This is a genomic window from Streptomyces sp. NPDC048442, from assembly GCF_040651475.1.
Lineage (GTDB): Bacteria > Actinomycetota > Actinomycetes > Streptomycetales > Streptomycetaceae > Streptomyces.
Window position 1 is genome coordinate 1 of the sequence record NZ_JBEZKB010000038.1, and the last position, 55,879, is coordinate 55,879.

Sequence of the window (55,879 nt, forward strand, 5' to 3'; positions counted from 1 at the left end):
CGCAAACGTGTCCCCGTCGAAAGACGCGGGCTCATCTGCCCCGACTGCCGGGACCTCCGCGGCCGGCGCGTCTCCATGTACCTCGTCCAGCGTGACGGCGTATTGCTTGCCTCCCACTACCGGAAACCCGGGGAGAAGCCCATCAGCCACGAATCCGACGAGCACCTCGCCCGCAAGGAACGCGTCGCGAAAGACTCCGATGGCTAGGGCGGTCGCCAACGGCCCCGCCGAGGCGAGCCGAATCGGCCCCACCGCCGGGGGCGTTCGGGAGCACTGAGGGGTTGTGGCGAGGCGAAGTGGCCCCACTCTGGGCCTTGCGGTGCAACGGTGGTTGTGGTCCGCTGAGGGTGGGTGCTGCGCGGTCAGCAGGCCAGCGGTCCCTGCGAGGCTGGTCCGCCACCGATGCCCGCCTGATTCCGCTGCGCCCCGCCCAGGGCAGCCACTGCCCGAACAAGGTCAGCGCCGCCGGGCTGGTCATCGACGCGGCGCTGCGGGCCGACCCTGACCCCCACCCCGTGGCCCACTGGTGGCACCTGCTCACCCCCCCCGCCAGCAGACCGACCTCGCCACCTCCGCGGTCCTGGCCGCCACCGCTGTCCACCGCCAGCACCGGCTTGCCCCGCTCAAGGCTGCCCTGCGCGGCGCCGCCCTGCGCCTGGCCACCCGTAGCCCTCGCGAGGACGACTTCACTCACCTCCTGGCCATCGACCAGACGCTCTCGCCGCGAAGAAGGACACCCGGCGCCTGGCCACCGCCCTGGCCTCCGCTGCCGTCACCCTCTCCGCCGCTGACGACACCCAACTGCCGCTGCCCGCCCCGGGCCTGGAGGTACCCGCAGCCCCCGGCGAGCTCGATGGCCACACCTGGACGCTGGCCCCCGACCCCCATCCCGGCGGATGCCGCGCGCTGATCGACGGCACGCCGGTCGGCACCCTCGCCCCCGAGCACCGGGCCGGGCAGGCCACCGGGAAATGGAACGCCGCCCACCGCCGCCGCCCCCTCGCCCCGGCCTCCGGCCGCGCCCACCCCAACACGGATGCCGCCGTCCACGCCATCGCCGCCGAGGCCGCCCACACACCGCTGCCGCCGCTCGACGCCCCGTGCTGGGACGACCTTCCGGCGCGGCTCAAGACCAAGCTGTTCGGTGCCATCCGCGATGTCCGGGCCGGGCGCGCCCACCTGGAGCGCCTCCAACCCTCCGCGTACCGCAAGGAGGTCATGGGAGCCCTCGCCGGGGCCCAGCGCAGCGCCTCGGGCCGGACCTCGCCGGAACACCTCGCCGTGCTCCTCGACGTGCCGCGCCAGGACCTCGGTCCCGCGAGGAGCGCCCGCTGCGACGCGGCGCACAGCGCCTTCCAGCAGATCCGCAGCGAGTACATTGCCCCATCCTTCCCCACCACCATTGAGGAGCCCTCGCCCGCGGGTACATGAGCCGGGCCCGCGGCGGCGGGAGTATCACCGCTGTTGCCCGATGCGCTGGCGAGGACGCCGAGCGCAGCCGGAGCTGACGAGGTGTTTAGGGTTGCTTCAGACGCAACGGGAGTTGCGAGGAACCACAGGAACCACGGGGGTTGCAGTGCAGCGCGCAGAACGCCGGATCACGACCATCGCCGGAGCAGGTCTCATCGCCCTGCTTCTGAGCGGCTGCGGAGGTTCAGGCCCGGCCGGCGACAACAGCAGAGGCGACAAGCCGAAGGCGGACAAGGCCGCGTCCGCCGGCACCCCGCTGGAGCTCGACACCGCCGTACGGCAGGCGAAGTACACCGACAGCGGCCAGAAGGCATTCGACCTGAAGGTCGCACCCGCTGCCCTCAAGCGCGGAACGGCCGCCGACCTTGCGAACGTCCGGCTCGACGACGAGATGAAGGGGATGGTGCCGTACTACCTGACCGTGTCCGTCGCCAACACCGGCACGGCTCTCGTCGACGGAAGCAGCGCCGCGGGCCGGTTCGCCCTCGCGCTCGCCGACGGCACGCGCGGTCAGAAGGTGTCGTTCTTCAGCGGCGGCCTGGGCAAGGCCGGTACCGGCCCGCTGGATACGTGCATCGGCACCAAGGCGCCGGGCAGTCTGGCCGCAGGCAAGACCGCCACGGAGTGCCAGGTCGTCATGCTCTCCAAGGACGCCAAGCCCTCCACGGTCTCCTACAAAGACGACTCCGGCACGCAGACCTGGAAGGTCAAGGGCGGTGACAGCGCGGGCGGCGGCATCCTGCCCGCCGGACAGCCCGCCAAGGTGACGTGGAAGGACGACGACAAGGACATCCCGCTCACCGTTACGCCGAAGAGCGTGCACAAGGTCGGCCCCGAAGCACTCTCCCGCTACGACCTCGACGCCGGACAGAAGAACGCCAACCTGTACTTCGTCACGTTCGAGTACCGCAACGGCGGAACAACCGAGCTGTATCCGGGCATGGACAAGGCGGTAGACCTTTACACCGAGGCTGGCCAGCTGGTGCAGAAGATGACCCTGCTCGACTTCAGCAGCAACGGACCCAAGGGATGTGAGTCCTCCGTCCCCGACGGCATGGTCCAGCCCGGCAAGACCGTCCAGCAGTGCGGTGTCTACGTCGTCGGCAAGGGCGACAAGCCCGTCACCGTCACCTTCACGCCCACCACCAAGGGAGCCAAGTCCCTGACCTGGAAGGCTTCCTGACACACGATCACAACCCAGCGTTCCGGGCTCTGGACTGGTGGTGTGGGGCAGCGGTCCCGACCAGGCGAGAGGAGCCGCCGCCCAGCGCAGTCTGCCGGATCGGTGACCTGTTTGCCTGGCTAACGAAGACACAGGCCCCCCGGAAGTTCCTCTTCAATGATCTCGACCAGCCAGTCGAAGGCGGTCGGGCCACGCCCAGCGCGGGCTTCTGCAAGCCTGGTGCCCATGTGGGCCGTGTGCGTCGGATGACAGCGGGCGAGCCACATCTCGAGCTGACGAGCAGTCTCGTGGTATCCGAGGTTCTGGCGGGAGGCTTCGTGATCACGCCACTCGATCATGAAGTCGCCGTCGTCCGGTGTCCCGAAGCCGCCGCGGAGACAGTCAGCGAAGGCGTCAAGATTTCGGCCGAAGTATCCGCCACAGCCGATGCTTTCGCCTGCGACCCGCCAGAAGTCCTCCAGCGTCTCGACCTGGCTGCCGTCCAACACGTATCTCACCGTCACAGCTCGCAGACTACGTCCGGTCCGGCGACCTGCCTATTCGTTTTGAACCCGTGCTGTTCAGGCAGCACCTCGCACGGGTTCGCCGGAACATGTGCGCTTTGCCGAAGGACTCGTTGGAGGCGAGGGCGACGCTGTTCTTCTCGCGGCGGGCCAGTGTCCTGCGCCGGAGATCCGTTGGCAGAAACGGGCGAGTGAGTCGAGGATCTCTTCGGCCGTCTTGGTCCAGGTGAACGGGCTCGGATTCTCGTTCCACTGCTTGACCCAGGCGCGAATGTCCGCTTCCAGGGAACGCACGCTCTTGTGTGCGCCGCGGCGGATCTTCTGGTCTGCGAGAAAGCCGAACCAACGTTCCACCTGGTTGATCCAGGAGGAGCCGGTGGGTGTGAAGTGCAGGTGGAACCGCGGGTGTTTGGCCAGCCACGCCTTGATGGCGGGGGTCTTGTGGGTGCCGCAGTTGTCGCAGATCAAGTGGACCTGCAGATGCTCAGGCACCTCATTCTCGATCTCGATGAGGAACTTCTTGAACTCCGCCGCCCGAAGCTGGCGGTGCAGTGAGGTGATGACTTCACCGGTCGCGACGTCGAAGGCCGCGAACAAGGTGGTCAGACCGTTGCGGACGTAGTCATGTGTGCGGCGCTCGGGCATGCCCGGCATCATCGGCAACACCGGCTGGGAACGGTCCAGGGTCTGGATTTGGGACTTCTCGTCCACCGACAACACCACCGCACCTTCGGGCGGGTTGAAGTACAGGCGCACCACGTCGTAGACCTTCTCCACGAAGAACGGGTGTGTCGCTCAGGTGTGGCTTGAGTTGGAACTTCTGCCAGATCCGTTCATTCATGTCGGCAGCTACTGGTGGCAGCTGGTCAGCGAGCGAAGCTGTCAACGAGTGATGAGGCAGCAGGCGAGTTTGAGGAAGGCTCCATGGACGTCGGCCCGCCGTTCCCAACAGATGCGGAGCCGTTTGAACCCGTGCAGCCAGGCGAAAGTCCGTTCCACGACCCAGCGGTAGGTGCCCAGGCCACTGCCGTGAGGGGTGCTGCGGCGGGCGATGGCCGGCGCGATCCCCCGCGCGTGGACCTTCGCACGGTAGATGTCGTGGTCGTATCCGCGGTCGGCGAAGAGCGAGTCCGGTGTACGACGCGGATGGCCAACTCGGCCCCGGACCCAGGGGATCGCGTCGACGAGAGGCATGAGCTGCGCGACGTCGTTGCGGTGACCGCCGGTCAGGAGGACGGCAAGAGGAGTCCCGTGGCCGTCGGTAATCAGATGATGCTTGGAACCTGCCCGGCTGGCTTTGTTGATGACAAGGGGTTCTGGTCCAACTTCCGTGGAGCGGTGACGTTCAGTGTTGGTGAACAGATCTGCGATGGTGCTGTGCCACCACGACCGACGGGGTGTCGGTGGGACCGTTGATAATGCCGGTCATGGCAGATCGCAGTCCGGTGCTCCGGATCATCACCTCAGCCGCGCGAGACTCTCTGAAACCGCTCGGCCTGGCTCAGCGCGGACGGTCGCGCCTGTGGATTGATGATCACGGATGGTGGCTCGGGGTTGTGGAGTTCACCCCGCCGCGGATTGCCGGCAGCGGCCTGTACGTCGGTGCAATGTGGTTGTGGCACGACGTAGACCACCTGGCTTTCCACATGGACGCAGTCCGAGTGGGATCCGAGCTGTTTCGCACCGAGGGCCAGTTCACGCCGCTGGCACTCGAGCTCAGTCGGCAGGCGGCCTCGAACGTGACCGCGCTGAGGGAAAAGTTCTCAGCTCTGCCGGACGTCGCCCGGTATCTGACGTCCAGGCCGGTGCGGCGGGGATTCCTCTGGGACAGCTTCGACTCTGGGATCGCTGCCGCTCTGGTTGGGGACGCGGACACGGCCCGCGATCACTTCGAACGAGTCCTTCGGGAAGACGCGCTGGCCCCGTGGATGGTCGAAGCCCAGGAGAAAGCGCGTGATCTTCACTCGATCGCGGAAGATCGCGACGCCGTGATCGCCTGGGTCACACGGGCCGTCGACTCCTGCCGGAGCAAGCTGGGACTGGATCCAGTGCCGTTTGCGATCAGCTGAACGGATCAGCTCGTCGAGCGACAGAGCGGTCAGGCAAGGAGGACTCGCTTCCGCAGCAGGCCGAATCCGGCCCGGCCATACATCTGGCACTTGATCCGCCGGACATAGCTCAGGATGAGGGCCCGGGCTCGGACAACGCAGCATCGAAAGGCTCCTCACGGCATGCGTGTCGTGTCCACCTACGGGGAACTACCGCCAGGTGAGCCGGTCGTCGCGCAGGGATTCCAGATCCTCGGGGGTCTGACTACTCGCCCACAGCGACAGTCCGGTCTCCTCGTTGCCGAGGACCGAGACAATCAGGCCCGGACCTACGTAGAAGAGCTCGCCTTCCTCGACGCTCTGCGAGAACGCCGCGAGCGGGGCTTCATGAAGTCGGTCGAGCACGGAAGCGGACTCCTCCACCGTGACGAGCCCGGTTTTCGTGTGGCACGGGAGTTGCGATTTGGTGCCGCACAGTACGTACTGCAGCAGGAAGCGGCCGAGGGGTTCGGCTTCGACGGTGCTCACGGTGTGGTCGGGGAAGTAGGCGTCTTCGAGGTGCCAGACGCGAGGGTCGGGCTGGCCGGTGAGGGGCCAGCCAGTGCCCAGTTGCGGGCACCTGAGTGCGAGGAGGCGAAGACCAGACGGTTGGGGTGGGTCTCCAGGACCTTCGGCGGCAGGATCAGGGGATCGCCGAACGCGCGAAGCGTGGGATGTCGGCGGACCAGCCGGTCGAGTGCGGTCAGTGCCGGCGGGAGGTGGTCCTGCGTGTACGTCCCTGAGTTCTCGGGCACCGTCGTGGACGGCTCCGTGGCCTGATGCCAGTCGTGGACGAACAGGCCCAGAGCGTGAATTGGATCTGCGGCCAGCTGGGTGACCCATTCCGGCGCCGCCCCAGCGGGCGACGTGTTCTTCCTGTTGATCATGCACGGCCCACAGACATTCACGGCGGTCGTGCCGGTCGGTCTCCCCGGGTGTTTCATGAGACACCGGCAAGTCTGGAGAATGACGGCTACCGGTGCCTGGCGTTCCTGCGCGCAGGGACGGTGCTGCTCCAGTCCCGGCGTGGTGCGTCCCTCCTGCCTGCCTTCCCGGAATTCGCAGCGGCTGCCGCTGACCTCCCACCTGGTCGTCTTCGATCTGTTGGAGGCGGACGGGGAGGTCCTTCTAACTCACCCATACCGGGAGCGCTGGGCGCGTTTGCAGGAACTGTTCTCCGCCGGTGTCCTCGGGCCACCCTGGACGTTGGTGGCCAGCACGGAAGACCGGGCGACCGTCGAAGAGTGGCTGGCCCCGGAATGGGGCAGCGTCGGCATCGAAGGCATCGTCGTCAAGCCAGGTACCGGCAGGTACCGCCCCGGACACCGAGGCGGATGGATCAAGGTTCGCGCATACGACTCCGCCGAAGGCATCATCGGGGGCGTCACCGGTCCTGTTGAGGCGCCTCTCTTTTCGGGCCAGCGGACCCGAAGCGCCTTCCGCAGGTCAAGGAACTCGCGCCATCGCTTGCGTTGCCGGATGCGGTAGTAGATTTTCCCGGTAGTCAGGTCGAGGGCGGCGAGCATGTGCATCACGCCGTCGTAGCGGGCAGCTCCCGGCGCGTCGGCCGTCACTGGTTCACCGGCCGTCGTACCAGTCCGGTGACGAGGACGGTGGCGCTGTCCGGGGCTACGGGTTCCCACCAGGTCGCGGTGTCGAGGAGTTATCGTACTGCCGCGGCTGGGGCTGGTGCGGCGAGGACTGGGGGCCTTTCCCGCTCGACGCAGTGTCGTGGGCGGCGCCCCGGTTCAACGTCCCGCGCAGCAGCGCCGCCTCCTCGTTCAGGTGGTGCAGCAGTGCCTGGAGCGCGGGGGTGCGGGTGCGATGGGCTGCCTCCGTCGTGCCCACCGTGCGTCCCACCGACGGCAGCTCCACCGGCAGCGCAGCCAAGCGTTCGTCGTCGCGCAGCACCAGCTCCGGCAGCAGGGCCACCATGTCCGTCTGGAGCAGCAGGGCCCGCATCGTCAGGATCGACGTGCACTCCACCCGGTCCGCCGGGAGCGCCAGGCCGCGCTCGACGAACAGTGCGCTCAACTCCTGTCGCAGCGCCGTCTGGTCGACCGGCAGGATCCAGGGGTACGTCAGTGTCCCGGTCAGGGACGCGGCCGGATCGGCGAGCAGCGGGTGGCCCGCCCGTACCGCCAGCATGATCCGCTCCCGGTACAGCATCCGCTGGTGCAGCCGCTCGCCCTCCTTCGGCGCCGGGCCCACCCGGCCCACGATCACGTCCAGCTCCCCGCCCAGCAGGGCCGGGTGGAGCACGTCGAGGGTCCCCTCGCGCACCACCACCGTCAGGCGCGGCCGCTCGCGCTTGAGCCGGGCCACCGCGCGCGGCAGCAGTACGTTGGCCCCGGCCAGCAGCGTGCCCACGGTGACCGTGCCCTCGTGGCCCTGGCGCAGCCCCTCCAGGTGCTCGCCCGCCCTGCGCACCTCGGTGATGACCGCCCGCGCGTGCCCGACCAGCGCCTCCCCGTACACCGTCGGGCGCATCCCGCGCGGCTCGCGCATGAACAGCGGCAGGTCCGCGATGGCCTCCAGCTCCCGCAGCGTGCGCGTGGCAGCGGGCTGCGTCAGGTGCAGCGACTCTGCCGCCCTGGCCACCCCGCCGTGCTGGACGATCGCGACCAGCAGCGTCAGGTGCCGGAACTTCAGTCGGCCGTCCAGGAGTTCCACCGCGAGCCGTCCCCTTCCGGTGTGCCGACGCGTTCGTTGCGGCCGGGTGGATGTCCCGTGCACCGCGTACGGCCGCGCCCTGACCCTGCCATACCCAGATCGACATGGGAACTGCGTCAACCGGCATTGGTTTGGCATGCCCGGGTGGGCGCATGATGCGTGCACGATCCAGGGCTCCGGAACCGAGAACGGGAACCGGCAGCGGAACCGAACGCCCCGGCCTGGCAAGGGAGGTCTGCAGGATGAGCACACCTGTGCGGCATTACGTGGGAGGCGGGTTCGACGCCTCCGGCGATCCGTTCCCGCTCGTCGACCCGGTCCGCGGGCGCACCGTCGGAGAAGTCCCCGCGGCTTCCGCCGAACTGGTCGACCGCGCTGTGAACTCCGCCCGGGACGCGCTGCGCGGGCCGTGGGGCGGGTGGAGCCCGGCCGAACGTTCCCGGGCGCTGCACCGCGTCGCCGACGGCATCGAGCTCCGCTTCGAGGAGTTCGTCGCCGCCGAGTGCGCCGACACCGGCAAGCCGCGGGAACTGGCCTCCGCCGTCGACATCCCGCGCGCGATCGCCAACTTCCGTTCCTATGCGGACCTGTTGGCGGGCCGCAGCGAACAGTCCTGGCACGCCGGGACCCCGGACGGGCGAGGCGCGCTCAACTACACCGTGCGCAAGCCGCTCGGGGTGGTCGCCGTCATCTCTCCCTGGAACCTGCCGCTGCTGCTGCTCACCTGGAAGGTCGCGCCCGCGCTGGCCACCGGCAACACGGTCGTCGCCAAGCCCTCCGAGCTGACCCCCAGCACCGCCTGCCTGCTCGCCGAGGTGACCGCCGAAGCGGGCCTGCCCGACGGTGTGTTCAACCTCGTGCACGGCGAGGGCGCCAACGCGGCAGGCCAGTGGCTCACGGAGCACCCGGGCGTCGACGCGATCGCCTTCACCGGCGAGTCCGGCACCGGCACCACCATCATGCGCGCAGCGGCGGACCGCCTCGCGCCGGTCTCCTTCGAACTGGGCGGCAAGAACGCCGGACTGGTCTTCGCCGACGCCGACCTGGACGAGGCGCTCGCGGGCACGGTCCGCTCGGCCTTCACCCACAGCGGCCAGGTCTGCCTGTGCACCGAGCGGCTGTACGTGGAGCGGCCGGTGTTCGACGGGTTCGCCGCCCGGCTCGCGGCCGAGGCCCGCAAGCTCGACGGGTACGGCCCGATGATCTCCGCCGCCCACCGCGACAAGGTCCTGGGCCATCTCACGAGGGCCGCCGCCGACGGCGAAGTCCTCGCGGGCGGCGGCGTGCCGCACTTCGGCGACGACCGCGACGAGGGCTTCTTCGTGGAGCCGACCGTGCTGGCCGGGCTGCCCGAGGACCACCCGGCGGTACGGGAGGAGATCTTCGGCCCGGTCGTGCACCTGGCCCCGTTCGACACCGAGGAGGAGGCCCTCGCACTCGCCAACGCGGGCCCGTACGGCCTGGCCGCCACCGTGTGGACCCGAGACCTCGCCCGCGCCCACCGCGTCGCGCCCGCCCTGGACGTGGGCATCGCCTGGGTCAACACCTGGAACCTGCGTGACCTGCGCACCCCGTTCGGCGGCGTGAAGGCCTCCGGCATCGGGCGCGAGGGCGGCGACCACTCGCTCGACTTCTTCTCCGAGCCGATGAATGTGTGCGTGAAGCTGTGAGGACCCCGACCACCGCGGCCACCGCGTCCACCGCGAACTCCCCTGCGACGGCAGCCGTACGGAGCGCCGCCGAGCGCCTCGACGGAGCGCGCCGCACCGGCGTCCCCTGCGCCCCCGTGCGCGACGTCCTGCCCACCGGCGACCTCGACCCCGCGTACGCCGTGCAGCGTCTGCTGACCGAGCGCCGCCTCGCCGAGGGCCGCCGCCTCACCGGCTGGAAGATCGGCCTGACCTCAGCCGCCGTACAGGCCCAACTCGGCGTCGACACACCAGACTTCGGCGCCCTGCTCGACGACACCGCGGTCCCCGACGGCGCCGACCTGCCCTGGGGCACGGTCCTCCAGCCCCGGGCGGAGGCCGAGGTCGCGCTCGTCCTGGAGCGCGACCTGGAGCACGAGCGGCACACCGTCGCCGACGTCATCCGGGCCACCGCGTTCGCCCTGCCCGCCATTGAGATCGTCGGCAGCCGCATCCACGACTGGGACATCACAGCCGTCGACACCATCGCCGACAACGCCTCCAGCGGCGCGTACGTCCTCGGCAACCGGCCCGTACCGCTCGGGCGCCTCGACCTGCGCACCGCCGGGACGGTCCTGGAGCGGCGCGGCGAACCGGTCTCCACCGGTGCGGGCGCCGCCTGCCTCGGCCACCCGCTGCACGCCGCCGTCTGGCTCGCCGACACGCTCGTACGCCTCGGGCACCCGCTGCGGGCCGGGGACACCGTGCTCACCGGCGCGCTCGGCCCCATGACCGCCGTCGCCCCCGGTGACGTGCTCGAAGCCCGCATCGACGGTCTCGGCTCGGTCCGCGCGGCCTTCGCCACCGGCACCGGCACCGACCAGGAGAGCGCCCGATGACCAGCACCGCCCTCGACCTCGACGCGATCGCCGAGCGCCTCGACACCGCCGCCCTCGACGCCCGCACCCTGCCCGGCGGCAGCACCGGACTGACCGCCACCGAGGACGCGTACGCCGTCCAACGGGCCCTGGTGGCCCGCAAGGTGGCGCGCGGCGAGCGGATCACCGGCTTCAAGCTCGGCTTCACCAGCCTCGCCAAGATGCGCCAGATGGGCGTCTCGGACCTGATCCACGGCCGCATCACCGACGTCATGGAGATCGCCGACGGCGGACGGTACGACGCGTCCGGGCTGATCCACCCGAGGGTGGAGCCCGAGGTCGCCTTCCTGCTCGGCGCGACGCTGCGCCCCGGCGGCGACCCGGCGGCCGCGGTCGCCGTTGTCGCGCCCGCCCTGGAGGTCATCGACTCCCGCTACGACGGCTTCACGTTCTCGCTGCCCGAGGTCGTCGCCGACAACACCTCCGCCGCCGGGTACGCCGTCGGCCCCTGGAGCGCCCCCGCCGACCTGGCCAACCTCGGCGTCCTGCTCGAACTCGACGGCCGCCTCGCCCAGTCCGGGTCCACCGCCGCGATCCTGGGCCACCCGCTGCGCGCCCTGGCCGCCGCCGCCCGGCTCGCCGGGGAGCTGCCCGCGGGGACCGTGGTCCTGGCGGGCGCGGCCACCGCCGCCGTACCGCTGCCGCCCGGCACCCACGTCCGTGCCACCGTCGCGGGCCTGGGCAGCGTCTCCTTCACCACCGACAGGACCGCGGACCCCGCCACCGACAAGGGGGTGACCGCGTGATCGTCCCCGGTGCCGCGAAGCCCCGCGGCCGTTTTCCCCATCTGCGCCGCTCGGGCGACCTCGTGTACGTCTCCGGCACCAGCTCCCGCAGGCCCGACGGCACCTTCGCCGGCGCGCGCGCCGACCCGATGGGCGTCACCGACCTCGACATCCGCGCCCAGACGCGCGCGGTCATCGAGAACATCGCCGGCCTGCTCGGCGCGGCCGGCGGCGGCCTCGGCGACCTGGTGTCCGTCACCACGTACCTCGTCAGCATGAACGACTTCGGGGGCTACAACGAGGTCTACGCGGAGTACTTCGACGAGACGGGCCCGGCTCGCACCACCGTCGCCGTCCACCAACTCCCGCACCCCCACCTGCTGATCGAGATCAGCGCCGTCGCCCACCTGCCGATCAGCGGCCCGAACCAGGAGCAGCCCGCATGACCATGCCCCCGTTCAACCTCCACGCCTGGATCGAGGAACACCGCCATCTGCTCAAGCCACCCGTCGGCAACGTCCAGATCTGGCAGGACGCCGACCTGATGGTGACCGTCGTGGGCGGCCCCAACCGGCGCACCGACTTCCACGACGACCCGATCGAGGAGTTCTTCTACCAGCTCAAGGGCGACATGGTGCTGCGCGTCATGGACGAGGAGGGCAGGCCGCCGCGCGACGTACACATCCGCGAGGGCGACGTCTTCCTGCTCCCGCCGCACGTGCGGCACTCGCCGCAGCGGCCCGAGGAGGGCAGCATCGGCATGGTCGTCGAGTTCGCCCGCCCGCAGGGCCAGGTCGACGCCTTCGAGTGGTACTGCATGGACTGCCACCACCTGGTGCACCGCAGCGAGGTGCAGCTCACCTCGATCGTCGACGACCTGCCGCCCGTCTTCCGGGCCTTCTACGGCGACGACGCGGCCCGCACCTGCGAGAACTGCGGCGCCGTGCATCCCGGCAAGGAGTGGCCCGAGGCGCTGCGCCCGCGGACCCGGCGGAACGGGGCGCGGGCATGACCGTCGTCGACATTCACGCGCACGTCTTCCCCGAGATCGGCCGCGCCGAGTCCCGGCTGCTCACCGGCGACGACGAGGGCCCCTGGCTGCGTACCTCCGACGGGCCCGACGCCGGGATGATGATGGCGGGCGCCCGCGAGTACCGGCCGGTGCGTCGCACCCTGTGGGACCCGGCGACCCGCGTCGCCGTCCTGGACCGGCTCGGCGTGGACATGCAGGTGCTGTCCAGCACGCCGCTGATGTTCGGCTACGGCCTGGAGGCCGAGCGGGCCGCCGACTGGTGCCGCACCGTCAACTCCCGCATCCTGGCGTACAGCGCGTACGCCCCCGACCGGCTCGCCCCGCTCTGCCAGGTGCCACTCCAGGACACCGAGGCTGCCTGCACCGTGCTCTCCGAGGCCATGCGCCAGGGCTTTCGCGGCGTGCACATCGGCAACCACATCGGCGACCGCGACCTCGACCACGGCGCGCTGCTCGAATTCCTCACGCACTGCGCCGAACAGGACGCGGCGGTCCTGGTCCACCCGTGGGACCTGCCCACCGGGCCGCGCTCCTCCCGCTACATGCTGGCCTGGCTGGCGGGCATGGCCGCCGAGACGCACCTGACGATCCTCTCGCTCATCCTGTCCGGCGCGTTCGAGACGCTGCCCGCCTCGCTGCGGCTGCTGTTCGCGCACGGCGGCGGCAGCTTCCCTTACCTCCTGGGCCGGGCCGACAACGCCTGGTACCAACGCGACCTGGTGCGCGCCGACAGCCCCAGGCCCCCGTCCGCGTACACCGAGCGCTTCTCGGTGGACTCGGCCGTCTTCGACCCGGGCGCCCTGCGCCTGCTCGTGGACGTGATGGGCGCGGAGCGCGTGCTGCTCGGCTCCGACCACCCCTTCCCGCTCGGCGAGGAGAAGATCGGCAGCCTGGTACGCGGCAGCGCACTGACCGACGACGAGAAGGCGGCCATCCTCGGCAACAACGCCGTCCGCTTCTTCGGCCTGCACCACCTGGTGAAGGAGGGTGCCCGATGAAGACCGCCGTCATCGGTTCCGGCAACATCGGCACCGACCTGCTCATCAAGATCATCCGTGGTCGGGGCGCGGTCACCGCCGCCGCGATGATCGGCATCGACCCCGAATCCGAAGGCCTGGCCCGCGCCCGCCGCCTGGGGGTGCCCACCAGCTCCGACGGCGTCCGCGGCCTGATCGCCATGGAGGGCTTCGCGGACATCGACCTCGTCTTCGACGCCACCTCCGCCGCCGCCCACCACGCCAACGCCGCCGCGCTCGCCCCGTACGGCAAGACGCTCATCGACCTGACCCCCGCAGCCGTCGGCCCCTACGTCGTCCCGCCCGTCAACCTCGGCGAACACCTGGACGCCACGAACCTCAACATGGTCACCTGCGGCGGCCAGGCCACCATCCCCGTCGTCGCCGCCGTCTCCCGCGTCACCCCCGTCCACTACGCCGAGATCGTCGCCTCCATCGCCTCGCGCTCGGCCGGACCCGGCACCCGCGCCAACATCGACGAGTTCACCGAGACCACCTCCCGCGCCCTGGAACAGGTCGGCGGCGCCACCCGCGGCAAGGCCATCATCGTCCTCAACCCGGCCGAGCCCCCCCTCCTCATGCGCGACACCGTGCACTGCGTCACCGACGACTGCGACACCGTCCAAGTGGCCGATTTCATACGGGAGATGACGGCCGCCGTCGCCGCGTACGTACCCGGCTACCGGCTCAAGCAGGAACCCCAGTTCCGCTCCCTGGCCGCGGACGACCCGCTCGTCGCCCTCTGTGGCGGCGGACGCCTGCTCGTCTCGGTCTACCTGGAGGTCGAGGGCGCGGCCCATTACCTGCCCGCCTACGCCGGCAACCTCGACATCATGACGTCCGCCGCGCTGCGCACCGCCGAGCGCCTGACCGAATGGAGCCAGGTCCGATGACCCGCGTCTACGTCCAGGACGTCACCCTGCGCGACGGCATGCACGCCGTCTCCCACCGGTACACCACCGAGCAGGTCCGCGCCATCGCCGCCGCCCTGGAGGCCGCGGGCGTCGACGCCGTCGAAGTCGCCCACGGCGACGGCCTGTCCGGGTCGTCCGTCACCTACGGGCCCGGCGCCCACACCGACTGGGAGTGGCTGGAGGCCGCCGCCGACGTCCTCGACCGGGCCCGGCTCACCACCCTGCTGCTGCCCGGCATCGGCACCGCCGGCGACCTGCGCCGCGCCCACGCGCTCGGCGTCACCTCCGTCCGCGTCGCCACCCACTGCACCGAGGCCGACATCTCCGCCCAGCACATCGGGCTCGCCCGCGAACTGGACATGGACGTCTCCGGCTTCCTGATGATGTCCCACCTCACCGAACCCGGCCGACTCGCCCAGCAGGCACGGCTGATGGAGTCCTACGGCGCGCACTGCGTGTACGTCACCGACTCCGGCGGCCGCCTCACCATGGACGGCGTACGCGACCGGGTCCGCGCCTACCGCGACGCCCTCGACCCCGCCACCGAGATCGGCATCCACGCCCACCACAACCTCGGCCTGGGCGTCGCCAACAGCATCGTCGCCGTCGAGGCCGGCGCCCTGCGCGTTGACGCCTCCCTGGCCGGGCAGGGCGCGGGCGCCGGCAATGCCCCGCTGGAACCCGTCGTCGCCGTGTTCGACCTGATGGGCTGGGAGCACGGCTGCGACCTGTTCCCCCTGATGGACGCCGCCGAAGCGCTCGTAAGACCCACTCAGGACCGGCCCGTACGCGTCGACCGGGAAACCCTCACCCTCGGCTACGCCGGGGTGTACTCCAGCTTCCTGCGCCACGCCGAGACCACCGCCGCCCGCCACGGACTCGACACCCGCGACCTGCTCGTCGAGGCAGGACGCCGCCGCCTCGTCGGCGGCCAGGAGGACCTGCTCACCGACATCGCGCTCGACCTGGGCCGCGACACCACCCCTTCGCGCACCGAGGACGTACCCGCATGCTGAACCAGCGCGCCGCAGAACTCGACGCCAACGACCCGCTCGCACACGTCCGCGCACGCTTCACCCTCCCCGAGGGCGTCACCTACCTCGACGGCAACTCCCTGGGCGCCCTGCCCGCCGCCGTCCCCGCCGCGGTCGAGGACGCCGTCCACCGCCAGTGGGGCACCGACCTCATCCGCTCCTGGAACAGCAACGGCTGGTGGGAGGCGCCCGTCCGCACCGGCGACGCCGTCGGCCGCCTCATCGGCGCCGCCCCCGGCCAGGTCGTCGCGGGCGACTCCACCAGCGTCCAGCTCTTCAACACGCTGGTCGCCGCCGCCCGGCTGCGCCCCGGCCGGCCCCTGCTGCTCACCGACCCGGACCACTTCCCCACCGACCAGTACATCGCCGACTCCGTCGGCCGCCTGCTCGGCCTGGAGGTCCGCCGCGTCCCCCTGCGCGAGGCCGCCGCCGTCCTGGCCGCCGAGGGCGATCAGGTCGCCGTCGCCGCGTACGCCCCCGTCGACTACCGCACCGGCGAGCTGTACGACATGGCCGCCCTGACCTCCGCCGCCCACGCCGCGGGAGCCCTCGCCCACTGGGACCTGTGCCACGCGGCCGGTGCGCTGCCCGTCCAACTCGACGCGATCGAGGCCGACTTCGCGGTGGGCTGCGGCTACAAGTACCTCTCCGGCGGCCCGGGCGCCCCCGCCTTCGCGTACGTCGCCCACCGCCACCAGCAGGACTTCGACCATCCGGTCACCGGCTGGCACGGGCACGCCGCGCCGTTCTCCATGTCCGGCGGCTACACGCCCGCGCCCGACATCACCCGCGCCCGCATCGGCACCCCGCCGCTGCTGTCGCTGGTTGCCCTGGAGGCCGCGCTCACCGCGTACGACGGCGTGGACATGGCCGACGTACGCACCAAGAGCCTCTCCCTGACCCGCTTCTTCCAGGAGTGCGCCGACGCACTCCTGGACGGGCACGGCTTCACCATGGCCACCCCGCGCGAGGACGAGCGCCGCGGCAGCCAGGTCGCCCTGCGCCACCCGGAGGCGTACCCGCTGGTCGCCGGGCTCACCGCGCGCGGCGTCATCGGCGACATGCGCGCCCCCGACCTGCTGCGCTTCGGCTTCAACGCGCTCTACCTCACGCACGCCGACGTGCTGCACGCCGTCGGGGAGCTGCGCGACATCGTCACCACGAAGGCCCACCACGCGCCCGAGCACCAGGCCCGCCCGACCGTCACCTGACGCGTCCGGGCCCCGTTCCGACGGGATCCCCGGCCGGTCCGGCCCCTTAAGGACCGGCGCTCCGTCATCCGTAAGCGCACTTTCGCCCCGTCATCCGTACCCGCGCCCTCACCCCGGCGCGCGTGCGGCAGCACCACCGGCACACCCCGTCGCACGTCCCCTCTGTCCGCCGTCGAGGCCCCTAGGACTCCCATGCGATCCCTCCGCACCAAGCGCGCCAAGGCGACCCTGGCCGCCGCAGCGGTCGCCGCCACCGTCGCGACCCTGCTCGCCCCCGGCACCTCCGGCGCGACCGCCACCGCCGCCACCGACCCCCATATCCCCGACGTCTGCGAGGACCGCCGCCCTGGGCCAGCCGACCCCGGCGCGTACGGCATGCAGCTCGACGGCACCTTCCGCCACCCGGCGCTCACCCCCGTCGACGAGGAGCACGAGCACACCTTCCCGGGCCGGAACAAGGACTACGACACCAAGTCCTACATCAAGAACATGAAGGTCGAAGCCGCCTACGAGGGCGCCGACTTCACCCCCGACCACTTCCACACCTGGCAGAACGTCGTCGACTTCGACGGCCGCCGCTACATGTTCCAGTACGACCGTTCCGAGGGCCGCGTCTACGACATCACCGACGTCAAGAAGGTCAAGGTCGTCGAGAAGACGACCCGCAACGACGTCGAAGGCGACGAGATCAAGGGCAACGCCTCCTGGGCGCCCCACGACTACTGGGGCGCCTCCACCATCCAGTGGAACAAGAAGCTCGGCGCCTACGTCATGGTGATGAGCTTCGAGGACAAGCGGCAGATCTCCGAGCTGACCGACGAGCCCGAGCACGACAAGTACCACTACCCCGAGGGCGTGCAGAAGCTCCGCCAGAAGCCCGGGCTGAAGGGCTTCAAGGTCTTCCGCCTCGACGGGCCGCGCAAGAAGGACTGGAAGCTCCTCGCCACGGTCTCCACCGACTCCACGCAGCAGGACCCGCTGACGTCGGACCCCGGCAAGGCCCAGCAGGGCTCCGGTTCGCTGGACGTGCCGTACTGGACCGGCGAGAAATACATGTTCCTCGCCACCGCGCCCGACGACACCTACTCCGGCAACGAGTACCCGACCAACCTGCACTCGGCCGGCTACCAGTCCTGGGACATGTCCGACCCCGCGCGCCCGAAGCTCCTCGACACCTGGCACCTGCCCGGCCAGCGCACCGGCGAGGACGCGGCCTACCGCAAGAACCCGCGCTGCGGCAACCGCACCAGCTGGATGGGCGCGCGCATGCCGCTGTTCATCCCCAGGCCCGTGGAGAAGGGCGGCCGTTACGCCTTCGCCGCGATGGGCGGCTACGGCCTGACCGTGCTGGACATCTCCGACCCGGCCGACCTGAAGACCGTCAGCCACCTCGACCTGCCGCCGTCCGTCTCCGGCACCGAGGGCGACAACATCGACGTCTCGCAGTACGAGCGGACGGGCCTGATCTACTTCTCGGGCTACCCGCTCACCGAGGACTGCTACGAGCCGTACAAGGACGTCTACCAGATCGACGCCAAGGACCCGAAGAACCCGCGCGTCGTCGGCGTCCTGCCCCGCCCGACCCCGCCGAAGTCGGCCGGCTTCCACGACTACTGCCAGCGCCGCGGCAGCTTCGGCCCCAAGCGCACCGGCTACTACACCAACCCCGGCAAGCACGACGCGGGCGTCCTCGGCTACGGCTTCTACAACGCGGGCGTGCAGTTCTTCGACGTCTCCAAGCCCGCGAGGCCCCAGATCGAGGCGTACTTCGTGCCCAAGGCGTACGGCTCCGGGACCCCCGACTACGCGTACGGCAACCAGACCCACGGCGTGTACGTCGAGTGGGACCGCAACATCGCCTGGGCGCTCACCAACCACGGCATCTACGCCCTGTCCGCGCCCCAGGTGCTCGGCCGGCCGCACCTGACCCGCCCCGAGAAGCCGTTCCGCAACAGCGAGTTCTAGACCAACAGGTCCACATCGTCAGCGAGTTGACCCGAAGAACAGGTCGGGCCCCTGTCCGGGGGCTTCCCGGGGGCGGCGGCTGAACCGCCTGCCGCCCCCGCCTCCCAGCGCGCACCACCGCACAGAAGGACGCCCCCTCCATGGCCGCTCAGGAAAGACCCGCCCACGCCACCCCATCCGCCCCCGACGGCAAGCCGCAGGGGTTGGGCGCCCCGCCCGCCCCCGACGGCAAGGGGCAGGGGCAGGGCCTGGTCCGCTCGCTCACCCACCGCCAGACCACCATGATCGGCCTCGGTTCGGCGCTCGGCACCGGCCTGTTCCTCGGCTCCGGCTCCGCGATAGGCGCCGCGGGACCCGGCGTGATCATCTCGTACGCGATCGGCGCGGCCCTCGTCGCCGTCATCGCCGTCCTGCTCGGCGAGATGTCCGCGGCCCACCCCGTCCAGGGCTCCTTCGGAGCGATCGCGCACAAGTACCTCGGCCCCTGGGCCGGGTTCGTCACCCGCTGGATGTACTGGTTCAGCGCCGTCGTCGTCATCGGCACCGAAGTCGTCGCCGCCGCGCTGTACATCCGCTGGTGGTGGCCCGGCATCCCGATGGGCGTGGCCATCCTCGCAGTCGCCGTCCTGGTCCTCGCGGTGAACATCATCAACGTCAAGTCCTTCGGCACCACCGAGTTCTGGCTCTCCACCATCAAGGTGACCGCGCTGTGCGCATTTATCCTGTGCGCCGCCTTCCTGGTCTTCTTCGGCCTGCCCGACACCGAAGTCACCGGCTTCGTCCACCTCACCGACGACGGCGGATTCGTGCCGCACGGCGCCAAGTCCATCTGGATCGCCATGTCCGTCGTGATGTTCGCGTACGCCGGGTTCGAGGTCGTCGCCATCGCCTCCGCCGAGGCCGTCGACCCGCAGCGCACCATCCGTACCGCCATGCGCCAACTCGCCTGGCGCCTCAGCGTGTTCTACGTCCTGGCCATCACCCTGGTGATGGCCCTCATCCCGTGGAAGCGGCTGGCCTCCGGCGACGGCAGCGTCGAGGCGAGCCCGTTCGTCCGCGTCTTCACCGACATCGGCGTGCCCGCCGCCGCGACCCTGACCAACCTCGTGGTACTCATCGCCGCCGTCTCCGCGGCCAACGCCCACCTGTACGGCGCCTCCCGGCTGCTGCACTCCCTCGGCGACGACGGCCTGGCCCCGGCCCCGCTGGCCCGCCTCACCGGCCGCGGCGTCCCGGCCGCGGCACTCGCCGCCTCCACCCTGGGCATCGCGGTCGCCGCGCTGCTCGCCTTCTACGACGTCGGCGGCATCTTCAGTATCCTGATGTCCATCGCCCTGTTCGCGGTGCTCCTCGTCTGGCTGCTGATCCTCGCCTCGTACGTCGCCTTCCGCCGCCACCGTGACGCGCACCCGGAAGAGTTCACGGGCTTCAGCGTCCCCGGCGGCCCCAAGCTCGCCGTAGTGGCAGGGGCAGGCGTGCTCGCCGTCGCCGCGACCGCGATCGAGGTGCCGGACATGCGGCAGGCGGCGGGCGTGGGCCTGGCGTTCACCGCCGTGCTCCTAGTGGGATACACGGCGGTGGCGTGGCGCCGGAAGGGGGCGGGAACCGGCGCCGGGCGGTAACCCCTGAGCTGCGCGCATTCGCGCAGGTTGCGGTGGAGTGGCAGAGCGGCCCACCGCGATCGCCGTGTGCGAGGTCCCTCCCACGGGCGCACCCGGCCCCCCAACTGTCGCCCCGCCAGCGGGCTTCGCTGGCCTCGCACTGCAGTCGTGCGCATCTGGTGCCAGTAGTGGAAGTCGGCCCCGAGGAGACCCGGTCCGTGGCACAGGACGTGATCACAGTTGCATGTCGTCATGGTCTGCCAACGACCAGCCAGCGCGGCTGGGCGCCGGTTTCACCTGCTCAGTCCTCGCTCTCGCACCCTATGGCGGCACAGACAGCGAGTACCGGCCTGGAAACTGACTGGTGGAGTGAACCGGTGGCGTACCAGCACTCCGATCGGAGCACGAGGGGGGTGACTTGGGCCTGCGGGAAGCGTTGGGCCGGTCGTGACGAAGACTGCTTACCACTCCAGCAAGGTCAGTGCCGTCCCGGTCAGCGCGCCGCAGACGTGCCGTTCCTCTTGACGACTTCCCAAGGGGAGGCCGCACACACGCTGTTGAGCTACGTGGGGTCGCTGGGCCTGCCCGGTCCCGAAGCCCAGCTCGTTGCCGCGGTGGTGACCGTACAGGCCGCACGTGGAGGTGTCGGCAACCTCACCGGGCAGGATCGTCCTCGCTGCGGCTGGTGGATGCCTGCGGGGCCGTTGACGCCCTGCGCGACCTGGGCTGACAGATGGATGGCGCACTCCTGGACGGTGATCCCTCGGCGCCTGTCCCCGTCACCGTTCCCGCCCCGGCCCGAGAGGACGACCATCCGCTGCCCTTCGGCAAGCAGACGCGCTCCCGGGTGTCCGGATGGACAACCCGGGCTCTGGCGGCCAAGCCGGTCAAGAAGCTTTCCCCTGGCGCGCGGCTGGCCGGCTTGTTCCTCGCCGCGCACAGCACGTCCAAGCTCCACGAGCAGATCCCGCCGGACCTCCCCTAGGTCTGCGGGCTACCCTGCCCGATCTCCTGCGGAAGGGATTCCTCGCAGAGCTGTCCGAGGACCGTTACCGACTCGACCCCGCAGTACGCCACTTGTCGGGCTTGCTCCGGCCCACTGAAGAGGAGCAGGCGGCGAAGGCCGCGAAGTCCCAAGGCAAGATCGCGCTTTCGCGAAAGCGGGGGTTCGAGTTCGACACTGCCGTCTGGTCGGCGTGGAAGACGGCAGCAACCCCCGCGCTGCGACGGCACGTTCGAGGCGGTCGAGTTCTGTGCACTGTGCGCTCTCGAACCGAGGCAGGTCGCGGAGCCATTCATGGGGCGTGTTCGTCCCCGGGTCTTCCACAAGTGGATGAAGGCCGCCTATGGCGAATGGTAAGGATGCCCACGCGGACCGCGGCCCACAGGCTACCGAGTTCACCGTGGCCTTCCGGGCCGAGTACGGCCATGGCCCGTCGCACAACCAGATGTGCTCGGGTCTGGGCCGGTCCGTGAACCGATCGGTGCGGGGCTTCATCGTGCGGCGGCTGCTGGCGAACGAGTGGCTGGCAGACACGAATCCTGTCCGGTGGACACTGCGCCCGGGTAAGGCGGCTCAGGCCGGGGCATCGTGCTTCCCCAGGCGCGAGGCGCGACTCACCGCGCACGCAGGGTCGTAGCCCGACCAATTCGGTAGTGGCAGGAAGTGGCCTCTGGCGCGGAGCCGGGACGATCTGTACATCCGCGGACCATGAACTGGACCACTGCGCTTGCTGTGTTCGGTACGAGTATGGGTGCCCTCGGTGTCGCCTGGAGGGTCTGGAACCACTGGCTCACCGGCGGTTCGCGTTATCGCGGTCAATACGGACGGATGCGCAGTGAGAACAAGTAGATACGGAGGCTCGTTATCAACTGCACGGCTCTGGCGTGGAGTTGCAGTATGGGTATGCGCAAACTCCGGGAGTGCTGCCCCCGCCCCCGAGCCGGGACGACGCCGAGGGCGGCGAGCCTGGGCCAGCCCTGGTGCTGAAGGGGAGGCTTCTGTATGGGGGTGTGCCTTGAGCACTGCCCCGTTCAACGACCTGTGTGCGCGGTGGGTCACGGCTAGCGTTCCGCGGACTCCGGCTCCTGGATGTCATGTGCGGGAGGCGGGCCAGGTCTGCAGGTGGTAGTGCTCGCCGGAGTCTTCGTCGGGACCGGTGGTGTCGAGGGCGTATGCGTGGGCGCGGCCGTGGTTGTGGAGGCGCAGGCGGTAGGTGCCGGGGCCGTGCGGGGTGAGGGAGGGCAGGTCGTCGAGCGGGCCGTCCTCGTAGCCGTGGACGACGAGTGTGCCGGTGGTGGAGGTGAGCGTGGTCTCGGCGATGTACTCCCACGTTCCCGGGGCGGTGCCGGGGTCGGTGGCCTCGGTCTGGACGGTGACGTGGACGTTGCCGGTGTGCAGGCCGGTCAGGATGAGCGCGGCGTCGTCGGCGACGGCCAGGACGCCGTTGACGGCAGCATCGACCGGGGGCACTAGGTCTGTGCCGAGCTCGGGATCGGCGAGGTAGAACTGCCGGTACTCCACCCACACCTCGACCGGGCTGCTGACGCTCATGTGCCGTTCACCCAGAACGCGTCGCCGTTCAGGATCCGGTGGTCCCTGTACGCCTTGAGGAGATAGTTCGAGCCGCCCGCGTCGCTGGTGTGCTTCGCGTTGATCATGCGGCGGCTGTAGGTGCCGGACGCCCCGCCCTCCTTGGTGGAGGCGAAGGGAAACTCGTCGCAGCTTTTGCCCGGCGGGCGGGGCAGGCGCTTCGGACAGGCCGCGCCGCGGTTCTTCGCGATCAGCTTCTTGTCCACGGTGCGGTGCAATGGCCTGCCCTGCCCGAACAGGCCGGGATGGCCGGCCAGCTTCCGCTGGGCATCGAAGACGTGCAGGGCTGCTTCGCTGACCTTCGGGTCCTGGCTGGAGAGCGTGAAAGTGGGGGCGCCGCGGGGTGGATGCAGCAGTTTCCTCGGCGCCTCGCTCTTCGTGCTCTTGCACGCCGGGGTGCCCCGCCCGCACCACGGGCTCACCTGCCCGGCGATCCCGGGGGCCGCCCCGGTCACCTTCGTGGGGCGCACCGTCACGACGCGCTTCCACGTACAGGAGTCCCGCGCCGCCGGCGTGGTGCGCTGGGCGAGGGCGAGCTGCGTCAGCCCCACGCGCTTCTTCGTCCTCGTCTCGTAGATGACGATCTGCCCGGACGTCTGCTGACAGCCCCCATACCGCAACGCCCGCAGCGGTCCCCACGCACGCATCCGCACCATTCAATTCCCCTCACGCAAAGGATCATTGGGGCAAATCCCCGGGCCCTTCATAGCGTCCTCAACCCCAGGGGAACGACGAACTCCCGACGAGGTCACTCGAACGGCAGACTCGCGCTGGTGCCCCAGCCGGCGGCTGGACCGGGCGGGGGCGCATGGCGACGATCCCGCTTGGTGCAGGCGGGCAGAATCGGCTGCCGCTCCCCAACCGGTGCGTTATGGAGCGGGGTCAGCTGCGGCCGGAAGTGTGCTTCCGGTGAGGGGCAAGCCAGTAGGGTGCCGCGGGTGACTACTTCGCGCCTTCCGCAGATTTTCCGCCTGATTGTCACGGGGGGAGGTACTGGGGGTCATACCTATCCGGCCCTGACGGCGATTCGTGCGCTGCAGGCCCGGCTGGCGGTGGACGGCAGGTCGCTGGACGTGCTGTGGATCGGTACAGCGGACGGCTTGGAGGCCCGCGTCGCCCCGGCGGAGGGCATTGCTTTCACCACGGTCGCCACGGGCAAGATCCGGCGCTCCAGCAATCCGCTCAAGATGGTGTCGCCGGCGAACGTGAAGGACATGGCGCGGGTGCCGCTCGGGGTGGCTCAGGCGCGGAAGATCGTCGCTGATTTCCGGCCGGACGTCGTACTCGCCACCGGCGGGTACGTGGCTGTTCCCGCAGGCCTGGCCGCGCGGTTGTGCCGTCGCCCGCTGGTGCTGCACGAACAGACGGTGCGCCTGGGGCTGGCCAACCGGAAGCTGGCGGGCTCGGCGACGCGGATCGCCGTGTCCTCGGAGTCGTCGGTGCCGCTTCTGCCGGAGTCGGTACGGGGCGCTGCGGTGGTCACCGGTAATCCGATCCGGCCCGAGGTGCTGTCCGGGCACGCGGACAAGGCCGTGGGGGCGTTGGGGCTGCACGGGTTCGACCGGCGGCTGCCGACCGTGTACGTCACGGGCGGTGCGCAGGGCGCTCAGCAGATCAACGGTGTCGTCGCCGACGCGCTCTCGTGGCTGCTGCGGCGGGCGAACGTCGTTCATCAGTGTGGTCCGGCCCACATGGACGGGCTGCGGCGGAGCGCGGCGGCCTTGCCGTCGGATCTGGCGGGCCGGTACTACGTGAGCGGGTTCGTCGGCCCGGAGCTCCCGGATGTGCTGGCGCTGGCCGATGTGGTGATCTCCCGCAGCGGGGCAGGCACGCTCGCCGAGTTGACCGCGCTGGGCAAGCCCGCGGTGTTCATCCCGCTTGCTACGTCGGCGGGGAACGAGCAGGCGCACAATGCCCGCCACCTGGAGGAGGCCGGCGCTGCCGTAGCCCTGCTCGGCGATGTCACGGCCGACCACTTGAGGGACGCGATCGGCCCCCTGCTCACCGACTCCGTACGGCGGGAGGCGATGGCGGAAAGGGCCCGTGCGCACGGACGTCCCGACGCGGCGGACAGACTCGTCGAGGTGATCCTCTCCGCCGCCTCCGGCGCCTGAACCGCGCCTGCTTACGGGCGGCGGCCGAGGTGGAGCAGGGTGCCCGCCTCGACCAGTACGGCGCACTCGTGGAACGTGTCGTCACTCTGGCCCATCGGGTCGGGGACGTCCCGGTCGCCGAGGTAGCGGCTGCGCTTGTGTGCGTTCCTCTCGCCGCTGACCGCCTCCAGCGTGCTCAGCACGGCGGCGCCCATGGCCAGGATGTCGTCGGCCCACTCCAGCATTTCCAGGTTGATCTGTTGCGCCCGATGAGGGGTGAGGTCGTGGCCCAGGCGGCGAGCGGCGTTGGTCATGGACGGGTGGGCGGGCCGGTCCTGCCACTTGCTGATCAATCCGGCTGTACGCACGGCCACTGCGCCGCGGCCTCTGTGGGCCAGAGCAGCCTGGGCGAGCGGGGAACGGCAGTAGTTCCCCAGCCACACGGCCAGCAGTGGCCCTGGAGAAGCTCACCTGGCGGCACTGGGCAGGCAACGAACGCCACCAGCACTTCTCGTACGACCAGAAACTCCCCATCGTCGTCACCGACTTCGACATGCTCCGCGAACACGGCCCCGCCGGAACGATCTTCTGCCGCTCCGGCCGGACCGACCACCAGACCCTCCTCCCAATCCGTCGGCAACCCCGAGGCGGGCCGACATGAAGAGGCGGGCCGTGCCAGTCGGTGGCACGGCCCGCCCAGGACGTCACTTCACTTCCCGCCGCGCTTCGTCGCGCAGATCCGAGGCGATCTGCGCGGCTTCCTCGACGGAGACTTTCTTCCCGCTTTGGGCGCCGTGGTTCTTCGGTTCCACCACGCCGATGGTGCTGTAGTCGGCCCAGACGCACACGGTCTTGTAGTCTGCCCCCGCTTCTTTGAAGACCTGGCACTTCATCACAGCGTTGTCCAGGCCCGCGGGGGCCACCGGCTTCGGCTCGCCCACGGCCTTCGCGCCGTGCTCCGAGATGCCGACCCAGCCCGTGATCCAGCCCGGGTCGGCGATGACCCGGTCGAGGGATTGCTGTGGATCTGCTATCTCGCCCCAAACTCCGTCGAAATCGATCGACGGCGAGCGGTCGTCGCCCTTTCTGGTGCGGTAGACAGGGTCGATGCCGCGGGCCCGCTTGACGCCCACCTGTTTCATGTTGTCCTGGTTGACCTCCTCGTCGGTCTCGCCCGGGTTATCCAACTTGTACTCACCCGCCACGATCCTCGGCACCGTCAGCTCGTAGTCCTTTCCGTCGTTCTTCAGCTCTGTGCCGCCCGGGTCCCTGCCCAGGAAGTACCAGAGGCCGCCTGCGGTCAGGGCGATAGTGAGGGTCACGGCGATGATGATGCCGACCGTCTTGCCGCCGCTCCTGCCGGCCGGGAGTGGCGGGCCCGCAGGCGGAGGCGGGAACTGCCCGCTGTACGGCCCGGGCTGCTGCGGAGGCGGGTGGTAACTCAAGGCTCCCCCTTTGGGATCGTCATGTACACGCACACCATGCCGGACTCGGCCGGTTCCTGGGTGCGGTCCGCGCTGGTCGAGGCCTGGGCCACCGCACGGATGTTTCCAGTGCCCAGGTCACAGGCGTGCCGACTGAAATCTTCAGTGCTGTCCGACATTGGGGCGGCGTGCGAACAGCCGGAAGAGGAAACGTGCAACCGCGAGCCCACCGAGCAGGAATGGCGCGACTTCCAACAGCACTTCGAGTTCCCCAAGGTGTCCCTCGGCACCTGCGGACGGCCCTACGGAACCCCTTGCAAGCACGAACACGCCTGCATCCGCTGCCCGGTCCCCCAGATCGATCCTCGCCAGCGTGGCCGCCTCGTCGAGATCATCCAGAACCTCCGCGACCGCATCCGCGAAGCCCGCGGTAACGGCTGGCTCGGAGAAGTCGAAGGACTCCAGGTCGGCCTCGACGCCGCGACGGCCAAGCTCAACAGCCTCAAGAACACCCCCGCCGACGGACGCCCTCAACTCGTCGACCTCGGGATGCCCGTCTTCACCAGCAACGCGCCAACGCCTCAACTCGATACAGGAGAACCCGAACTGCCCGGCTGACCACCTCCCACCGCTGAAGCACTCACCGGCCCCGCTCCAGGCGGGGCCGGTGAGTGCTTCAGCGGTCACCAGGCCAAGCCAGCTACTGTTCAGATCCACCGCCCTGGGCCGGGCACTGCCAGTCAGCCGCATCGATCGCATCGCCCGCCGTGTCACTGAGGTGGAAGCAGTTGCCGTTGGCCCACACCGTGACCGAGTCCCGCCGATGGTCGACCTGGAATGGCTCGTCCCCACGCAGCGTTCCGGACCAGGAACCGTCTTCCGCCGGCGAGTGGGTGACAACGACGCAGGTCTGCCCCGGCAGGAGCTGGTAGGCATCTGCCCATGGCTCCACGGTCAGCTCCAGCGGCGCTTCACCGTCATTCCTGACCAGCAGCCGTGCGGTTCCCCCAGCGAACATCTCAAGCACCTCTCGTTGCCCCGCAGGCGCTCCCCGTGCGCCCCCGAGGCCGGACCAGTCCCTGCCTCGACTACTGTCCCGGGCCACTCATGTCCGCAGAGTCTCTCCTTGCGGGTCGTAGCAGATCAGCCCGTACTCGCGCGCCAGCGAAGCGGCGTACTCGGAGACTTCTTTGGCCCGGACGTAGGACATGAGTAGGTACACGATCAGTCCCGAGGCTTCATCAATGACCGGAGGAGATGCCCATGGACTGTCACGGCCATCCTCCGGATAGCGCTCGATCAAGGCGTTCACATAGGCCTCGATGCGCGGAGAGGGCGGCACAGCCGTCTCCTCCGATTCGAGGTAGCGCTCGTACAACTCATCGAAGGCCGGGCCCGCCGCATCGTCATCGAGCGGCTGCTCACCGTCCCACACAGCAAGGTCGTCACTCACGACCAAATGATCGCAGGGGTGGTGATGGGGCGAGTCGGCACCTCGGGTGCCGGCTGACACCGCCCACCTGCGGCGGCTTCAACGCCCTGGCCCGAGCGCACAAACCTTGATCGTTTCTTAGTCCGGAAAAGTTCGGTCGTGGTCGCCGAGGAGGTTGCGGAGTGCCTGCGTGCCGCCAGGTACGGCGTGGAGACCGAGCACCAGCACATCGACCGGCCGATCCTCCCGTGAGCTGGCAACCGCTCCTCACCGTGCACGAACTGGCCGCGCTGCGCCTCCTCGCGCGCGGCCTGCACCATCTGGAGATCGCCAGGGAGCTCGGGGTGCGCCCGGAGACCGGGGGGAGGCTGCTGCACGGTGCACAGATCCATCTAGGAGCGCGCACCCTCGCCCACGCGGTCGCGCGCGGCTATGAAGCCGGCATCATCCAGCCCGCAGGCGGCACGACCGACCAGGCACGGAGCATGGTCGCGACCGACCTCAGTCAGGGCACCTGCGACATGTGCGGTGCCCCGAATTCCTGATTCGGAGGCCGACCTCCTCGACCGCTGGGAGGCGGGCGATCTCCAAGTCGCCGGGAAGCGATCAACAAAGATCCTCTGCATCACAGGTCAGGCCCATTCGTGAACCGCGCCAACGGCAGTAGCGCTCATTGCGGGGCAGTGGCCTTCCAGGCAGCGGTGACGCACCCTTCTTCCCAGTGCCACCACTCCTTCGCCTCTCCGTGTTCCAGGAGCTTGCGGATCTTGTGCAGGTCCGCATCGGGCGGGACGTCCAGAGCGACCATTCGGTACTGGTCGATCCCTTCGACGGTGTTGCGTTGTTTGTATGCCTCGCGGTCGAAGGCTGGAGGGCCTGCCGCCTCGGCTGCCGCGCCGCAGCCGGTTGCCTTGCTGGTCTGCCGGGACGGGGATCACTGCCCGGATGCCGCGCTTGCGTAAGTGCTCGCGAATGGCGCGTGAGGGCGGCGGACCTGGTGTGGGCTTTGATCGCCGCTTCGAACCGCCGTACCTCCTGCAGGGCGCCGCCGAGGTTGTTCAATGTCATGCCTTCGCGGTGGTGGTCGCCGAGTTCGCGGTGGATGGCGGCAGCCTCGGTGAGGACGTCGATCGCCTCCTTGAACTGCCGCACCCCCACCAGGGCGACACCGAGGTTGCCCAACGCCATGCCCTCGCCGTGGCGGTCGCCGAGGTCACGGAGGATGGCCAGGGCGGTGGTGGTGACGCTAATCCAGTCGTCGAAGAAGCGGCGGTAGTTGAGGAATTCGTCGAGGGCGAGGGCGAGGGCGGTGCTGGTGCGGGGGTGGCCGTGGGGTGGGGTGGCGGTGGCGGTGGCGGTGGCGGTGGCGATGAGGTTGGGGCGCTCGTCGTCGAGCCAGGCCAGGGCGTGCTGGCGGTCGGAGAATCGGGGTGAGGTGGTGCCCGGCAGGGCTTGCAGGTGAGTGCTGGCGGGCTCGGTAGCGCTCTGGTAATAGTCGAGCAGGCGGGTGCGGGCGGTATCGCGGTGGTCAGCGCCGGACTGGGCGCGTCCCTGCTGGTCGGCGTAGAGGCGGATCAGATCGTGGAGTCCCCAGCGGCCCCAGGTCCTTCCGGGTTCGATCAGGTGGGCGCGGGCCAGGTCCTGCAGAAGGACCTCGGTTCCGTCTGGGTCGGTGTCGGCCAGGCGGGCGGCGGATTCGGTGGACACGTCGGGGCCGGCGTTGAGTGGCAGCAGGGGGTGGTTCAGTCGGGTGTGCTCCGCTTCCAGGCCTTGGGCCAGGGAGGCCAGGGGGCGGGTGGGGGTGTCGGCGAGCAGGGCGGCGGCGATCCGGAGGGCCAGCGGCAGGCTCGCGCACAGCCGGGCGATGGTCGCGGCGTCCTCGGGCGCGTTCTGCACGCGGGTGTCGGCGGTGCCGCGGGCCTGCAGAAGGATCTGGTGGAGGAGTTCCACCGAGGCGTGCGCATCCAGGGTGTTCAGGTCGTGGAGGCGGGCGTCGATGTCGAGGGTGGGGCGGGAGGTGAGCAGGGTTGCGGTGGTGCCGTCGGTGGGCAGCAGCGGGCGGGCCTGCTCGGCGGTGGAGGCGTTGGCGATGACAACCAGGATGCGCCGGTCCTGTTCGGCGAAGGCGGCCAGCACGCTGCGGTACAGCCGGGAGCGGTCCTGCAGACCCGCCGGGACATACTCACCGGGCATGCCCAGAGCGCGCAGCAGACCGTCCAGGGCACGCTCGGGAGACAGGTGACGTTCGGGGTCGTAGCCGAACATGTCGACGAACAGCACCCCGCCGGGGAACCAGCCCGGCCTCTTCAGCGCCCGGACGGCGCTCTGCATGACGAGCTCGGTCTTGCCGACCCCGGCCAGCCCCACCGCCGCGACCAGCACCGCGCGTTGCTCCGGGCCGCCGGGGGCCAGGGCCTGCAGCAGGTCGTCCATCGGCTGCTCGCGGCCGGTGAAGGTAGGCGAAGCCGGGGGCAGTCCGGACAGTGCCGGGGTGATCTGCGGGGGCAAGTGGACAGTGATGTCCCGGCCCTGGATCACCGCTTGGAAGAACACCCCGCCGCTGATCGTGTTGGGCCCCGGCCCACCCGTACCGCTCTTGTCCAGCGCCCCCTGACCGGGCATCTCCATCAGCCTCCCGGCGGCGTGCCGGGGCCGGCCTCGGCCGGTGGAGAAGACGGAGGCTGGGGTTGGGTGGTGAAAGTGGTGTCGGAGAAGTCCCTTCCCTGTAGTGCCGACCTGCGGAAAGTGCCGCCACTGATCGTGTTTGCCGTACCCCCGTCACCGGCCTGGCGCACCGCCGGATCCCCGCCCGCCCGCGGCGCTGCCGGACTCTGCGGGCTGGGGTGCTGCAGCGTGTACACCGACACAACCAGCGCGGCCAGGCCCACGATCGTGCCCGCGATGCCCGCTACCTGACCCGCCGTATCCAGGTCCGCCGCCACCACCAGCACGATCAACCCGACAGCCAGCAGCCCGCCAACCACCAGCCCGGCCCAGGCCCACACTCGCTGCCGCCTCATACCAGCAGGTATCCTCCCCACCCCGGGACTGGGAGCCGCCCAAGTCACAACGAGCCGCCACCGAACGAGCCCCTCCTCACCCCGACGTCACAGAAGCCCCTCGGATGCTCTCCGCACACGCAGGTCGGCGTACCCTCCGGTGTTCCACCACCGGTACGAGCCGGACCCGGCCGGAGGTGGTGGTCGTCAGCACGTGCAAGCAGCGGCGGACCTTCTCCTTAGTCTTTTCCGTCGAATCCTCAGCCCGCTCTACTCCTTGAGGAACGCAGCCAGTTCTGGCCGAGACGGCATCTGCGAAATGCCTCCGGCCTACTTTGACCCGCGCCATTGCTGACCCGTTCTCTGGGGTGGGATCGTGGCCGGCATGGTCGACACGCGCTCGCGGCGGTACGAGGCAGCCGCCCGCAGGATGTTCTGGTCCGGCATCATCCTGTTGCTGCTGGGTCTGGCTGCTCTCGCGGCCGCGCGGACGGACGGCGCTCGTCCGTGGGTGTGCGACCTGGGCTGCCGCCCGGCGGCGAATACAGCGTGGGAGATCGTCAGAACGCTCGGTGCGGTGGGCGCGGGCCTGGGCGCGCTGCTTGGGGCCGCCGCCGTGCTCATGGCTACCCTCCGCCGCCCACCGGCCCCTCCGCTGCCGAGCGGTCCTTCAGCCGGGTCAAGCAACACCGGGCCGGAGTAGTCCCTCTGTCCTCTGCGTTATCGGAACATCCGCCAGTACCTGCCGATCGCGATCCCAGCCCCAGCCCCGGCGAATCAGGGAAACAGAACCGACTCCTACCGCCACGAAAGATGAGTGCAGTGAGCAGCGATTCTTAGTAGGTCACCACATGTGGCCTCGCTGTGCCGTCGGCGCAGAGAATACGGCGCCGGTTCTGAGAACCCACAGGCGACGGGTTCGTTGATGCCGTGATGCCGTGTTCGTTGAGGAGTGTGCGCGGTCTGATGCAGGAGTTCGGCTTCGGCGGGCAGGATCCGCCAGCGGAAGCGCTGGTACTGCAGCCGTTGACTGCCGGTGGAGGGTGCGACGTCGGGGTGGGCCGGGTGGGGAGGTGATCCGGTCAGGGCCTGGAAGATCCAGCGCTGGGCATGTGCGGGTCCGGGGCAGTGGTTCGAGCGCAGCCGGCGCTGCAGGTCCCTTAGCTGCGGGTCGAGGAAGCGGGTGCGGGTGGTGAACAGGGCGCGCCGGCGGGCGTAGTCGATGGGTGCCCCGTGGGTGTCGAGGTGGTCGGCCAGCAGGATCAGCGCGTGCAGGACGTCGGCACAGTTGTCCCGGCGGGTGAGGGTGGACACGTTGTGGCTGCTGACGGTGGCGCCCGTCAGGCGTGTCGCCGCGGCGATCGAGGTGGTGTTGTCAACCAGCAGGCAGGCGACGTACAGGAGTTCGTCCGCGCGGCGGGCCACCGGCTTGCCGTCAAGGTGGCGGGGGAGAGCCGCAGGGACCATGCGGGCCACAGGGCCGTTGGCAGGTGGCGGGCCCTGACGTCCTGGTTGGCCGGAGGACGGGTGGAGCGGACGGCGGTGCGGTGGCGCAGGCGGGCGACGGGCATGAGCTGTGCTTTCCGGCTGCCGCGCAGGGCTGCTTCGAGTACGGGTGAGACGCCGGATCTGCGAAAACTACACGCTCTACAGGTTCCGACAGCCTGCGGGCCCGACGAAGAATCCGTGCGGCCTGCCGTGGCAGGCCGTGGTGGTCCGCTCCTGCTGAGCTGCCACCGGCTGCCGTGAACGTGAAGGTGCCTTCTGAGCTGGAACGATGAGCCTTGCCGAGGGGTTCTGTCGGTCCAGGTGGAAGGCACTTTCTACGTGAGCTGGTTGCTTAACGTCCCGAAGATCGTTCTGGAATCCAGGGAATGCGTTCGGATGTGCAACACCGCGCCGGTATGGCTGATTGTGCCCCCAGTAGGCTGCGGGCGTGATGATGAAGAGGACATGCAGACAGTGGCTCGCCGCCGCCTTCATCGCTTCTGTTGTACTCACCGTGGGGTGCGCCCGCACCGTCAACATCGATGCTCTGTCAGGCGAGTACCGCAACGAGAAGACCGGCGGACAGATCCGCCTCGCGAGCGACGGAGTATTCACCGCAACGCATGTGTCGACCAGCTCCGGCTCCGACCCCGCCGACTTCCACGGCCAATGGAAGTTCGTCGACAGCAGCACGGCCAGGGACTTCATCTATCTCGACATCGAGGACGACGGCCTCGGCAAGACCGCCGGTATCCAGCTGTACCCGAGCGGCGACCGGTCAGTGGAATTCAGCGCCCCGGATGACCCATGGTCCCTGGTGCTCACCAAGGTGCCCGCGCCGTAGAAGTCCCACTTCGCGGCTGCGGGCCTGACCCATGGTGTTGGCCTGGGCAGTCACTCTTTGGGGTGAGCGCTGGGCCCGGAGACAGCCTTCCTCTTGATTCTGAACTCTGCTGAGACGCACGGGAGTTCGTGAGAGGGCATGTGATGAACGTGTTGGTGCCGGACCGTGAGAAGACAACGTTCGGGAACCTGTCCCGATTCCGGACAGCCTTCTACGGGTGTCTGTCGGCGCGGGCCGACGCGTTCTTCGAGCTCACAGACGCCCTTCTGTGTGCGGACGGGCCGGTGCGGACGCCGGTGGAGTTGTCGCTGACGGCCGAGCACCGCCGAGGGTACGGCTCGCTGTACGGCGCCCTGAACCAGGGTCGGCTCGACACGCATGTCTTGCGTGACCTGCTGGTTTCCCTGCCTCTTCCGCGGTTCGACGGGCGGATCGTGCTCACGGTGGACGTCTCGCCGTGGCTGCGATCAGACGCCGCCTGCTCGCCGGATCGGCTGTTTTGCCTGGTCCACGGCCGCAACGGCCGTTCATCGGATCACGTGGTGCCTGGCTGGCCGTACTCATTCGTCGCCGCGCTCACCCCGGACCGAACCTCGTGGACTCAAGTCCTGGACACGGTCCGGCTGGGGCCCGCCGACGATGCTGCGGCCGTTACCGCCGACCAGCTGCGGACCGTGGTTGAACGACTCATCGCAGTTGGCCAATGGCAGACCGGCGACCAGGACATCCTGGTCGTGATGGACGCCGGCTACGACGTGATGCGCCTGGCCTGGCTGCTGTCCGACCTGCCCGTAGAGCTGGTCGGACGCCTACGCTCCGACCGTGTCCTGCGGCTGCCGAAGCCGCCTCGCATCTACGACTCCAAGGGCGGCCGCCCACCGAAGCACGGACCGGAGTTCCGCCTGGCCAAGACAGAGACCTGGCCGGAGCCCGCAGTCGTAACCAGGAACGACACGCCCCGCTACGGCAAGGCCGAGACAAGAGCGTGGACCGGGCCCACCCCCGGCTCACACCGCTCAGCCTGGATCGACCTGGACGGCGAACTCCCCCTGGTCGAAGGCACGCTGATCCGGCTCAAGGTCGACCACCTGCCCGGCTACCGCGACACGCCACCCATCTGGCTGTGATCCTCCGCAACCGACGCCAGCCCGGACGACGTCGACTTCGTCTGGTCCTGCTACCTGCGCAGGTTCGACCTGGAACACACATTCCGCCTGTTCAAGCAGTCCCTGGGCTGGACTCGCCCCCGGCTGCGGGACCCACAGGCGGCAGACCGGTGGACCTGGCTTGTCATCGCTGCCCACACCCAGCTCCGCCTCGCCCTGCCCCTGGCTGTCGACCAGCGCAAGCCCTGGGAGAAAACCACTCGGCCCGGCACCGCGCTCACCCCGGCCCGAGTCCGCCGCGGGTTCAGGAACATCCGCCCCCACCTGGCCAGTCCGGCCCGTACACCCCAAACCCACCCGGCCGGGACCTGGACGGCCACCCGGAAACCATCAACCGCCACCCCGCCACCCGCTACGACGTGGGCAAGACCGTCAAACGCCCCGAGACACTCATCGCTCTACGTGACAAGCGACCATAAGGAGCAAGTTAAGCTTGATCCTTAACATCCCGAAGGCCACGTGGGTTTTTCTGTTGTCATCGGGACGCCGCCTTCTGGTGCAGTCAGTTGAGTACTGGTGTGCTTTGAGGCGCCAGTGACTGTCGGTGGCTGGTGGCAGGATCACCGACATGGGTTTCATACGTACTACTCCGCCGCGGCCTGTCGGTGTGGCTGCGGTCTTTCCCGAGCTGGCTCCCCTGGCGCGGCCTGCGATCCGGTTGCACCCGCGGCCGGGTTCGCCTTCGTTCAGGGACAGTTCGGTCGGTGGGCCGTTGTTGTGGCCGGTCCAGGAGCCGTGGCCGCACTGCGAAGACGCGCACCTGCACGTGGACACGGGAGTGGGCCAGTCACCGACCGCAGTACGGCTTGAGAGGCGCCTGCAGTCCCGGCCGTTGACACCGGAGGAGGAGGCGCTCGAGAAACTCGATTCCGCGCGGCTCGCTGAGCGGTACGAGGCCGGCCCTCCCTGGCCCGAGGAATGCCCGGCCCCGTTGTTGCCGGTGGCTCAGCTGTTTCTGCGTGACATCCCCCTGTTGCAGCCGCCCGGCCAGGCTGATCTCCTCCAGGTCCTGTGGTGCCCGTACGAGCATGAACCGGATTGCAAGCCGTCGACCGCACTGTTCTGGCGGTCGGCCGCGAAGGTGGGCGACATCCTTGCCACACCACCGCAACCGTACGAGGCGGGCTATCCGGGGTATGTGCCGGAGCCGTGCGTGCTGGCACCAGAAACGATCACCGAGTACCCCAACAGTCTGGATCTGAGCCCGGAGCTGCAGCTGATCCTGGATGACTGGAACAGGTGGCAGACAACCGACGTCGACAGCTCGTACGCAAAGTTTCCGCGCGCGTTCTACGACACACATCTGGGCAACGCACCGGGCTGGAAGGTCGGCGGCTGGCCCCCGTGGGGCCGCACCGACCCGTACCGCCGCTACTGTGCCGTGTGTGAGGTAGAGATGGTCCCGTTGCTGACGATCGCCTCCTGGGAGTGGGACGGCGACCAAGGCCGCAGCTGGGCGCCGCAGACAAACCAGGCCGCCGCGGCTACCTCTCACTACGTGGGCCAACACCCCGCGCAGCCGACAGGGGTGGAAGTAGGCAGCACGGACAACATGCAGATCTACGTCTGCCCCGCATCCCCCGAGCATCCGCACACCGACCTAATCCAATGACCTATCGGCCATGCGTGTCCTGCTCGCACGGTCACTCTTTGGAGTGACCGCAGGGTATGAGGGAGCCTTTCTCGTGATCCTGAACTCTGCCAGGAGTGAGAGAAGTTCACCAGGAAGGCCGTGCGATGGGGGCGCTGCCGCAGGTCGGCGGGCGGGGTGCGTTCGCGGAACTGTCACGTTTCCGGACAGCCTTCCACGGCTGCTTGTCCGCGCGGGCCGATGCCTTCTTCGAGGTTTCCGATGCACTGCTGTGTGCGGACGGCCCGACACGGACGCCGGTCGAGTTGTCGCTGCTTGCCGAGCACCAGCGCGGTTACGGCTCGCTGTACGGTGCCCTGAACCAGGGTCGGCTCGACACGGACGCCTTGCGTGACCTGATGGTTTCCCTGCCGTTGCCGCGGTTCGACGGGCGGATCGTGCTCACGGTGGACGTCTCGCCGTGGCTGCGCTCGGACGCCGCCTGTTCGCCGGAGCGGCTGTTCTGCCTGGTCCACGGCCGTAACGGTCGCGCATCGGACCACGTGGTGCCGGGCTGGCCGTACTCGTTCGTTGCCGCGCTCACCCCGGACCGCACCTCCTGGACGCAAATCCTGGACGTGGTCCGGCTCGGCCCGGCCGACGACGCCGCAGCCGTGACGGCCGGACAGCTGCGGGCTGTGGTCCAGCGCCTGATCACGGTCGGCCAGTGGCAGTGTGGGGACCCGAACATCCTGGTGGTGATGGACGCGGGTTACGACGTGATGCGGCTGGCCTGGGTGCTGCGCGATCTGCCCGTCGAGCTCGTCGGGCGCCTGCGCTCCGACCGGGTCCTGCGGCTGCCGACGCCGCCGCGCGTCTACGACCCCAGGGGCGGCCGTCCGCCCAAGCACGGACCGGAGTTCCGTCTCGCAAAGCCGGAAACCTGGCCGGAGCCGGCAGTGGTCACCGTGAACGACACCTCCCGCTACGGCAAAGCCGAAGCCCGCGCGTGGGACCGGGTCCATCCCCGGCTCACCCACCGCTCGGCCTGGATCGACCTGGACGGGGAACTCCCGCTGGTCGAGGGCACCTTGATCCGACTTGACGTCGATCACCTGCCCCGCGACCGTGACGCGCCACCGGTCTGGCTATGGTCCTCCGCCACCGGCGCCACCCCAGGCGAAGTCGACTTCATTTGGTCCTGCTACCTGCGCAGATTCGACCTGGAACACACCTTCCGTGTGTTCAAGCAATCCCTGGGCTGGACACGCCCCCGCCTGCGCGACCCGCAGGCGGCAGACCGGTGGACCTGGCTCGTCGTCGCAGCCCACACCCAGCTCCGCCTCGCACTCCCCCTGGCAGTAGACCAGCGCAAGCCCTGGGAGAAGACCACCCGGCCCGGCACCGCACTCACACCGACCCGGGTGCGGCGGTGGTTCAGGAACATCCGTCCTCGCCTCGGCAGTCCGGCCCGCGCACCTAAACCCGCCCGCCCCGGCCCTGGCAGGCCGCCCGGACTTCCCAACCGGCATCGGCCCACCCGCTACGACGTGGGAAAACCCTCAAGCGCCCTGAGACCTTGACCGAACGCGACCGAAACAGATCGCAGCGATCACCATTAGCAACACAGAGATTGACCGATCCAGGTTAAGGAACAAGCTAAGAACTTGTCCTCGAAGGTGGCGAGGGACAGCAGGCGGCCGTCCGCTGTGGTGAAGACGCCGGCGTCGCCCTGGACGAGTCCGGACGTCAGAGGGTCCTCGATGCGCAGCAGGGGAAGGGTGAACAGGGAGCACCACGCCGTGGTGGACTCGCGGAGGGAGACGTCGATGTGCTGGCCCTCGCCGCCGCCGGCCAGCGCGGCGGTGAGGGCGAGTGCGGCGTGCATGGCGCCGACCATGTCGCCGATGCGGACGCCGGGGCGGGTGATCGCCTGCGGGTGTGGGCGCCCCTGCTCATGGCCCTCTCGTCGAACTCACCGTTCTGGAACGGCGCCGATACGGGCTACGCCAGCTGGCGCACCCTGCTGTGGGGCAGATGGCCGACAGTCGGCTCCCCGCCCTCGGTCGAGGACTACGAGCGAGTGGTGCGCGCCGTAGTCGCCGGCGGAGCGGCCATGGATCCCGCGATGCTGTACTGGCAGGTGCGTCCTGCGCTGGTGAGCGAATCCCGCGAACGGATCCGCAGCGGACGAGCTACACCTCCCGTGCCGGAAAGCGTACTGCGGGCCGCCACGTGGCGCGCTGCGCGAGAGGGCATGACAGGTTCCCTGCTGGATGTGGAGGGTCCCGACCCGGTGGCCGTTCCCGCATGGCAGCTGATCGACAACCTGGTGGGGCAGGCGGAAACTCATCTGTCTTCCTCCGGCGACCTGCGGGCCGTGACGAATTGGCTGGCTGACCTGAGAGAGCGAGGCACGGGTGCTGCCCGGCAGCGCAGGGTCGCCCAACGCAGTCAGGGCGGCTCGCGGCGGTGGTGGACGCGCTCCGGGTGAGCGCGTGAGCACGAGAGCCCCGGGGTCCACCGGGTGAGCGCGAGAGCGAGCGAGCCCCGTGGTCCGGTTCAGCTCTGTGCCGCCCTCATCGTCGCCTTCGCGCCAGCGCGCGCTGTGCCGCCGCGGCGGCGGTACGCACCGGACCGCGCCCGCGCAGCGCGGCGCGGGCGGCGTTCGCTCCGGGTGCGCCGTGCACGCCGCCACCGGGGTGCGCGGAGGCAGACGCGAGGTACAGGCCCTGAACGGCCGTCTCGGGGCGGCCCGTGCCCGGTAGGGGGCGGAAGACGAGTTGCTGGTGCAAGGCGGCGGTGCCACCGTTGATCGCACCGTGGTGGAGATTGGCGTCGGCGGCTTGAAGGGTGGGCGGCGCGAGGATGCGCCGGGCGCGGATGCGGCTGCGGAAGCCGGGCGCGTACCGCTCGACGCGCTCCTCCATCCGGTCGGCCATCACCTCCTCCTCCCGCTTGTCCCAGCGGCCGGTGAGGCCGCCACCGCCGGCGTCACCGCGCACCTCGTGCGGTACGTGGGTGTACGCCCAGGCGGACTCCGTTCCTGCGGGGGAGCGGGAGGCGTCCGCGGTGGTCATCTGGCCGAACAGCAGGAACGGCCGGTCGGCGACCTGTCCGGTCGCCAACTGGGCCGCGAAGCAAGTGAGTTCGTCCACGCTGTCGGCGAGGTGCACGGTCCCGGCACCGGCGGCGCCCGCCGCTTCCCACGGGACGGGGCCGTTCAGCGCCCAGTCCACCTTGAAGGTCGCGAAGTCCCAGGTGAAGCGCCGGAGATCGGCCAGGACGCGCGGGGGCAGCTCGTGCTCGGCAACCAGGTCGTGATAGAGGTGCGGCGCCGATACGTCGGCGAGGACGGCACGGTGCGCGCGCACCGCTTCCCCCGTGGCGGTCCGCACTCCCAGGGCGCGGCCCCCGCGTACCACCACCTCGGTGACACGCTGCCCGCATTGCACGGTGCCGCCGCGGTCCCGCAGCCGGGTCACCAGGGCATCGGTCAGAGCGCCGGCCCCTCCGACGGGCACGGGGAAGCCGTACGTCTGGCCGAGCATGGACATCACCCAGCCGAAGCCGCCGCTGCCCGCCGCCTCAGGGGCGAGATCCGCGTGCAGCGCGTTGCCTGCCAGGAGCAGCCTGCCGCCTTCCCCGCCGAACTTCTCCTCGCCCAGACGCCTTACGGGCAGCAGGAGTTCACGGGCGAACCGCAGCCCGCCCGCCGCCCGTACGCGCCCGGCGAGCGCGGTGGCGGCACGTACCGGCGGGAAGGGGGTGAAGAGGGCTGCCAGGATCTGATCGCTCACGCCGTCCCAGCCTTCGCACAGGTCCAGCCACGCCTGTCCGTCTCCCGCCCCGAAACCCTCCAGGCTCGCCGCGGTCACCGTACGGTCCCGGTCCAGTACCGCGCACCGCCCGTCCGGCAGGGGGTGTGCGAGGACGTGCGGGGCGTGGCTCCACCGCAGGCCGTACCGGTCGAGGCCGAGAGCGGTGACGACGGGGGAGGCGGCGGCCAGCGGGTAGAACGCGCTGAACGTGTCGCTGACGTAGTCGGGGTGGACGGCGCGGTCGCTGCGTACCGCCCCGCCCGGTTCGTCCTGGGCTTCCAGGACGGTCACCTGCCAGCCGGCGTCGGCCAGCAGGTTGGCGGCGACCAGCCCGTTGGGCCCGCTGCCGATCACGACCGCGTCAGACATCGGCGGTCCGCCTCCTGCTGCTGTCCGGCGCCGATTCCTCGACGACGCGCGCCAGCCGTCCGAGCATGCGGCGGTGGCGAAGCTGCACGAGCGCGTCCAGCGGGGCGTTGTGCAGTGCCCCGCCCAGGCCGCGCAGCGGGTGCTCGTCCACGATGACCAGCGTGTTCTCGCCCCACGACCGGATGTCGAAGGCGATGCGCGCGGTGCCCAGAAGCCCGCTGTCCACCTCCAGCTCCAGTGTGTGCGGCGGCTCGTGACGGCGGACGACGGTGTGCCCCGCGAACTTCTTGGGGCCCAGCCGGACGGTGTAGCGCAAGGTGGAGCCCGGTGTCGGCCAGTCGCCTTCGCCCGGTCGTGAAGAGTGCGTGCCCACGACCCAGTCGTGGTAGCGGGACTCGTCGCGGAGCACCGCCCAGAGAGCCTCGGGGGGACGTCGGATGAGCTGATGTCGCACTGCCATGGATCCTCCAGGCGTCGCGGTCGGTCATTTGATCGTCACGCATCGCCCGAGTGCCCGCCACCGCCCCGCGCCGTATCGGGCGGGACGACGAGGCCGGGGCGAGGACGGGACACCCTGCGGCTCGCCGGCCAACGGGACATCCACGTGCGCACGGTGCTCCCCGCATCCAGGGCCGCCCCGTTCTCCCGCGTGTCCGCGGCTACCTCCCCTGCGTGTTCTTCCGTACGTTCGCGAGGACGAATCCGCTGCGCGGGCGGGTCGGCATGCGGTGGAGCGCGATGGTGAGGTCCTGTTCCGGTACGTCGTACTCCAGGCGGGCCAGTCGTGGTGCGAGTGTCGCCAGTACGGTGAGCGTGACGTCCTCGCCGGGGCAGCGGTGGCCGGTGGCCGGGTCGCCGCCGCCCTGGGGGACGAGTTCGTCCCGGCCGGGTTCCCGGTCCAGGAAGCGGCCCGGGTCGAAGGTGTACGGGTCGGGGAACAGGGCCGGGTCGTGGTTCTGGCCGTAGAGGTCGAGCAGCACCATCGTTCCGGCGGGCACCTCCTGCCCCTCCCACCGCGCGTGGTCGGTGGCAAGGCCGGCGACGAACGGTGCGAACGGGTAGAAGCGGCGCACCTCTTGGGCGAACGCCAATACCTGTGCCGCGTTTCCCGCGGCGAGCTGCCCGCGCTGTTCGGGCCACCTGTGGAGCGCGTGCGCGGCGAACGTCACGTACCACGTGACGGCCACCGTGGGCCGGACGACGTTGAGAACCTCGACGGCTGCGGTGTGCGGGTCGAGGAGGGTGCCGTCGGCGTCCCGGTGGTGGGCGACGGCGGCGAACGCCGTGACGGTCTTGACGTCGTGACTTCCCGTCGCTGCCTTCGCCTGCTCGCGCTCGGCGTTCACCAGCTCCGCGATCCTGGCTTCCTGCCTCGCCCGTGCGCGCCGCGCGCGCAAGTGGCGCGGGCCCGCGGTGGCGAAACCGTCGACCATCGCGATCAGGTCGTCCGCCATCTGCCGGGCACCGCCGGGGCCTTCGGGCAGTGCGACGCCGGCCCAGCCGCAGACCGCCCGCGTGATGACCTCGGACGCCTCGTCGAAGAGCACGACCCGCTCCCGCTCGGCCCACTCGGCCGCTGCCGGGTCCCACTCGCGTCCCAGCCGGTCGGCGAGGTCCCGCAGGCCACCGGTGTCCTTGAGCTCGGTCATGAACATCGACTTGCGGACGCGGTGGGACTCCCCGTCCAGGGTGTGCACCGCGCCGCGGCCGAACAGGGTGTCCAGCAGAGGGCCGGGCAACGCGTCCTGACGTACGACGTTTTCTTCGTCGTAGAACCAGCGCACCGCTTGTGTGCCGTGCAGGGCGATCGCGCGGCGCCCGGCCAGCCGGGTGTGCACCGGTCGGCCTCCCGCGCGCCGCCGCCGGTCGGGAAGCCAGCCGTAGCCCTTGACGAGAAGGGGCAGGGTGCTGTCCATCAATGTCTTCCTTCTCCTGCGGTTCGGGCCGACCGGAGCCGGAGCCGGAGCCGCGGCCGGCGGTGTGAGGGGTGTGCCTACGGAGCCGGGCCTCAGGAAGCCGGGTACGGGTGCTGCCGCAGCCGCTCAGCCAGGTGCAGGGAATTCACCACGAGGGTGTGGGTGGTGGAGGCCACGGCCTCCGGGGTCTCGTCGAGGTCCTGGTAGTCGGTGCCCTGCTGCGCCTCGCCGACCCAGTACGTCACCGCGCCGGGCGCCAGCGAGAAGCCGGTGTCGTTGAGGCCCTGGAAGAGGTCGGCGCTCACCTTGTGCGCGCCGTCCTCGTTGCCCACCACGGCCACCGCCGCCACCTTGCCGTACGTCAGCAGGCGCCCCGCCGCGTCCGTCTCGGAGAGCTCGGCGTCGAGGCGTTCGAGGACACGCTGGCAGACGCTGGAGGGGTGGCCGAGCCAGATGGGAGTGGCGAGCACCAGGATGTCGGCCGCCATGACCTTCTCCCGCAGTGCGGGCCATGCATCGCCGCCGCCCATGTCGAGTTCGACGCCGGGGCGTACGTCGTGGTCGACCACGCGCACGGTCTCCACCTCGGCGCCCAGCTTCTCGAACTCCGCCCCGACCTGCTCCGCCAGAAGCTGGCTGCTGGAGGGCTTGGGGGAGGGGCTCAACGTACAGACCAGGGACAGCACACGCATGTCGTACTCCTTCGGGACCTCTGGTGAGGCCATAGGTACCGGATCGCTCCTCGCACAGGTGTGCCCTGTACGGCCTCCCGCAGGGCGGGCCTGTCTCGCCGCGCCGACGGGCCGCGAGACAGGGCGCCGTCCCGACCCTCGGGCGGCGTCAGACGCATGCCGGGAACCGCTCCCACGCCCGGTGCGCCGCCAGCAGTTCCGTGATCTCTTCGAGGACCGCCGCGCCCATCTCGCCGAGCACCACTCCGGGAGCGGACGCCGAGGCGCCGGACGCTTCGAGCACCGCGCGGGCTCCTGCCCAGCCGCCGATCGCCTTGCCGTGCCGGTATGCCTCCGAGACCAGGAGGAGGACGCGGGGGTCGGTCGTCCCGGCCTGCTGTTCGTCCGCCTTGGCGTCACGGGCGCCGTACGCGTCGGCGCCCGGCTCCGGGGCTCCGGCCAGCAGGATTGCGTCGAACTCGATGGACCGGGCGGTCGCGAACGTACGCTGCACCGTGACCGGTTCTCCGGTGCCGTCGTCGAGCTTGCCGCCTGTCGGTGCGATGACGAGCGGGACCATGCCCGCTGCCAGGACGTCTTCCCGTACAGACCGCAGAGAGTCGAGATCGCCGTCGGTGTTCGCCACAATGCCGATGACGCGCCCTTCCGTCGGCCACTTCTTGCCGAGTTGCGAGAGCGCCGGGCTCGGCTCGACGTCGGCGGGCGGCTCCGTGGCTTCCGGGGCCGGGAGGCCGAGGCCCGTGGCGACCTCGGCGCACAGTACCGGATCGATGTTGGCCAGGACCTTCAACGCCCTTTCCTTGAGGGCCTGTTCGTAGCACTTGTTCAGCTCGAAGGTGTACGCGGCGATGATGTGTTCCTGTTCCGTCGGCGTCATGCTGAGCCAGAACCGCCGCGGCTGGCTGAAGTGGTCGGAGAACGAAGCGGGCGCCTGGCGCACCTTCCGCCCCGCCTCGACCTCCTTCGGCACCTCCACGTACGCCCCGACGTCCTCCCCGGCCAGGAACGGGCACCCCCCGTCCAGCGAGTTGGGCTTGTAGGGAGCGGTACCGCTGTGCACGGCGGTCTGGTGCATGCCGTCGCGCAGCATGTCGTTGACGGGGGCGTGCGGGCGGTTGATGGGCAGCTGGCCGAAGTTTGGGCCGCCGAGCCGGCTGATCTGGGTGTCCAGGTACGAGAACAGGCGGCCTGTCAGCAGCGGGTCGTCGGTGACGTCGATACCCGGAACGAGATGGCCCGGGTGGAAGGCGACCTGCTCGGTCTCGGCGAAGTAGTTCGTCGGATTCGCGTTGAGGGTGAGCAGACCGACCGGCTGTACGGGGGCGAGCTCCTCCGGCGCCAGGTTCGTCGGGTCGAGGAGGTCGATGCCCTCGAAGACCTGTTCGGGGTTGTCCGGGAAGATCTGGACGCCCAGTTCCCACTGCGGGTACGCCCCCGCCTCGATGGCGTCCGCGAGGTCGCGGCGGTGGAAGTCGGGGTCCATGCCCTGGGTGATCTGCGCCTCCTCCCACACCTGGGAGTGCACGCCGAGCTTGGGCTTCCAGTGGAACTTCGCCAGGGTCGTTCCGCCTTCGGCGTTGACGAGACGGAAGGTGTGGACGCCGAAGCCCTCCATCATCCGGTACGAGCGAGGGATGCCCCGGTCGGACATGTTCCACAGGGTGTGGTGGGTGGCTTCGGTGTGCAGGGTGACAAAGTCCCAGAACGTGTCGTGGGCGCTCTGTGCCTGCGGGATCTCCCGGTCAGGGTGCGGCTTGCCCGCGTGAATGATGTCCGGGAACTTGATGGCGTCCTGGATGAAGAAGACCGGCATGTTGTTGCCGACCAGATCGAAGGTGCCTTCACCGGTGTAGAACTTCGTCGCGAAGCCACGTGTGTCGCGCACCGTGTCCGCGGAGCCCCGCGAGCCGAGGACGGTGGAGAAACGTACAAAGACTTCTGTCTCCGCGCCCTTGGCCAGGAACGCGGCCTTCGTGACCTTGGCGGCTGTCCCGTACCCCTGGAAGACACCGTGGGCCGCGGCCCCGCGCGCGTGCACGACGCGCTCGGGGATGCGTTCGTGGTCGAAGTGCGTGATCTTTTCACGCAGGTGGTGGTCCTGGAGCAGGGTCGGCCCCCGCTCGCCCACCTTCAAGGAGTGGTCGGTCTCGTACAGGCGGGCGCCCTGGGCGGTGGTCAGATACGCATCGCGCTGCGCCACCACGTCCTGGTCGAGTCCGGTGCTTTCGCCGGTGGGGCTCACCGAGGCAGGCCCGTGTTGGTCCGGTTTGGGCGGCAACGGCCCGTGCACCTCGGTCGGCTCGTCGACCTGGGGCGGCTCCGGAGCGGGGCGGCCGGGGATCTCGGGCCCACCCCCCTCTCCGCCCGGGGTACGGGTCACCTTGTCGGGGACCTCCTTCCCCGGGTGGGTCTTGGGGTTACTGGTGCTGGGCTTGTCCACGGCGTTCCTTCCAGGTGTCAGGTGCTCGTGCTGGTAGATCTGAGGCTCTCAGTACCCTCGCAAAGCGGCCTAAACCAGAGTATTCAAGCCACTTGCACACTGCGCGCGCTGTGCGGTCCCGAACCCCCGCACTCTGCTGCCACCGAATCGGCCGGACGGCGTGCGAGTCGCTGTCGAGGGGTACCCGCCAAGCTCTCCGGTACGCGTCGGAAGCGAGGGGCTCGGGCCGGATGCTCGGACCGCCGATCACCGCGCCTCGGCCCTCACCGGCGTCCTGTGCCACATGTCGGTGAGCGGGTCGTGCCGTGCGAGGCCGAGTCGTGCGAAGTCGTCGAGCCATCCCGCATGGGCCAGCTGCCCCAGCGCCGTTTGTAGCGGGCGCCGCAGTCGGAGCCCAAGTCGTCGGAACCGCTCAGCAACCAGCGGTCCTGCCAGGTATCGGCGGGGAATCCCTCCAGCCAATCGAAGATGCGTGTCAGCGAGAGCTGCCGGCGCCACAGATTGCGGACGGTCGGCTCGCTCAGCAAGTTCTCGGCCAGTCGCGCGAGCTCATCGCGATGCGCCATCGCCCGTCCACTGCCGAGGGCCATGCTCCTCGGCTCGGGGAGCACAGCGGTCAGGAGAGCAGGGTCACGAGGACTGACCGGAGTGCGGGCAACGCGCCCGTGCCGGGCCATCAGCGGTTTCCGAACACGTCGGCGAGGTCGTCCGGGTCATACGTCCAACCGGTCAGCGGCCGCGGTGGAGGCTTGGGGCGCGTGTAGTGCTCGTGGACCTTGGCAATGACCTCGTCGATCCTGGGCCGCAGGTAGGTGCTGGTAGTGGTGATGCGCCGGTGGCGCATCACCTGCTGGGTGTCGACCAGGGTGATGCCCGGGTCTTCGATCAGGCGCAGACACAGGGTGTGCCGCAGGTCGTGCAGCGTGATGTTCGCACCGATCCGCGCGTTGCTCCGATTCAGCACCGCGCGCAGGGCGGTGTAGGTCAGCGGGCGTGTCGGTCCACGCAGGGTCCACCACACCGGCTCGTCCGGGGCGGGCCGGTGGCCGTCCTGGGCCAGCTCGCCGAGATAGAGCGCCAGCCAGGCGAAGGCTTCCGGGGACGCAGGGCAGGCTTCCTTCGCGCCGCCCAAGCCCTTGGTCTGCACATAGATCCGGCCCTCGCCCGGGTGGATGTCACCGATCTTCATGCCCAGCATCTCGGCGGCCCGTGCGCCGCTGGACAAGAACATGGAGAACAGCGCTCGGTTGCGGTGGCAGCCCAGCGAGGTGAACAGGTCCTCGATGACATCGTCGGGGACAGCGCGTGGGTCGCGGTCGACCTGCTTCTGCCGGTAGGCGCCCCGGCGGTGCAGCCGGAACGGCTCCAGCGGGTTGTGATGCGCCCCCAGCCGGCGTCCGTCACGGGACTGCGGGGGCACCGGGGAGACCAGCGGCCCCTGCCCGGTCTGCAGATGGTGGTCGTAGAACGCCGCCAGCACCGAAACCGCGTGGTTGATGGTTGCCGGGGCATAGCCCGACTGTAGGTACGGCTTGCCGGTGCGCGCGTTCAGCGACCCCGGCGTGGGTGCATCCGGGCGGTGCCGGTCCCGCGCCGGGTTGTGGCACGTCCGGAGCAACAGGACGAAGTCGCGTACGTCCACGCGCTTCGCACGGCTCCACTCGACGTCCACCGCGGCGAGGAACCGGAACCAACGCAGCAGGTCAAAGGCGTAGGACCGGCAGGAAGCGATGGTGTTGCCGCAGGCCGGCAATTCCCAGAGGAACTCGCTTGCCGGCGTGATCGCCCGCCCAGCACCGTCGAGCACTACCCATGGCAGCGCGGTGGCAGTGGTTGCCGCCACGCTGCCGACCCGTGCCACCACCAGGCCGGACACTTCGCGTTCAGCTATGACTACACCGTGATCCATCGCATCTCCGTCTCATCGGGCACTTCCCGAACGGAGACTCCTCATCCTCACCAAGCCGACACGTAGGACACGCCGATAGTGCGGTCAACGGGTCGGTGCACCGCCTTGCCCGAGTACGACAGACGCAGCGAGAACAGGTAACAGCGGGTCGGCACGCCTGCCAGCACGACGTGGACGTCACCGAAGTCGACCCCCGCCTCGTCGCCGGGCATGTGGGTCTGAGGGACGAACATCTCCTCCGGTCCGCGGCCGGCTTCCCAGCGGACATCTTTGCGTCGCACCGCCACGTAGGCGCGGACCATCTGGTAGGAGATGCCGTCCGCCGCGTGCTCGTCCAGCAGCCGGTCGAAGATCCTCTTGATCGTGTGCTTCTGCTTCGGCGGTGCATCCAGATCCGCCCGCAGCATCGCGTTCCTCGGCCTGCTACTGGTGCTGGTCTTCGTCATGCTGGCCTACGTGACCCATGAGCACCCCAGCCTCGCTGCCCCGGTAACCGTGGCAACCGGGGGAGTGGCCGTAGTGATCGCCGTGTTCGGGTACATGACCTCGCGACGATAGCCGCTCGGGCCACGGCGGGGGTTCGGCAATAATCCTCGAGGTGGCACCCGTCTGCATGGGCGAGTACGGGCTCGGGTATTTCGTCGGCTCACTGACGCCAGCCCTTTAACAGCACCCTGCCGAGTGTCGGTTGAACAGGACCGGGGAGCGAGGACCGGAGGATGCGGTAAACCAGGAACCATGAGCCACGAAGCGTTCTGCGTCCGCTGCGGCAGCGCAGACACCGCATCACCTACTTCGACAAGAACGGCGCGGGCGGGAACTGCTTCCGCTGCGCCAAGCCGTTCCACGCCACGCCCTGCCGGAACTGCGGCGGCTACCGTATCAACAGCTTCTTCGGAATCTCCGGTACCAGGTCCGAGGACCTTCCGGAAACTGTGGCGTGCTGGTACTGCGGCCATGCCAACTCGCTGCGCCATCCCGGCCCGGAGAGCGTGACCGCGTGACGCCCGCCGCACCAGGCACCGTAGGTGCCGAAGACACGCGCCTGATCGTGGTCCGGGGCAACAGCGCCTCGGGGAAATCGTCCGTCGCGGCCGGCCTGCGCGAGCGGTTCGGCCGCAACCTCGCCATCGTCGGCCAGGACAACCTGCGCCGGACCGTGCTGCGCGAACGTGACCGGTCCGGCGGCGCCAACATCGGCCTGATCGACCTCACCGCCCGCTACGCCCTGGACAACGGCTTTCACGTCGTCGTCGAAGGCATCCTGTACGCCGACCGCTACGGCCCCATGCTCCAGAACCTGGTGCGTGCCCATCGTGGTATCTCGCGCTGCTACTACCTCGACGTGCCGTACGCGGAAACGGTGCGGCGGCACGCGACGAAGCCGGATGCCGAGTACCTCACACACGTCACCCCCGATCACCTCAGCGACTGGTACCGGGAGGAGGACCTGCTGCCCGACGAGTTCGAGAGTGTCATCGGCGCGAAGAGCACCCTGGACGACACCATCCAGCAAATCCTGCGCGAAAGCGGGCTGGACCAGATCCCCCCGGTCGACCGCTGACGATCGTTGGAGGTCTCTCGGCTCCTGCTGCACACAGGCAGAACATCCCCGGGGGCCCGACTGTGGAGCCAGGGGCCCACCCTTCCGTGCCGGGGAGCCCTCGCCCACACCACCGCCCCCGGTCCCGCCGAACCGCCCACCGCGAAGGAGCTGACCACCACATGGTGACCCTGCGCGCGCTGCGCCCCGCCGACGCCACCGACCTCACCCGCATCTACGGCGGCGCCTCGATCCGGCACACCACCGGCAAGCCCCTCACCCTCGACCAGGCCCACGAGAAGATCCGCGCAGCCCTCGCCCGAGCCGCAGAAACCCCACGTGCGCAATGGAGTTGGGGCATCCTCGACGAAGCGGAGATGATCGGCCTGATCTCCCTGCGCCGACGCACCCCGACCATGGGCACCCTCAGCTACATCCTTCGGGACGACAGCTGGGGCAACGGCCACGCTACCCACGCCGCCCACCAGGTCGTCACTGTCGCCTTCACCACCGCCGGCCTCAATCGGCTGGAGGCCATGCACCACTTCGACAACCCCGCCTCCGGCCGCGTCTTGACCAAGGTTGGCTTCACCCGCGTCGGAACGGCCGCCCGGGACACCGAGACCGGAACCGTTGCCTACGAGCTGTACGCACTGGAGGCCGAAGGCATCTGAATCAGCGCAGGCGCAGGGCCCGAACGGCAGGGTGTCGCGGTGAGTCAGGATCCATCCGGTGACCGTGCGTGGGGACGGAGGACGGGCTGCAGGTGCGGTCGGGGATGTGCGAAACGGCTGGAGGTAGGTGCGGACGGCTCCGTAGCCGCCGGTGTAGCCGTGCGTCTTGATCTCTTCCCAGAGGTTCCAGGTGTTCGTGCAGCCCTCTGCCCCTCGCTCGTGCAGGTACGGCTTGAAGTCGTCGAGCTTGGTCTGGCGGTTCTGCCACCGCCCCTGGAACAGGTCTTCCGGCCTCGCGGCGTCGGCCGGCCGTTGGACGGTACGGTAGGCCATGCCGAGCTGGCGCTGGACCGAGCGTCGGCTGTGGCCGGTGGCCAGCAGCGCGGGGACGGCGGCGTGCCTGGCGCGGGTACGGTCGGCGAACCGGTGCCCGGTGGGCCATGGCCACCCTTTCTCGGCCGGTGCCGGAGCCGGAACCTTCTCCGGCGCCGACTCGGCGAAGGACGCGCGGAGGACGAGCGGTGGCGGGAGACACACCGCTCGGCGGCTTCGCCCAGGTTGCGCCACAGGTGGAACCGGTCGGCGACCTGGACCGCGATGGGCGCCCCGATCTGCCATTGTCTGCGACGGCTACCTCGGTCACGTCGACGGGTCTGACCCCCTGGGTGATCCTGGGTGTCCAGCTGTGCTTTCGCCTTGCTCCTGCCGTGTTCCTTGTCGTATTCCCTTCAGGGGGAGAGGTGGGAAGCGGGGGATACCCTTCATTCGGACCCGGCGTGCGGACACGGGCCGGAACGTGACTGATGGATGCTCAAGTAACGCGGAAAACAGGTGAGTTGACGGCCTAATCTGTGGTCCTCTCACCGTCGGCGCACTGGCGCGACGGGCAGCCCAGGAGGAGCGATGGCGGAGCTGTACGGACGCGCGGCATTGTTCGACGAGGTGGTGCCCGCGCTGGTCGGGCTCAAGCCGAACGGGTCGCGTCTGAAGATCCCCGAGGGCAGTCCCCAGCTGGTGGTGTGCGGGGGCGGCCGGAGGTCCGGGAAGACCGCCGTGCTGCAAGAGCTGTCGCAGCGGTACGCGCAGGAGATACCCCAGGCGTACGTCGACCTCGGCGCGCCCGCCTTCGGCCAGCCCGGGCTCGCCCCCTTCGACGAGGACGCCACGCACACCTCGCCCACGCTGGAGCTGCTCTTCCTGCTGGTGGACAGGCTGAGTCGGAAGGCGAAGAAGTTCCACGGGACACTGTCCTTCCCCCGGCTGACCCAGGGGCTGCTCGCGGTCACAAACTGGCAGGAGCAGGTCCGGGCGGGGCAACTCGTGCACGCCCGCAGCGGGTTGGCGGATCTGCTCGCGCAGGGGCAGCCGACGGACCAGGCGCGCAGGGAGCGGCGGCAGGGGTGGGTCAGGACGATCACGGATGTACTGGCCGAGGCGGGGTCGGTGGCTCCGCCGCTCGACACGATCGTGCGCGGCGTGATCGACGGCGTCGCGGCCGAAATGCTGGGCCCCCGGCCGAACGGGAAGGGCCTCGGCTGGTGGGCCGCCCGAGGCGTCGGCACCCAGGGCGACGGCGCCGACCAACTCGTCGACCTGGCACTGCAATTCCGTGGTGACGCGCCACTGAAGCGGCTGGCGGAGCGGCATCTGCTGGCCGCCTTTCTGGAAGACATCGCCTCCCATTACGGTTGGCGGCACACCAGAAATGGGGTGCCACGGCCGCTGCTGCTCCTGGACAACGCCCACAGCCCGCTGGGCCGGCTGGTGCTGGACGGGCTGGTGAACGTCTGGCACGAGGGGGCCGACGGGGAGCGCCGGATGCGGCCCGCTGTCGTCGCCACGGCGCTTCGGCGCGATCCGGAGCCGGAGTCGGAACACGTCGTCGTCCCGGCCGAGCCGATCGCCGTACCACCCAGCAGAATCATGTCCAGCAGGAGCGTGTCCGGCAGCTTCTGGCGGGGGAGTCCGCCGCTCGCACCCGCACAGTGGGTGACGGAGATTCCACTCGCGCTGCTCACCCTCGACGAAGTGCGAGTGATGTTCGGGAAGCGGCCGCCCACGCATGCCATCAGCCAGGTGCTGCGGCTGAGTGGTGGCCGGGCGGGGATCGCGTATGACCTGGTCACGGCGGCCGTCGCGCGGGCGGACGAGGGCGGCGACGTACTCCCGGGCGATCTGCTCGACCACCCGGCCGCGACGGATACGCATCCACCCGTCCATGTCTGGCTGCTCGGGCAGTTGATACCCGACGGCGTCATGCGCCGACGCCTGACCTACTACTCTCCCGCGCTCGACGACGATGCCGCGTTCGCCCTGAGCGCCAGCTACCCGCCGAACGAGGCCGGCGGCGGCGTCCCCGTTCCGGAAGCCCGGGACCATCTGCGGTACAACTGCTGGGACGGCGGAGGCTGGCCGGGGGGTACGGAGCCCTTCGTGGCCGACCCCACGCTGCGCGCCCTGCTGCTGCACGCCCTGCGCACCCTCGTCGAAGCGGCGCGGGCGGCTGCCGGGGCCGGTCCCGCACAGCAGGTCGACGAATGGACCCAACTGCACCGCAGACTCCGGGCCCGGTACGACCCGTTGGACCGGGGCCAGGCGGCGGAGCGGCCCGAGCTCCGCTACCTGCACCACTCGCTGGCGCTGAACGAGCGGGACTTCGTCGTACGGTCCCTGCACGGGCGCTACAGCGAGGACGAACTCGACGCCAGGGCCTGGCTCGGCGCGCTCAACCTGATCTGCGCCGCCCCGCACCCGCCCAGGGGCCTGAGAGAACCGTCGGATCGGGCCGACTGCCCGTACTGCCGCAGCGAGAAGGACGCCGGTGTGCACCAGGCGATCGACCTGCTGGTGGCGGGGGTGTGGCAGCTGTCCGACCCGCTCGCTGTACCCGACCACGAACTGGTCGAGAGCCTCAAGCTCCAGCTGGGCGTCCTGTCGCGCGGCGCCCGCCCTGGACCCCAGAAGATCTTCCACCAAGCCGAGGGCAAGTGGCCGGCCTTGCTCGACCGATGGCACCAGGCGCCCGGCCTGCCGATCGACGGAGGCACCGGATGACCCGTACCGGATTCCGCAGGAGTCTGGCGAGGGCGGCCAGCAGGATCTTCAAGTGGCCCTTCAAATGGCCCAGGGGAGCGCTCTACCGGAAGCTGATCGCCATCGCGGTGATCCTGGCGCTGGCGGGCCTCGGCTACTGGATTTGGTGGGCCTTCCTACGCCAGGACCTGACCTGCGCCGCCGGCGTGGCGAAGCAGGAGGTCGGGGGCGAGTGCGTGGGTGTCACCGACGGGAGTTATGTCTTCACCCCGTCGCTGAAGCAGGTCTTCGACCGCATCAAGGCCGAGAACGACAGCGTCGCGGGGAAGAACCCGGCCGGCGTCGCTCTGATGATCCCCATGATCTCGGACAACGCGGCCGAGCAGAAGGAGTTCACGGAGCAGGTGCAGGGCGCCTATCTGGCCCAGCACCGGGCCAACCACCAGGACAACCACAAGCGTCCGCCCATCCGACTGCTGCTCGCCAACCCTGGCCGTGGCTACCGGTACGCAAAGTTTGCCGCTGACAAGCTGGGCGCGTCCGCCGCCTCCGACAAGGAGAACCTGCGGGCCGTGGCGGGCATCAACATCAGCATCGATGCGAGTAAGGATGCGGTCCGCTACCTCACCAATGAGAAGAAGATTCCCGTCGTCGCGGGGCCGATGACCGCCGACGACATCGCCAACAGCGCTTCCGGCCCGAACCAGTTCCCCGGTCTGGCCCGCGTCGCCCCCGGCAACACCGACCAGGCGAACGCGCTGGCCGCGTTCGGCGCGAAAATCAAGCCCGGCGAGACCCAACTGGTCGCGGACAGCCGGGAGGGCGACAACTACCTGACCAGCCTGCGCGAGACGTTCCAGCGACTGGCGAAGGACGCGCCCCACGAGCCGGAGACGTACAAGTCACCGGACGACTTCAATGACGAGGGCAACCTCTCCAACGACTTCAATGCCATGGTCTCGGGTATCTGCAGCTCCGACGCCAAGACGCTCTACTTCGCCGGACGTCCGGTCCAACTGCGCCAGTTCCTGATCGAGTTGGGCAACCGCAACTGCAGCAAGAAGCACTACACGGTCATCAGTGGCTCGCACGCCTCCACTCTCACGGTGGACGAGAAGTTCGCTGATCAATGGGGTGCGCTCACCAAGGGAGCCGGAATCACGGTGCGTTACGCGGCCCTGGCACACCCCGACGCCTGGGGCGACAAGAGCAACCTGGCCACCGGCGGGTCCAAGGCGGCGGCCAAGGAGCTCAGCGACCTGCTGGCCCGGGCCACCGGCGGGACGCCGAACTCGATCGGCGACGCCACGCTCGCGGACGGACGCGTCATCATCACGTACGACGCGGTCACCACCGCCATCACCGGCATCCGCAATAGCACGAGAGGCACGGTCAAGATGCCCACCCTCTCCGAGGTCTCGAACAGCTGGTTGCGGCTGCACGGCACCAACCGGGTGAACGGCGCCAGCGGCTGGATCTGCCTGGACCAGTACGGCAATCCCGACAACAAGGCCGTCCCCATCGTCCACCTCGACCCGGCCACCCGCACCGCCGTCTTCGACCGGATCGCCTGGCCGGCCGGCCAGGCCCCGGACGCCAACTGCTCGATCCGGAAGAAGGGGTGAGGGAAGGTGGCGGACACCGCCGCGACGTCCACCGCGTCGATCCCGTCGAACACCAGTGAGTCCCAGAACCATGTGTCGGTCGTCTGCATGGGGATTACCGTCACCAGCCACTGCCGAAGATGACAGGGTCCGACAGAGACCTGATGGCGCGTCAGTTCCGCTCCGCGCGGCAAGTCGTACCCGGTCTCAGCCCCCTCCTTCGCCTCACAGTCGAACAGAGACGTCACACTCCGCGACGGCTCCCCAAGATCTGTGCCAGAACCCACTTCGCCGTGCGGCGGGAGCGGGGCGGGCGCCCGGGAAATGGCACGAGGTTCACTCAAGCTGGAGTGGGCATGTCAAGGCAAGGTGTACTGGAGACCGGCGGCGATCAGGAGACAACAACAGTGCAGACGAAATCGTGGACCCGCAGAATGCCGCTCGTACTGGGCAGCGCCGTCGCGCTGGTCGTCGCGGCTTCCGGCAACGCCCACGCCGAGCCGCCACAGGCCCTGCCCGCACACGCGGACGTGCTGGAGCAGACCTACCAGCCGGCCTTCGACTACGACACGGACGGCTGCTATCCCACTGCCGCCATCGGCCCGGACGGCACGACGAACGGCGGTCTGAAGCCCTCCGGAGCCCTCAACGGCCAGTGCCGTGACGCAGGGGACCTCGACAACACCAACGGGTACGCGCGTCAGAAGTGCAACAACGGCTGGTGTGCCGTCATGTACGGCCTGTACTTCGAGAAGGACCAGGCCGTGGCGGGCAGCGGCCTCGGGGGACACCGCCACGACTGGGAGCACGTCGTCGTGTGGGTGCAGAACAACGAGGCGCGTTACGTCGCCACCTCGGCGCACGGGAACTTCGACATCCATCCCCGCGACCGCATCCGCTGGGACGGGACGCACCCCAAGGTCGTCTACCACAAGGACGGGGCGAGCACGCACTGCTTCCGCCCCGCGAACTCCCACGACGAACCGCCGGAGAACCATGAGCACGCGTGGCAGTTTCCCGCGCTCGTGGGCTGGAACGGCTACCCCGCGGGTCTCCGCGACAAGCTCAGCCAGACCGACTTCGGCAGTGCCGTGTTCGGCCTCAAGGATGCCAACTTCGCGGCCCACCTCGCGAAGGCCAAGCCGTCCGGCATCCCCTTCGATCCGTACGCGTAGGACACGGGACGGCGCGAGTCGCTGCCTGCGGCGCCCTGCGCTCCGGCAGGTTCCTTCGGCGCGGGTCGAGAGTGTCGAGCTCGTGCACGCTGCACCGCCGTCCCTGCCCGGCCGCCGGTCCGTGTGTCCGGGCTCGGACCTCCCGTCGACGATGCGGGTCTCCCCGTCGATGCGGGCCTCCCCGTCGGCGCCGAGGTGGCCAAGAGCCTCGGTCAGGGCCCGTAGCCGTGCGTCCGGCCTCTGGTGCCGTGCGCACCCCTGCGACTCCGGTACCGGCACGTCCTGTTGGGCCAAGACGCCACGGTCCCGGCCGGTACGCCGCCGTAGGGGACCGGGTCGGTGGCGGGAAGCAGCCCGGTCGAGCGCGGTCGCCCCACAGGGCGGTCGCCGCTGTTGCCTCCCCTTCACAGGGTCGCTCGCCGCCCCTGCCGTCGTTTCGCCGCTCTGCGCCGCGCTCGGAGCCCGGCCGGCCGTCATGGCTGCCGGGCGGGCTGTGGCACGCCGGAGCGCGGTGAGAGCGCTCTCGTCGCCTGTGCCGGAGCGTCCCCGCCCTCCCCTCCCCGTCAAGACTCGAACGCACAACAGCTTGACGTGCCACCCAACTGCCCTCCCTGTGCGTTCTCTTGACACTCACGATTCAGGAGTTTTACGTTCCTTGGTGCTTGAGAGCGCTCTCGAAAGCGCTCTTCACCCCCCACCATCGAGGTGCTGCCCGTGCAAGCCTCTCTCTCCAGATCCGCAGCGGCGACGCTCCTGACGATCGCTGTGGCCGCCGTGGGCCTGGGTCCCGCAGCCGCCCCCGCAGCCGCCGCCACCCTCCCCGCCGGTGCCGGCAGCTACACCGACTCCCGCCCCGCCGGGACTTCGGGCCCGACCACGAACACCGGCGCCCCCGTCACCCCCAAGCTCACCGAGGCCGCGAAGAACAAGCCGGTCCCGACCAACGACTGGTGGTCCTCGCTCGTCTATCAGCGCTACGGCGACAACCCGTACTCCACACCCATGTACGGCCACCCCCTCACCTACCAGGCCAAGGCCTCCGGACTGGAGGTCGGCTACCCCACCAGCCCCGCGATCGTCGGGGACGGCCGCCAGTACGAGTACGCCCACAAG

54 protein-coding genes and 6 pseudogenes (1 of these 60 cut by a window edge) are annotated in these 55,879 nt (G+C 69.7%); 33 read left to right on the top strand and 27 right to left on the bottom strand.

All coding sequences use genetic code 11. The features are described from left to right. Positions 1–207, top strand: a 207-nt coding sequence (locus tag AB0D18_RS36730; RefSeq protein ID WP_362429067.1) for a hypothetical protein, incomplete at its 5' end; no start/stop codon positions are given. Positions 208–690: 483 nt separating this feature from the next. On the opposite strand, the gene AB0D18_RS36735 is transcribed toward AB0D18_RS36730, so the two are convergent. Then, positions 691–1,179: a hypothetical protein gene (locus AB0D18_RS36735; RefSeq protein ID WP_362429069.1), complete on the bottom strand. Its 489-nt coding sequence runs from the start codon at positions 1,177–1,179 to the stop codon at positions 691–693. A 39-nt stretch (positions 1,180–1,218) separates the two neighbouring features. Here AB0D18_RS36735 and AB0D18_RS36740 point away from each other — a divergent pair, with 39 nt between their 5' ends. After that, the gene (locus tag AB0D18_RS36740) at positions 1,219–1,431 is read left to right on the top strand and encodes a hypothetical protein (RefSeq protein WP_362429072.1); all 213 of its coding nucleotides are present in this window, start codon (positions 1,219–1,221) and stop codon (positions 1,429–1,431) included. 145 nt (positions 1,432–1,576) lie between these two features. After that, positions 1,577–2,653 (top strand): hypothetical protein, encoded by a 1,077-nt coding sequence (locus AB0D18_RS36745; RefSeq protein ID WP_362429075.1) that lies wholly within the window; start codon positions 1,577–1,579, stop codon positions 2,651–2,653. Between the two features lie 119 nt (positions 2,654–2,772). On the opposite strand, the gene AB0D18_RS36750 is transcribed toward AB0D18_RS36745, so the two are convergent. The 3 genes and pseudogenes from AB0D18_RS36750 to AB0D18_RS36760 all read right to left on the bottom strand — a co-directional run. Next, on the bottom strand, positions 2,773–3,156 hold the full coding sequence (locus AB0D18_RS36750; RefSeq protein ID WP_362429078.1) for a barstar family protein: 384 nt from the start codon (positions 3,154–3,156) through the stop codon (positions 2,773–2,775). Positions 3,157–3,333: 177 nt separating this feature from the next. After that, a pseudogene (locus tag AB0D18_RS36755) lies at positions 3,334–3,988 on the bottom strand (IS630 family transposase); the annotation flags it as partial. Positions 3,989–4,038: 50 nt separating this feature from the next. Next, positions 4,039–4,503 (bottom strand): annotated as a pseudogene (locus AB0D18_RS36760) (IS5 family transposase); the annotation flags it as partial. Between the two features lie 80 nt (positions 4,504–4,583). On the opposite strand from AB0D18_RS36760, the gene AB0D18_RS36765 reads away from it, so the two are divergent. Further along, entirely contained in the window at positions 4,584–5,225 is a 642-nt protein-coding gene (locus AB0D18_RS36765) for a hypothetical protein (RefSeq protein ID WP_362429081.1), read from the top strand. A 189-nt stretch (positions 5,226–5,414) separates the two neighbouring features. On the opposite strand, the gene AB0D18_RS36770 is transcribed toward AB0D18_RS36765, so the two are convergent. Then, entirely contained in the window at positions 5,415–5,732 is a 318-nt protein-coding gene (locus AB0D18_RS36770) for a hypothetical protein (protein ID WP_362429084.1), read from the bottom strand. Then, on the bottom strand, positions 5,729–6,130 hold the full coding sequence (locus tag AB0D18_RS36775; RefSeq protein WP_362429087.1) for a hypothetical protein: 402 nt from the start codon (positions 6,128–6,130) through the stop codon (positions 5,729–5,731). The genes AB0D18_RS36770 and AB0D18_RS36775 overlap by 4 nt, the downstream gene beginning before the upstream one ends. A gap of 79 nt (positions 6,131–6,209) precedes the next feature. Between AB0D18_RS36775 and AB0D18_RS36780 the strand changes: the two genes are divergently transcribed. Further along, a complete protein-coding gene (locus AB0D18_RS36780; RefSeq protein WP_362429090.1) occupies positions 6,210–6,731 on the top strand; it encodes a hypothetical protein in 522 nt (173 codons plus the stop codon). Between the two features lie 141 nt (positions 6,732–6,872). Here the strand turns inward: AB0D18_RS36780 and AB0D18_RS36785 are convergent, their stop codons facing one another. Next, positions 6,873–7,916, bottom strand: coding sequence for a LysR substrate-binding domain-containing protein (locus AB0D18_RS36785; RefSeq protein WP_362429093.1), 1,044 nt, complete (start codon positions 7,914–7,916; stop codon positions 6,873–6,875). A gap of 242 nt (positions 7,917–8,158) precedes the next feature. Between AB0D18_RS36785 and AB0D18_RS36790 the strand changes: the two genes are divergently transcribed. From AB0D18_RS36790 to AB0D18_RS36845, 12 genes are all read left to right on the top strand, one after another. Beyond that, positions 8,159–9,586 (top strand): 2-hydroxymuconic semialdehyde dehydrogenase, encoded by a 1,428-nt coding sequence (locus AB0D18_RS36790; RefSeq protein ID WP_362429096.1) that lies wholly within the window; start codon positions 8,159–8,161, stop codon positions 9,584–9,586. After that, a complete protein-coding gene (locus tag AB0D18_RS36795; RefSeq protein ID WP_362429099.1) occupies positions 9,583–10,443 on the top strand; it encodes a fumarylacetoacetate hydrolase family protein in 861 nt (286 codons plus the stop codon). Before AB0D18_RS36790 ends, AB0D18_RS36795 begins: the two co-directional genes overlap by 4 nt. Continuing rightward, on the top strand, positions 10,440–11,228 hold the full coding sequence (locus AB0D18_RS36800) for a fumarylacetoacetate hydrolase family protein (protein WP_362429102.1): 789 nt from the start codon (positions 10,440–10,442) through the stop codon (positions 11,226–11,228). The genes AB0D18_RS36795 and AB0D18_RS36800 overlap by 4 nt, the downstream gene beginning before the upstream one ends. Beyond that, complete coding sequence (locus tag AB0D18_RS36805; RefSeq protein WP_362429104.1) at positions 11,225–11,653, top strand: RidA family protein; 429 nt, start codon at positions 11,225–11,227, stop codon at positions 11,651–11,653. Before AB0D18_RS36800 ends, AB0D18_RS36805 begins: the two co-directional genes overlap by 4 nt. Further along, entirely contained in the window at positions 11,650–12,219 is a 570-nt protein-coding gene (locus tag AB0D18_RS36810; RefSeq protein WP_362429107.1) for a 3-hydroxyanthranilate 3,4-dioxygenase, read from the top strand. The genes AB0D18_RS36805 and AB0D18_RS36810 overlap by 4 nt, the downstream gene beginning before the upstream one ends. After that, positions 12,216–13,238, top strand: coding sequence for an amidohydrolase family protein (locus AB0D18_RS36815; RefSeq protein WP_362429110.1), 1,023 nt, complete (start codon positions 12,216–12,218; stop codon positions 13,236–13,238). Before AB0D18_RS36810 ends, AB0D18_RS36815 begins: the two co-directional genes overlap by 4 nt. Continuing rightward, positions 13,235–14,149, top strand: a complete 915-nt coding sequence (locus tag AB0D18_RS36820; protein ID WP_362429113.1) for an acetaldehyde dehydrogenase (acetylating) — start codon at positions 13,235–13,237, stop codon at positions 14,147–14,149. The genes AB0D18_RS36815 and AB0D18_RS36820 overlap by 4 nt, the downstream gene beginning before the upstream one ends. Continuing rightward, positions 14,146–15,186, top strand: a complete 1,041-nt coding sequence (dmpG, locus tag AB0D18_RS36825; protein WP_362429115.1) for a 4-hydroxy-2-oxovalerate aldolase — start codon at positions 14,146–14,148, stop codon at positions 15,184–15,186. The genes AB0D18_RS36820 and dmpG overlap by 4 nt, the downstream gene beginning before the upstream one ends. Further along, positions 15,180–16,415, top strand: coding sequence for a kynureninase (gene kynU / locus AB0D18_RS36830; protein ID WP_362429118.1), 1,236 nt, complete (start codon positions 15,180–15,182; stop codon positions 16,413–16,415). Before dmpG ends, kynU begins: the two co-directional genes overlap by 7 nt. Positions 16,416–16,607: 192 nt before the next feature. Next, positions 16,608–18,380, top strand: a complete 1,773-nt coding sequence (locus AB0D18_RS36835; RefSeq protein ID WP_362429121.1) for a hypothetical protein — start codon at positions 16,608–16,610, stop codon at positions 18,378–18,380. A gap of 140 nt (positions 18,381–18,520) precedes the next feature. Then, complete coding sequence (locus AB0D18_RS36840; RefSeq protein WP_362429124.1) at positions 18,521–20,002, top strand: amino acid permease; 1,482 nt, start codon at positions 18,521–18,523, stop codon at positions 20,000–20,002. A gap of 712 nt (positions 20,003–20,714) precedes the next feature. Beyond that, positions 20,715–20,966, top strand: a complete 252-nt coding sequence (locus AB0D18_RS36845) for a hypothetical protein (protein WP_362429126.1) — start codon at positions 20,715–20,717, stop codon at positions 20,964–20,966. Between the two features lie 1,110 nt (positions 20,967–22,076). Here AB0D18_RS36845 and AB0D18_RS36850 read toward each other — a convergent pair. Continuing rightward, positions 22,077–22,535 (bottom strand): hypothetical protein, encoded by a 459-nt coding sequence (locus AB0D18_RS36850; protein ID WP_362429129.1) that lies wholly within the window; start codon positions 22,533–22,535, stop codon positions 22,077–22,079. Then, positions 22,532–23,230, bottom strand: a complete 699-nt coding sequence (locus tag AB0D18_RS36855) for a NucA/NucB deoxyribonuclease domain-containing protein (RefSeq protein WP_362429132.1) — start codon at positions 23,228–23,230, stop codon at positions 22,532–22,534. Before AB0D18_RS36855 ends, AB0D18_RS36850 begins: the two co-directional genes overlap by 4 nt. 282 nt (positions 23,231–23,512) lie before the next feature. On the opposite strand from AB0D18_RS36855, the gene AB0D18_RS36860 reads away from it, so the two are divergent. Continuing rightward, entirely contained in the window at positions 23,513–24,688 is a 1,176-nt protein-coding gene (locus AB0D18_RS36860; RefSeq protein WP_362429135.1) for a UDP-N-acetylglucosamine--N-acetylmuramyl-(pentapeptide) pyrophosphoryl-undecaprenol N-acetylglucosamine transferase, read from the top strand. Between the two features lie 11 nt (positions 24,689–24,699). On the opposite strand, the gene AB0D18_RS36865 is transcribed toward AB0D18_RS36860, so the two are convergent. Further along, complete coding sequence (locus tag AB0D18_RS36865; protein ID WP_362429137.1) at positions 24,700–25,110, bottom strand: low molecular weight phosphotyrosine protein phosphatase; 411 nt, start codon at positions 25,108–25,110, stop codon at positions 24,700–24,702. A gap of 8 nt (positions 25,111–25,118) precedes the next feature. Here AB0D18_RS36865 and AB0D18_RS36870 point away from each other — a divergent pair, with 8 nt between their 5' ends. Further along, on the top strand, positions 25,119–25,328 hold the full coding sequence (locus AB0D18_RS36870; protein ID WP_362429140.1) for a hypothetical protein: 210 nt from the start codon (positions 25,119–25,121) through the stop codon (positions 25,326–25,328). A 43-nt stretch (positions 25,329–25,371) separates the two neighbouring features. Here the strand turns inward: AB0D18_RS36870 and AB0D18_RS36875 are convergent, their stop codons facing one another. After that, a complete protein-coding gene (locus AB0D18_RS36875; RefSeq protein ID WP_362429142.1) occupies positions 25,372–25,989 on the bottom strand; it encodes a hypothetical protein in 618 nt (205 codons plus the stop codon). Between the two features lie 144 nt (positions 25,990–26,133). On the opposite strand from AB0D18_RS36875, the gene AB0D18_RS36880 reads away from it, so the two are divergent. Beyond that, positions 26,134–26,709: a hypothetical protein gene (locus AB0D18_RS36880; RefSeq protein ID WP_362429145.1), complete on the top strand. Its 576-nt coding sequence runs from the start codon at positions 26,134–26,136 to the stop codon at positions 26,707–26,709. An 82-nt stretch (positions 26,710–26,791) separates the two neighbouring features. On the opposite strand, the gene AB0D18_RS36885 is transcribed toward AB0D18_RS36880, so the two are convergent. Continuing rightward, the gene (locus AB0D18_RS36885; protein ID WP_362429147.1) at positions 26,792–27,109 is read right to left on the bottom strand and encodes a hypothetical protein; all 318 of its coding nucleotides are present in this window, start codon (positions 27,107–27,109) and stop codon (positions 26,792–26,794) included. Between the two features lie 87 nt (positions 27,110–27,196). Beyond that, entirely contained in the window at positions 27,197–27,544 is a 348-nt protein-coding gene (locus tag AB0D18_RS36890) for a hypothetical protein (protein WP_362429150.1), read from the bottom strand. Between the two features lie 227 nt (positions 27,545–27,771). Here AB0D18_RS36890 and AB0D18_RS36895 point away from each other — a divergent pair, with 227 nt between their 5' ends. Then, positions 27,772–28,068 carry a hypothetical protein gene (locus tag AB0D18_RS36895; RefSeq protein WP_362429152.1) on the top strand — a complete coding sequence of 99 codons (297 nt, stop codon included), beginning with the start codon at positions 27,772–27,774 and terminating at the stop codon, positions 28,066–28,068. Positions 28,069–28,193: 125 nt separating this feature from the next. Here AB0D18_RS36895 and AB0D18_RS36900 read toward each other — a convergent pair whose 3' ends face one another. The 4 genes and pseudogenes from AB0D18_RS36900 to AB0D18_RS36915 all read right to left on the bottom strand — a co-directional run bounded on the left by AB0D18_RS36900 (position 28,194) and on the right by AB0D18_RS36915 (position 30,543). Next, complete coding sequence (locus tag AB0D18_RS36900; RefSeq protein ID WP_362429232.1) at positions 28,194–28,331, bottom strand: DUF4265 domain-containing protein; 138 nt, start codon at positions 28,329–28,331, stop codon at positions 28,194–28,196. A gap of 18 nt (positions 28,332–28,349) precedes the next feature. Beyond that, positions 28,350–28,506, bottom strand: a pseudogene (locus AB0D18_RS36905) (IS5/IS1182 family transposase); the annotation flags it as partial. Positions 28,507–28,564: 58 nt separating this feature from the next. Further along, positions 28,565–30,151: pseudogene (locus AB0D18_RS36910) on the bottom strand (ATP-binding protein); the annotation flags it as partial. Further along, positions 30,151–30,543, bottom strand: coding sequence for a hypothetical protein (locus AB0D18_RS36915; protein WP_362429155.1), 393 nt, complete (start codon positions 30,541–30,543; stop codon positions 30,151–30,153). The pseudogene AB0D18_RS36910 and the gene AB0D18_RS36915, both read right to left, overlap by 1 nt. A 364-nt stretch (positions 30,544–30,907) precedes the next feature. On the opposite strand from AB0D18_RS36915, the gene AB0D18_RS36920 reads away from it, so the two are divergent. Continuing rightward, the gene (locus AB0D18_RS36920; RefSeq protein WP_362429158.1) at positions 30,908–31,225 is read left to right on the top strand and encodes a hypothetical protein; all 318 of its coding nucleotides are present in this window, start codon (positions 30,908–30,910) and stop codon (positions 31,223–31,225) included. A 95-nt stretch (positions 31,226–31,320) separates the two neighbouring features. On the opposite strand, the gene AB0D18_RS36925 is transcribed toward AB0D18_RS36920, so the two are convergent. After that, positions 31,321–31,989: a hypothetical protein gene (locus AB0D18_RS36925; RefSeq protein WP_362429161.1), complete on the bottom strand. Its 669-nt coding sequence runs from the start codon at positions 31,987–31,989 to the stop codon at positions 31,321–31,323. Positions 31,990–32,458: 469 nt separating this feature from the next. On the opposite strand from AB0D18_RS36925, the gene AB0D18_RS36930 reads away from it, so the two are divergent. The 4 genes and pseudogenes from AB0D18_RS36930 (at position 32,459) to AB0D18_RS36945 (ending at position 37,241) form a co-directional block, all read left to right on the top strand. Continuing rightward, complete coding sequence (locus AB0D18_RS36930; RefSeq protein WP_362429163.1) at positions 32,459–32,854, top strand: hypothetical protein; 396 nt, start codon at positions 32,459–32,461, stop codon at positions 32,852–32,854. Positions 32,855–32,997: 143 nt separating this feature from the next. Then, a pseudogene (locus AB0D18_RS36935) lies at positions 32,998–34,439 on the top strand (NF041680 family putative transposase). 413 nt (positions 34,440–34,852) lie between these two features. Then, entirely contained in the window at positions 34,853–35,632 is a 780-nt protein-coding gene (locus tag AB0D18_RS36940) for a hypothetical protein (RefSeq protein ID WP_362429166.1), read from the top strand. 125 nt (positions 35,633–35,757) lie between these two features. Then, a pseudogene (locus AB0D18_RS36945) lies at positions 35,758–37,241 on the top strand (NF041680 family putative transposase). Here AB0D18_RS36945 and AB0D18_RS36950 read toward each other — a convergent pair. Beyond that, positions 37,209–37,478, bottom strand: a complete 270-nt coding sequence (locus AB0D18_RS36950) for a CoA transferase (protein ID WP_362429169.1) — start codon at positions 37,476–37,478, stop codon at positions 37,209–37,211. The pseudogene AB0D18_RS36945 and the gene AB0D18_RS36950 overlap by 33 nt on opposite strands. Here AB0D18_RS36950 and AB0D18_RS36955 point away from each other — a divergent pair. Further along, positions 37,473–38,084, top strand: a complete 612-nt coding sequence (locus tag AB0D18_RS36955; RefSeq protein WP_362429170.1) for a glutamate-cysteine ligase family protein — start codon at positions 37,473–37,475, stop codon at positions 38,082–38,084. The genes AB0D18_RS36950 and AB0D18_RS36955 overlap by 6 nt on opposite strands. An 85-nt stretch (positions 38,085–38,169) precedes the next feature. Here the strand turns inward: AB0D18_RS36955 and AB0D18_RS36960 are convergent, their stop codons facing one another. The 8 genes from AB0D18_RS36960 to AB0D18_RS36995 all read right to left on the bottom strand — a co-directional run bounded on the left by AB0D18_RS36960 (position 38,170) and on the right by AB0D18_RS36995 (position 47,183). Further along, a complete protein-coding gene (locus tag AB0D18_RS36960) occupies positions 38,170–39,780 on the bottom strand; it encodes an NAD(P)/FAD-dependent oxidoreductase (RefSeq protein WP_362429173.1) in 1,611 nt (536 codons plus the stop codon). Continuing rightward, positions 39,773–40,240, bottom strand: coding sequence for an SRPBCC family protein (locus AB0D18_RS36965; protein ID WP_362429176.1), 468 nt, complete (start codon positions 40,238–40,240; stop codon positions 39,773–39,775). The genes AB0D18_RS36960 and AB0D18_RS36965 overlap by 8 nt, the downstream gene beginning before the upstream one ends. Before the next feature lie 199 nt (positions 40,241–40,439). Further along, a complete protein-coding gene (locus tag AB0D18_RS36970; RefSeq protein ID WP_362429179.1) occupies positions 40,440–41,699 on the bottom strand; it encodes a cytochrome P450 in 1,260 nt (419 codons plus the stop codon). An 89-nt stretch (positions 41,700–41,788) separates the two neighbouring features. Next, positions 41,789–42,388, bottom strand: a complete 600-nt coding sequence (locus tag AB0D18_RS36975; protein ID WP_362429182.1) for an NAD(P)H-dependent oxidoreductase — start codon at positions 42,386–42,388, stop codon at positions 41,789–41,791. Positions 42,389–42,536: 148 nt separating this feature from the next. Then, entirely contained in the window at positions 42,537–44,768 is a 2,232-nt protein-coding gene (locus AB0D18_RS36980) for a catalase (protein ID WP_362429235.1), read from the bottom strand. Between the two features lie 323 nt (positions 44,769–45,091). Continuing rightward, the gene (locus tag AB0D18_RS36985) at positions 45,092–45,418 is read right to left on the bottom strand and encodes a hypothetical protein (protein WP_362429185.1); all 327 of its coding nucleotides are present in this window, start codon (positions 45,416–45,418) and stop codon (positions 45,092–45,094) included. A gap of 86 nt (positions 45,419–45,504) precedes the next feature. Then, positions 45,505–46,737: a tyrosine-type recombinase/integrase gene (locus AB0D18_RS36990; RefSeq protein ID WP_362429188.1), complete on the bottom strand. Its 1,233-nt coding sequence runs from the start codon at positions 46,735–46,737 to the stop codon at positions 45,505–45,507. A 47-nt stretch (positions 46,738–46,784) separates the two neighbouring features. Continuing rightward, the gene (locus AB0D18_RS36995) at positions 46,785–47,183 is read right to left on the bottom strand and encodes a hypothetical protein (RefSeq protein WP_362429190.1); all 399 of its coding nucleotides are present in this window, start codon (positions 47,181–47,183) and stop codon (positions 46,785–46,787) included. Positions 47,184–47,737: 554 nt separating this feature from the next. On the opposite strand from AB0D18_RS36995, the gene AB0D18_RS37000 reads away from it, so the two are divergent. From AB0D18_RS37000 to AB0D18_RS37025, 6 genes are all read left to right on the top strand, one after another. Continuing rightward, positions 47,738–48,301, top strand: coding sequence for an AAA family ATPase (locus AB0D18_RS37000; RefSeq protein WP_362429193.1), 564 nt, complete (start codon positions 47,738–47,740; stop codon positions 48,299–48,301). Positions 48,302–48,462: 161 nt separating this feature from the next. Beyond that, entirely contained in the window at positions 48,463–48,954 is a 492-nt protein-coding gene (locus AB0D18_RS37005) for a GNAT family N-acetyltransferase (protein WP_362429196.1), read from the top strand. Between the two features lie 903 nt (positions 48,955–49,857). Then, entirely contained in the window at positions 49,858–52,008 is a 2,151-nt protein-coding gene (locus tag AB0D18_RS37010) for a hypothetical protein (protein ID WP_362429199.1), read from the top strand. Continuing rightward, positions 52,005–53,612 (top strand): hypothetical protein, encoded by a 1,608-nt coding sequence (locus AB0D18_RS37015; protein ID WP_362429201.1) that lies wholly within the window; start codon positions 52,005–52,007, stop codon positions 53,610–53,612. The genes AB0D18_RS37010 and AB0D18_RS37015 overlap by 4 nt, the downstream gene beginning before the upstream one ends. Before the next feature lie 413 nt (positions 53,613–54,025). Beyond that, complete coding sequence (locus AB0D18_RS37020) at positions 54,026–54,766, top strand: NPP1 family protein (protein WP_362429238.1); 741 nt, start codon at positions 54,026–54,028, stop codon at positions 54,764–54,766. Between the two features lie 708 nt (positions 54,767–55,474). Beyond that, positions 55,475–55,879, top strand: the start of a protein-coding gene (locus AB0D18_RS37025; RefSeq protein WP_362429240.1) for a glycosyl hydrolase. The gene runs 2,388 nt beyond the window's last position; the window shows 405 of its 2,793 coding nt (coding positions 1–405); it begins with the start codon at positions 55,475–55,477; the stop codon falls past the right edge of the window.

Bases quoted from the DNA above. Each gene is read 5' to 3' on its own strand.
- AB0D18_RS36740 (WP_362429072.1), top strand. From the start codon at position 1,219: ATGGGAGCCCTCGCCGGGGCCCAGCGCAGCGCCTCGGGCCGGACCTCG.
- AB0D18_RS36765 (WP_362429081.1), top strand. From the start codon at position 4,584: ATGGCAGATCGCAGTCCGGTGCTCCGGATCATCACCTCAGCCGCGCGA.
- AB0D18_RS36775 (WP_362429087.1), bottom strand. From the start codon at position 6,130: ATGATCAACAGGAAGAACACGTCGCCCGCTGGGGCGGCGCCGGAATGG.
- AB0D18_RS36780 (WP_362429090.1), top strand. From the start codon at position 6,210: ATGACGGCTACCGGTGCCTGGCGTTCCTGCGCGCAGGGACGGTGCTGC.
- AB0D18_RS36790 (WP_362429096.1), top strand. From the start codon at position 8,159: ATGAGCACACCTGTGCGGCATTACGTGGGAGGCGGGTTCGACGCCTCC.
- AB0D18_RS36800 (WP_362429102.1), top strand. From the start codon at position 10,440: ATGACCAGCACCGCCCTCGACCTCGACGCGATCGCCGAGCGCCTCGAC.
- AB0D18_RS36810 (WP_362429107.1), top strand. From the start codon at position 11,650: ATGACCATGCCCCCGTTCAACCTCCACGCCTGGATCGAGGAACACCGC.
- AB0D18_RS36815 (WP_362429110.1), top strand. From the start codon at position 12,216: ATGACCGTCGTCGACATTCACGCGCACGTCTTCCCCGAGATCGGCCGC.
- AB0D18_RS36820 (WP_362429113.1), top strand. From the start codon at position 13,235: ATGAAGACCGCCGTCATCGGTTCCGGCAACATCGGCACCGACCTGCTC.
- dmpG (WP_362429115.1), top strand. From the start codon at position 14,146: ATGACCCGCGTCTACGTCCAGGACGTCACCCTGCGCGACGGCATGCAC.
- kynU (WP_362429118.1), top strand. From the start codon at position 15,180: ATGCTGAACCAGCGCGCCGCAGAACTCGACGCCAACGACCCGCTCGCA.
- AB0D18_RS36835 (WP_362429121.1), top strand. From the start codon at position 16,608: ATGCGATCCCTCCGCACCAAGCGCGCCAAGGCGACCCTGGCCGCCGCA.
- AB0D18_RS36840 (WP_362429124.1), top strand. From the start codon at position 18,521: ATGGCCGCTCAGGAAAGACCCGCCCACGCCACCCCATCCGCCCCCGAC.
- AB0D18_RS36845 (WP_362429126.1), top strand. From the start codon at position 20,715: ATGGATGGCGCACTCCTGGACGGTGATCCCTCGGCGCCTGTCCCCGTC.
- AB0D18_RS36850 (WP_362429129.1), bottom strand. From the start codon at position 22,535: ATGAGCGTCAGCAGCCCGGTCGAGGTGTGGGTGGAGTACCGGCAGTTC.
- AB0D18_RS36855 (WP_362429132.1), bottom strand. From the start codon at position 23,230: ATGGTGCGGATGCGTGCGTGGGGACCGCTGCGGGCGTTGCGGTATGGG.
- AB0D18_RS36880 (WP_362429145.1), top strand. From the start codon at position 26,134: ATGTACACGCACACCATGCCGGACTCGGCCGGTTCCTGGGTGCGGTCC.
- AB0D18_RS36885 (WP_362429147.1), bottom strand. From the start codon at position 27,109: ATGTTCGCTGGGGGAACCGCACGGCTGCTGGTCAGGAATGACGGTGAA.
- AB0D18_RS36900 (WP_362429232.1), bottom strand. From the start codon at position 28,331: ATGGTCGCTCTGGACGTCCCGCCCGATGCGGACCTGCACAAGATCCGC.
- AB0D18_RS36915 (WP_362429155.1), bottom strand. From the start codon at position 30,543: ATGAGGCGGCAGCGAGTGTGGGCCTGGGCCGGGCTGGTGGTTGGCGGG.
- AB0D18_RS36920 (WP_362429158.1), top strand. From the start codon at position 30,908: ATGGTCGACACGCGCTCGCGGCGGTACGAGGCAGCCGCCCGCAGGATG.
- AB0D18_RS36925 (WP_362429161.1), bottom strand. From the start codon at position 31,989: ATGGTCCCTGCGGCTCTCCCCCGCCACCTTGACGGCAAGCCGGTGGCC.
- AB0D18_RS36950 (WP_362429169.1), bottom strand. From the start codon at position 37,478: ATGCACGCCGCACTCGCCCTCACCGCCGCGCTGGCCGGCGGCGGCGAG.
- AB0D18_RS36960 (WP_362429173.1), bottom strand. From the start codon at position 39,780: ATGTCTGACGCGGTCGTGATCGGCAGCGGGCCCAACGGGCTGGTCGCC.
- AB0D18_RS36965 (WP_362429176.1), bottom strand. From the start codon at position 40,240: ATGGCAGTGCGACATCAGCTCATCCGACGTCCCCCCGAGGCTCTCTGG.
- AB0D18_RS36975 (WP_362429182.1), bottom strand. From the start codon at position 42,388: ATGCGTGTGCTGTCCCTGGTCTGTACGTTGAGCCCCTCCCCCAAGCCC.
- AB0D18_RS36985 (WP_362429185.1), bottom strand. From the start codon at position 45,418: ATGGCCCTCGGCAGTGGACGGGCGATGGCGCATCGCGATGAGCTCGCG.
- AB0D18_RS36990 (WP_362429188.1), bottom strand. From the start codon at position 46,737: ATGGATCACGGTGTAGTCATAGCTGAACGCGAAGTGTCCGGCCTGGTG.
- AB0D18_RS36995 (WP_362429190.1), bottom strand. From the start codon at position 47,183: ATGACGAAGACCAGCACCAGTAGCAGGCCGAGGAACGCGATGCTGCGG.
- AB0D18_RS37005 (WP_362429196.1), top strand. From the start codon at position 48,463: ATGGTGACCCTGCGCGCGCTGCGCCCCGCCGACGCCACCGACCTCACC.
- AB0D18_RS37010 (WP_362429199.1), top strand. From the start codon at position 49,858: ATGGCGGAGCTGTACGGACGCGCGGCATTGTTCGACGAGGTGGTGCCC.
- AB0D18_RS37015 (WP_362429201.1), top strand. From the start codon at position 52,005: ATGACCCGTACCGGATTCCGCAGGAGTCTGGCGAGGGCGGCCAGCAGG.
- AB0D18_RS37020 (WP_362429238.1), top strand. From the start codon at position 54,026: ATGCCGCTCGTACTGGGCAGCGCCGTCGCGCTGGTCGTCGCGGCTTCC.